The following is a 42,446-nucleotide window of genomic DNA, read 5'->3' as shown; positions in this document are numbered from 1 at the left end:
AAGATCGAAGCGCCAGACGACGACCAGCAGGCCGAGCTCGCCCGCCTGCGCCAGCAGCTTCACGAGGCGGAGAAGGCTTTGAGCGCCGCCGAAAGCACGACAGCCACCGCGGCCATCAAGCCCGCCGGCGATGAGGCGCTGAAAAAGGTCAAGATCGAAGCGGCCATGCTCAAGGCGCAGATTCGCAAGCTGGAGAAGATCGAAGCGCCAGACGACGACCAGCAGGCCGAGCTCGCCCGCCTGCGCCAGCAGCTTCACGAGGCGGAGAAGGCCCTGAGCGCCGCAGAAAGCACGACAGCCATCGCGGCCATCAAGCCCGCCGGCGATGAGGCGCTGAAGAAGGCCAAGATCGAACTGGCCATGAAACGCGCTGAGCTGAAGAAAGCCGAGCAAGCAGGTGCTGACGACGCCGAACTGCACCGACTGCGCGATGCGCTAGCGAGTGCGGAGCAGGCCCTGCACGCGGCCGAGGACGCTTGCGGGAAAGCCGCCCCGGAGCTGGTGCGCACCAGCAAACCTGGTGTAGATGAACGGCTGCGCGCCTTGAAGACCGAAGTGGCGTTTGCCCGAGCCGATCTGCGCAAGCTGGAACGTGACGCCAGCACAGCGGACGATCTGCTCGAGAGCACGCGAGCCCGCCTGCAGGCGGCCGAGCAGCAGCTGGCCGAGTATCAGGACAGCTGACAGCAGCGGCAAGGCAGAACGAACTTTCACCCGTGGCAACGCCGTTGCAGGCGCGCCACCGCAAGACAAAACAGGAATCGGAACCGCCAATGGCCCTGCCCCGCATCACTTCGCCCCACGCCAAGGGCGGCAACCGCACCCAGCGAGTCATGCTGCTGGTGCTCGCCGCAACCCTGCCCGGCGTGGTGGTCCTGACCTGGCTGTACGGTGCCGGCACCCTGATCAATCTGATCTGGGCCAGCAGTGTGGCCCTCTGCTGCGAAGCGGCGACCCTCTATTTACGCCAACGCCCGATGCAGTTCTTTTTGCGCGATGGCAGCGCCCTGGTCACCGCTGTGCTGCTGGCACTCGCGCTGCCGCCTTACTCCCCTTGGTGGCTGACCCTGATCGCCACGGGCATCGCCATCATCTTCGGCAAACAGCTATATGGCGGGCTGGGTCAGAATCCGTTCAACCCGGCGATGATCGGCTACGTGGTGGTGCTGATTTCCTTCCCGGTGGAGATGACAACCTGGCCCGTTCCCCACAGCGTCGGCGTGGCAGATGGGCTACGACAGATCCTCGGCCTCGGTTCGCTGCCCGACGGCTGGAGCCAAGCCACCGCGCTGGACGTGCTCAAGGTCAACAATCGGCTGACGGTCGAAGAGCTCTGGCGTAATCCTGCCTTCGGGCATTTCGGCGGGATCGGCTCGGAAGTGGTGAACCTGGCGTTCCTCGCCGGCGGCCTGTTTCTCCTGCACCAGCGGCTGTTCAGCTGGCACGCCCCAGCCGGCATGCTTGGCGCGCTGGCAATCATGAGCCTGCTGTTCTGGAACGGCAGTGGCTCGGATAGCCACGGCTCGCCACTGTTCCACCTGCTCAGTGGCGCGACCATGCTCGGCGCCTTCTTCATCGTCACCGACCCGGTGAGTGGCGCCACCAGCACGCTCGGACGGCTGATCTTCGGTATCGGCGTCGGTGTGCTGGTCTATGTCATCCGTGCCTGGGGCGGCTACCCCGATGGCGTCGCCTTCGCCGTGCTGCTGATGAACCTCGCGGCACCAACGATTGACTACTACACCCGCCCGCGCACTTACGGCCACCGCAAGGCCGAGCGCGGCTTCAAGCTGGGCGAATGACATGATGCTTCCGGAAATCAGCCGTTCGATGCTGAAGAACGCCGCAGTGCTTGGCCTGTTTGCCATCGCCACCGTCGGCACGGTCACACTGCTCCAGCAAGGCACTGCCGAACGTATCGAGGCCGCGGAACGCAACGCGCAGATACGAGCCCTTGGTGAAATCCTGCCGGCCGGGAGTTACGACAATCAGCTGCTCGATCACGCCATCGAAGTGCACGACCACCTGCTGGGCAACAAACGCCCATTGCCCGCCTACGTTGCGAGCAAGGACGGACAGCCCGTTGCGGTGATCCTGCAGGTCACAGCACCTGATGGCTACGGCGGCGCCATCCGCCTGCTGGTCGGCGTGCTCAGCGACGGTCGGCTGGCTGGCGTGCGCGTACTGAGCCATCGCGAGACACCGGGCCTGGGCGACAAGATCGAGCTGGCTAAAAGCAACTGGGTTCACGGTTTCGATGGCAAATCACTCACCGACCCGGATGAGTCGGGCTGGGCGGTGAAGAAAGACCGCGGCGAATTCGACCAGTTCGCCGGCGCCACCATTACCCCACGAGCGGTGGTCGGTGCGGTGCACCGCGCATTGCAGTACTTCGATGCGCACAAGCACGAGCTGCTAGCTCCTGCTGCTCCTACGACAGAGGCTTCCGACACGGTTACCGGCGAGTCCGGCCCGACCACCCATTCGCGCGCCGGTACAGCGGCGACCCGCGATGAACTGCGCGCGGACGAGCCTGCCGTCGCACCGCAAGGGAGCAAGCCATGAGCACGCCCAGCTACCGCGAACTGACCCTCAACGGACTGTGGAAGAACAACCCCGGACTGGTGCAGCTGCTGGGGCTGTGCCCGCTGCTGGGCGTGAGCAACTCCGCGGTCAACGCACTCGGGCTGGGGCTGGCGACCATGCTCGTACTGACCTGCTCGAACGTCGCCGTATCGCTGGTGCGTAGCGTGGTCAACACTGCCGTACGCCTGCCAGCGTTCGTCATGATCATCGCCGCGTTGACTACCTGCATCGAACTGCTGATGCAGGCGTTCACCTACGAGCTGTATCAGATCCTCGGCATTTTCATTCCGCTGATCACCACCAACTGCGTCATTCTGGGCCGTGCCGACGGCTTCGCCGCCAAGCACAAACCTCTGGTAGCTGGCTTCGACGGCCTGGTCATGGGGCTTGGTTTCTGCCTGGTGCTGGTGGTGCTCGGCGGCATCCGCGAGCTGCTCGGCACTGGTGCGCTGTTCGCCAATATGCAGTTGTTGCTCGGCCCGCTGGCCGCCGACTGGCAGATCACCCTGGTCAGCGATTACAAAGGCTTCCTGTTGGCGATCCTGCCGCCTGGCGCATTCATCGTCCTCGGCCTGTTGATTGCGCTGAAGAACCGAATCGACCAGCAACTTGCGGTACGCGCGGCGGCTCGCCAGCCGAAAGTCGCCGCACCGAGCCGTCGGGTCCGCGTCACCGGAGTCATCGAATGAGCTTCAGCCACAGACGAGCAGCGGCGCAGGCATCTCGATGAACGCCGAGAAACGCCGAGAAATCTTCCGACGGCTGCACGAAGAAAATCCCGAACCGAAGACCGAACTGGCCTACAGCACGCCGTTCGAGCTGCTGATCGCCGTCATCCTGTCGGCCCAAGCGACCGACGTTGGCGTAAACAAGGCCACGGCCAGATTGTTTCCAGTGGCCAATACCCCGGAAGCCATCTATGCCCTTGGCTATGACGGCCTTTGCGAGTACATCAAGACCATCGGCCTGTACCCGAGCAAGGCGAAGAACGTCATCGAAACCTGTCGGATGCTGGTGGAGAAGCATGGCAGCCGCGTGCCCGACAATCGCGAGGAGCTCGAGGCGCTACCCGGCGTTGGCCGCAAGACTGCCAATGTGGTGCTCAACACGGCCTTTCGCCAGTTCACCATGGCAGTGGATACCCACATATTCCGCGTGAGCAACCGCACCGGCATCGCGCCGGGCAAGAACGTGCTGGAAGTCGAACGCAAGCTGATCAAGTTCGTCCCCAAGCAGTACCTGCTCGATGCGCACCACTGGCTGATCCTGCATGGTCGTTATGTTTGCAAGGCACGCAAACCGCTGTGTGGCAGCTGTCGAATCGAAGACCTGTGCGAATACAAACACAAGACTTCCGACGATTGAGCGCACTCGTCAAAACCTTCGGTCACGATTGAAAAAATCTTTTTTACCGGACCTGACTTTGCCGCTATAAGGTGCGCCAGAGCGCCCAGTAGCCTTGGAGTGAACAAGTGGCCGAGAAAGAAGATATCCAGATCGAAGACGATTTCATCGCGGAAGAAGATGAAGAGAGCACCGATGCTCCAGTGGAAGTCGCCAAGACCAACCTGACCAAGCGGCGGATCATCGACAACCTGCTCGAAGAGCGACGTCTGCAAAAACAGCTCAACGACTTCGATTTCGATCTATAAAAAAGCCCCGCTAGGGGCTTTTTTTATGCGTGTCAGTCGCGCCGCTGCGGCGATAGCAGCTCGATCTTGTATCCATCCGGATCCTCAACGAAAGCGAGGATGCTCGAGCCGTGCTTCATCGGCCCCGGCTCACGGGTGATCTTGCCGCCACGGGCACGGATGTCTTCGCAAGCCTTGTAGACATCCTCCACCTCCAGGGCGATATGGCCATAGCCGTCCCCCAGGTCGTAGCTGTCCACGCCCCAGTTGTGGGTCAGCTCGATCACGCTGTTGTGGGCCTCGTCACCGTAGCCCACGAAGGCCAGGGTGAATTGTCCATCCGGATAATCCTTGCGCCGTAGCAAGGTCATGCCCAGCACTTCGGTATAGAAGGCGATGGACTTGTCCATGTCGCCTACACGCAGCATGGTATGCAGCAATCTCATGGGTTGGTTCTCCTCGTTCGGCCCGCGTAGGCGGAGCAGAAAACAAGACCCCGGCGCATGGCCGGGGTCAGGTCAGGCTCGGTCGGCGCAGCTTATCAGAGCGGCGAACGGCCTTTGCCTGCAGCGATGCGCATGCGCAGCGCGTTGAGCTTGATGAAGCCACCGGCATCGGCCTGGTCGTAGGCGCCGGCATCGTCCTCGAAGGTGGCGATGTTGGCGTCGAACAGCGAGTCGTCGGACTTGCGGCCGACTACGATGACGTTGCCCTTGTACAGCTTCAGGCGCACCACACCGTTCACGTTGACCTGGGACGCGTCGATCATCTGCTGCAGCATCAGACGCTCCGGGCTCCACCAGTAGCCGTTGTAGATCAGGCTGGCGTATTTGGGCATCAGCTCGTCTTTCAGGTGGGCCACTTCGCGATCGAGGGTGATCGACTCGATGGCGCGGTGGGCCTTGAGCATGATGGTGCCGCCGGGGGTCTCGTAGCAGCCGCGCGACTTCATGCCAACGTAGCGGTTCTCGACGATGTCCAGACGGCCGATGCCGTTCTCGCCACCGATCTTGTTCAGGGTGGCCAGCACGGTCGCCGGGGTCATCTCAACGCCGTCGATGGCGACGATGTCGCCGTTGCGATAGGTCAGTTCGATGTAGGTCGGCACGTTCGGTGCAGCTTCCGGAGACTTGGTCCAGCGCCACATGTCTTCTTCGTGCTCGGTCCAAGTGTCTTCCAGCACGCCACCTTCATAGGAGATGTGCAGCAGATTGGCATCCATCGAGTACGGCGACTTCTTCTTGCCGTGACGCTCGATCGGGATCTCGTGCTTGGCGGCGTAGTCCATCAGCTTCTCGCGCGACAGCAGGTCCCACTCGCGCCAGGGAGCGATCACCTTGACGCCCGGCTTGAGCGCATAGGCGCCCAGCTCGAAGCGCACCTGGTCGTTGCCCTTGCCGGTGGCGCCGTGGGAGATGGCATCAGCGCCAGTCTCGTTGGCGATCTCGATCAGACGCTTGGCAATCAGCGGACGGGCGATGGAGGTACCTAGCAGGTACTCGCCTTCGTACACGGTGTTGGCACGGAACATCGGGAAGACGAAATCACGGACGAATTCTTCGCGCAGGTCGTCGATGTAGATTTCCTTGACGCCCATGGCCTGAGCCTTGGCGCGGGCCGGCTCGACCTCTTCGCCCTGTCCCAGGTCAGCGGTGAAGGTCACCACTTCACAGTTGTAGGTGTCTTGCAGCCACTTGAGAATCACCGAGGTGTCCAGGCCACCGGAATAGGCCAGAACCACCTTCTTAACGTCCGCCATGCCATCAGCTCCACGGTTGTACGGAAAACCGAGGATTCTACCGATCGTGGCGGCGGTTTTACAGGGGCGCGCGCCGGCAGGGCGTCAGGAGGACGGCGCGCCGCCGGGCGACGAAGCCATCGAATCCGTCGGCTCGCGTTGCAGACGCAGGGTTACGCGGCGATTCTTGGCCCGCGCAGCCTCGCTGTCGTTGCGCACCAGCGGATAGCGCTCGCCGTGGAAGCGCAGCGTGATCTGCTCCTCAGGCACGCCGTTGGCCTGCAGGTACTCCTTCACCGCCAACGCCCGCCGGCGGGACAAGTCGCGATTGGTCAGGCGATTGCCGCTGTTATCCGAATGCCCGTCGAGCAGGATGCGATTGACGCTGGGGTCGGCCTTGAGGAATTGCATAACGATGTCCAGCTTGGCACGGGCAACATCATCCAGCGCCACATCGCCAGAAGGAAAGCCGACCTGAGACTGACGCACCTGATCGAAGTTGACCGGCAACAGCTTGGCGGCACAGACGCGATAGTCCTCGTACGCCTTGGCGAAGCGCGCCGGCAGCAGGCGAACCTCCAGCGATTCTCCGCCATGCAGCGTGCGGTGGCGCACCACCGGACTACGCCCCTCGAGCAACCCGCTGAGCAGGCGGCCGGCTTGCAGGTTCGAACTGCTGAACGGGATCTCGCCGCCTCCCACTGACACCACACCGAGGTTGATGTCTCCACGAGCCGGCTGCCAAGGCGCTGCCGCAGCAAACAGTGTGGCCGAACCGACACCCAGCCAGCGCTGCGGCGACTGCAGACGGAAGATTGCCTCTTCGCCGGCTCGACGCACGAATTGCCCGCTGCCGAAGCCGGCGATCGGCTGGATCAGACGGCATTCGAACTGATCACCTTCGACGTGCCATTGCACCCTCTCCAGACGGGTCTGGAAAGTTATAGCGTCGGCCGGAGAGGCCAACAGACAACACAGCACGAGCGGACGCAGGCGCACGGGGAGAACTCCGCAGAAAACGCATTCCCTTTGGGTATCGGAGCAGCGCTACAAAACTTGAGCGATCGGCCACCGTCTCGAGATCTGCCGCTCCGTCACATCGCGCGCCGCCGACGCAGCGCCACGTGCCGCAGCCAGGCTTTTCCGGTAGCATTCGCGCACGTTTCACCCGCCTGGAAACCCCGCATGTCCGACCGACTTACCCTGCTGCGCCCCGACGACTGGCATATCCACCTGCGCGACGGTGCGGTGCTGCCACACACCGTGGCAGATGCCGCACGCCAGTTCGCCCGCGCGATCATCATGCCCAACCTGGTCCCACCCGTCCGCAATGCCGACGAGGCGCAGGCATATCGCGAGCGCATCCTGGCGGTCCGCCCCGCGGGCAGCCGCTTCGAACCGCTGATGGTGCTTTACCTCACCGACAGCACCAGCGTCGACGACGTCCGCGCGGCCAAGACCAGTGGCTTCGTGCACGCGGCCAAGCTCTATCCAGCCGGTGCCACAACCAACTCGGCATCTGGCGTGACCCAGATCGACAATATCTTCCCGGTGCTGGAAGTCATGGCCGAGGTCGGCCTGCCGCTGCTGGTGCACGGCGAGGTCACCCGAGGCGAGATCGACATATTCGATCGTGAAAAATACTTCATCGACGAGCAGCTCAGCCGCGTCACCGAGCGCTTCCCCCAGCTGAAAGTTGTGTTCGAGCACATCACCACCCGCGACGCCGTCCAGTTCGTCGAGGCGGCCGGCAGCAACGTCGGCGCCACCATTACCGCCCACCACTTGCTGTACAACCGCAACCACATGCTGGTCGGCGGCATTCGCCCGCATTTCTTCTGTCTGCCCATCCTCAAGCGCAACGTGCACCAAGACGCACTGCTCGACGCGGCCACCAGCGGTAATCCGAAATTCTTCCTCGGCACCGATTCGGCACCACACGCCCAGCATGCCAAGGAGTCCGCCTGCGGCTGCGCCGGCTGCTATACCGCCCATGCGGCCATCGAGCTCTACGCCGAAGCATTCGAGCAGCGCAATGCACTGAACAAGCTGGAAGCCTTCGCCAGTCACTTCGGTGCGGATTTCTACGGCCTGCCGCGCAACACCGAGCAGATCACCCTGGTTCGCGACGCCTGGGAGATGCCGGCCAGCCTGCCGTTCGGCGAACAGCAGCTGATCCCGCTGCGGGCTGGCGAAACACTGCGCTGGCGCCTGGAGGAAAGTCGATGAGTGACGATCATTTCGACGACGAACTGGAAACCAGTCTGCCTGGCAAACCACGCTCGCCAATGGCGCGACGCTTTCGCGGCTTTCTGCCAGTGGTGATCGACGTCGAATGTGGCGGCTTCAACAGTGCCACCGACGCCTTGCTGGAGATCGCCGCGGTCACCATTGGCATGGACGAGCAAGGCCTGCTCTACCCGCAAGACACCCTGTTCTTCCGCGTAGAGCCCTTCCCCGGCGCCAATATCGAGCCGGCAGCGCTGGAGTTCACTGGCATCAAGCTCGATCACCCGCTGCGCATGGCGGTCAGCGAAGACCACGCCCTGCACGAGATCTTCCGTAGCGTTCGCAAGGCCGTGAAGTCCAGCGGGTGCAAGCGGGCGATCTTGGTCGGCCACAACAGCAGCTTCGACCTCGGCTTCCTCAACGCTGCGATCGCGCGCTGCGATATCAAACGCAACCCGTTCCATCCCTTCTCCAGCTTCGACACGGCGACGCTGGCCGGCCTCGCGTACGGTCAGACCGTATTGGCCAAGGCCTGCCAGGCCGCCGGGATCGATTTCGACGGACGCGAGGCACACTCGGCGCGCTACGATACCGAGAAGACCGCCGAGCTGTTCTGCGGCATCGTCAACCGCTGGCGGGAAATGGGTGGCTGGGAAGAGTTCGACGATTAAAATTCGCGTCCGCTTCCACCGGTCGCCAGCGATCGGCGACCAACGAAAACAAAAAAGGCCAGTCGCTCGACTGGCCTTTTTCATTGAACTCCGGCTTACAGCGGCTTGCCGCGATTGCCATGCTGCCCAACGAACGCCTGGACGGCTTTCAGTTCGTTCGGCAGCACCGTGCAACGCTCGCTACGCTCGAACAAATCGGCCAGGTGCACTGGCAATTCCAGCGCCTTGCCCACACCGGCCTTCTCCACCGCCTCCGGGAACTTCACCGGATGCGCCGTACCCAAGGTCACCATCGGCGTGCTCAGGCTGCGCCGACATTCACGCGCAGCACGTACGCCAATGGCGGTGTGCGGGTCGAGCAGCTCGCCGGTTTCCTTGAACACCTGAGCGATGGTCGCGCAGGTCTGCTCATCATCCACGGCGAGCGAATCGAACAGCTTGCGCGCTTCGGTCCAGCGGCCCTCTTCGACGGACAGCTTGCCTGTGGCCTTGAAGGCATCCAGCAGATCAGCCACCGCCTTGCCACTACGGCCGTGGAGGTCGAACAGCAGGCGCTCGAAATTGGACGACACCATGATATCCATCGACGGCGACAGCGACGGATGCAGCGTGTCCTTGTCGTAGCGATTGCCGCTCATGAAACGGTGCAGGATGTCGTTGCGGTTGGTGGCAACGATCAGCTGGCTGATCGGCAGCCCCATGTTGCGCGCCAGGTAGCCGGCGAAGATGTCGCCGAAGTTGCCGGTGGGCACCGAAAAGGCGACGGAACGCGCCGGGCCTCCCAGCTGCAGCGCCGCATGGAAGTAGTAGACGATCTGGGCCATGATCCGCGCCCAGTTGATCGAGTTGACCGCAACCAGACGGGTGCCCTTGAGGAAACCCTGATCGGCGAAACTGGCCTTGACCATCTCCTGGCAGTCGTCGAAGTTGCCTTCGATGGCGATGTTGTGGATGTTCTCGCCGAGGATGGTGGTCATCTGCCGACGCTGCACCTCAGACACACGCTGGTGCGGGTGCAGGATGAAGATGTCGACGTTGTCGCAGCGGCGGCACCCTTCGATGGCCGCCGAGCCGGTATCGCCGGAAGTGGCGCCCATGATCACCACGCGCTCGCCACGCTTGGCCAGCACGTAGTCGAGCAGTCGGCCGAGCAGTTGCAGGGCAAAGTCCTTGAACGCCAGGGTCGGGCCGTGGAACAGCTCCAGTACCCATTCGTTGCCGTTCAACTGACGCAGCGGAGCAACTGCAGCATGCGCAAACACGCCACCATCACCGGTGGCATAGGTTTCCTCGAGGATCTTCTTGAAGTCGGCGTCCGGAATGCTGCCGCTGACGAACGGGCGCATGACCCTGAAAGCCAGCTCGTGATATGGCAGGCCCGTCCACGAGGCGATTTCCTCGACGGTAAAATGCGGCAGATTCTCCGGCACGTAGAGGCCGCCGTCGCTGGCCAGGCCCGCCAGCAACACATCTTCAAAATTCAGGGCCGGCGCCTGGCCGCGGGTGCTGATGTAGCGCATGGTTCAAAACCTTCGGTTCTTCGCCGGCTTCGTATTCGAGAAGCCGGACGGCTGTTAGATCAACTGTTCGACGCGGATCCGCACGACCTTACCCACGACATCGCCGAGCGCTTCCAGCGCGGCGATGGCATCGTCGATACGCTGCTCGACCACCCGGTGGGTGACCAGAATCACCGGCACCAAGCCATCGTGCTCCTCGACCTCCTTCTGCATGATCGACTCGATATTGATGCCGCGCTCGGACAGGATGGTAGCGACCTGCGCCAGCACGCCAGGATGATCCTTGGCCTGGATACGCAGGTAATAGGCGCTCTCGCAAGCCGAGATCGGCAGAATCGGGTGATCGGACAGAGAATCCGGCTGGAACGCCAGATGCGGCACGCGGTTGTTCGGGTCAGTAGTTAGCGCGCGAGCGACATCGACGAGATCCGCCACTACTGCCGATGCCGTCGGCTCCATGCCGGCACCGGCACCGTAATACAACGTGCTGCCGACGGCGTCGCCGTTGACCATCACCGCGTTCATCACGCCATTCACGTTGGCGATCAAACGATCAGCCGGAATCAGCGTCGGATGCACACGCAGCTCGATGCCGGCCTCGGTGCGCCGTGCAACACCCAGGTGTTTGATGCGATAGCCCAGCGCCTCGGCGTAGTTGACATCCGCCGTGGTCAGCTGGGTGATGCCCTCGGTATAGGCCTTGTCGAACTGCAGCGGGATACCGAAAGCGATGGACGCAAGAATGGTCAGCTTGTGCGCGGCATCGATACCCTCGACATCGAAGGTCGGATCGGTCTCGGCATACCCCAGCGCCTGGGCTTCCTTGAGCACGTCGTCGAAGGTACGGCCCTTCTCGCGCATCTCGGTGAGAATGAAGTTGCCGGTGCCGTTGATGATGCCGGCCAGCCAGTTGATGCGATTGCCTGCCAGCCCCTCGCGAATCGCCTTGATGACCGGAATACCACCCGCTACCGAGGCCTCGAAAGCGACGATAACGCCCTTCTCACGAGCCTTGGCAAAGATTTCGTTACCGTGTACGGCGATCAGCGCCTTGTTGGCGGTGACCACATGCTTACCGTTATCGATCGCTTTAAGCACCAGCTCGCGCGCCAGCGTATAGCCGCCGATCAGCTCGACGACGATGTCGATCTCGGGATTGTTGGCCACGGCGAAGATATCGTCGGTGATCGGTGTGCCGGCGGTATCGCATTTGGGATTCGGCTGGCGAGTAGCGATCTGCGCAACCTCGATACCTCGACCGGCACGGCGGGCGATCTCCTCGGCGTTACGCTTGAGCACATTGAAGGTGCCGCCACCGACGGTTCCCAGCCCACAGATGCCAACTTTCACCGGTTTCAAGCTGCACTCCCCCATTCACGGCGATCGGCCGGGGGCGCCGGCCGAACAAAAGAGTCGCACATTACGAAGGGCGCAGGCTTTAGTCAATCAGCCTTGCCGAAGGCATCCTCTGCGCCGACCAAGCCAAGCCGCTGGTGCCATTGCGCCAATGACTCGTTCGGATATTCACCGAAGCAGCTGTCGCCGGGAGCAACTTGCGGCATCACCCAACTCGCTTTGCAATCGAGCATCATATGCGTGTTATGTGGAGGGACCGGCAACGGCGTATCAATTGCCGAGGCGTGCGGATGGACCAGCTCCGGCCAGTTCGGATCCCATAACCAGAGCGCACTGCCACACTCCCCGCAGAAGTGCCGGCGAGCGCTGCTGAGCATCACAGTGCCACTCTGCGCATCAACCAGGCGCGCTCGATAGACACGCAGATACTCTCGGCCCTCGACAATGAGCGAACGATAATCGCCGCCAAGGTTGATGGCGTAACCACCGCCGCCCGCCGTCTTGCGGCAGATCGAACAGTAGCAGCGCATGAATGGGTAAGGCTGAGCAGACTCGAGCGTGAACCGCACAGCCTGACAGTGACAGGAACCGTCGAGCTTCATAACTGCCGCCCTCAGTGAGTTTTCGACACTCGTAAGGACAGCAATCGCTCGACCGATGTCGACGGGGCCGCAGTACTGCCGACCGACGGCGCTGCGCGGGTTAATTGGCTTTGAGCGCCAACTCGGCCAGCTGCGCAGCCGGCTGGTAGCCCGGAATCATCTGCCCATCGGCGAGAATGATGGCTGGAGTACCCTGAACACCAATCAACTGCCCCATCTCGTACTGCTTGGCGATTGGGTTATCACAGCTTGCTGCGGGGACGTCCTTGCGCGCTTTCGCCAGATTCATAGCCGCCTGACGGTCCTTGGCGCACCAAACGCTCGTCAGTGTGTTGGCGCCATGACTACCCATGCCCTGCCGAGGGAACGCCACATAGCGAACCTCTACCCCCATGCCATTCAGCTCGGGGACCTCGCTATGGAGTTTCTGGCAGTAGCCACAATCAGTGTCGGTGAACACCGTGATGTGCGTTTTAGGATTCTTCGGCGCAAACACCACCATCTCGCTCGCGGGAATCGCATTGATCTCCTTGGCGATCGACTGGCTCTGAGCTTGCTCGGTCAAATTGATCGCCTGACCACCCTCGAAGCGGTACAGGAAGCCCTGCAGAACGAACTGCCCGTCCGGACTGGCATAGAGCTGACGCCCGCCTTTGAGCTGCACCTGATAGAGGCCCGGCATCGGGCTTTCGGCGATAGCCTCGATTGGCAGGTCAGGCTGGGCCGACTGCAACACCTGACGAATCGCCTGATCGGGATCGGCAGCCAGGCTAAAGGTACTGACCAGGCCGACGGTCGCGGCGGCGAACAAACGAATCACGCGCATGAAAACTCCTGGAGCGGCGCCAAAGAAAAGGTGCATAGACTAGCACAGCCGCCATCGTCAGACTGCTGGGTGCATCTCGCTAGCCACGCGGATGATGCGCTGCATGGAGCGCCTGCAGACGCGCACGCGCTACATGGGTATAGATCTGCGTGGTCGAAAGATCGCTATGGCCGAGCAGCATCTGCACGGTACGCAGGTCGGCACCGTGATTGAGCAGATGAGTGGCGAAGGCGTGACGTAACGTATGTGGCGAAATGGATGCTGCGATTCCCGCGCGCTTCGCGTGCAGCTTGATCCGGTGCCAGAAAGTCTGGCGCGTCATCTGCTCGCCTCGCCGACTCGGAAATACCACATCCGAGAGATTGTCACCGAGCAGAACTGCTCGAGCCTCGCGCTGATAACGCGCCAGCCAGTGCATGGCCTCATCGCCCAGCGGCACCAGTCGCTCCTTGTTGCCCTTGCCGAAGGTCCGCAGCACCCCTTGGCGCAGGCTCACCTGCTCCCATCCCAGCCCGACCAACTCGCTGACCCGCAGCCCGCAGGCGTATAGCACCTCAAGCATCGCCCGATCACGCAGACCAAGCGGATCACCGACATCAGGCGCAGCCAGCAATGCTTCGACATCTGCCTCGGAAAGGGCCTTGGGCAACGGCCGACCGAGCTTCGGCAGATCGACCCGCAGGGTCGGATCGACCGTAATTACCCCCTCGCGCAACAGATAGCGGTAGAAGCCACGCAAGCCAGAAAGAAATCGCGCGGTCGAGCGTGCCTTGTATCCATTGGCCAAGCGCCACGCCAGGTGATCGAGAATGACGTCACGCCCAGCATCAATCAACAGCACGCCCTGCTCAGCTAGCCAGCCATTGAACAAGGCGAGATCACTGCTATAGGCGTCGCGTGTGTTGTCCGCCAGGCCTTTTTCCAGCCACAGCGCATCAAGAAAGCGATCGATGATCGGATCGTGTATAGCCGGCATATCGAGGCATCTCGTCAATAGCGCTCACGAGTCTTTCACAACCCACCTGCCAAACCAAACCGACGAACGCCTTGCGGTCTGCGGCCCGGTAGGCAGGCACAAAAAAAGCAGCCCAAAGGCTGCTTTTTTCAGTACGCCGGAGCTGCTGCCCTCAGGACAGCTTCTCCTTGATGCGAGCTGCCTTGCCGGACAGGTCGCGGAGGTAGTACAGCTTGGCCTTGCGAACATCGCCGCGGCGCTTGACGCTCAGGCTGTCGACCATCGGGCTGTAGGTCTGGAAAGTACGCTCGACGCCTACGCCGTTGGAGATCTTGCGAACGGTGAACGCGCTGTTCAGCCCACGGTTACGCTTACCGATTACCACGCCCTCGAAGGCCTGGAGGCGCTGACGATCACCTTCCTTCACCTTCACCTGTACGACCACGGTGTCACCCGGGGCGAACGAGGGGATTTCTTTGTTCATCTGCTCGGCTTCGAGCTGCTGAATGATCTTGTTGGTCATGCTGTGCTCCTAAGACAAACCCGTACGGCCTGCCATCGATACGTTACGTTAACTATCGTCCCGCTGACGGATGTACTCCGCCAGCAGCTTCTGTTCTTCCCCAGAAAGCGAGCGGCTATCCAGAAGATCGGCCCGACGCTCCCAGGTCCTTCCGAGGGACTGCTGCAAGCGCCAGCGCCGGATGTGTTCATGATTGCCACTGAGCAGCACCTCAGGAACACGTTTATCCGCATACACTTCCGGTCGCGTGTAATGCGGGCAGTCGAGCAGGCCGTCAGTGAACGAATCCTCCTCGGCCGAATCAGCATGCCCCAGAGCTCCTGGGAGCAACCTGGTCACAGCATCGATCAGTACCATTGCCGGCAGCTCACCACCGGACAGCACGTAGTCGCCGATTGACCACTCCTCATCCACGTGCGCCTCGATAAAGCGCTCGTCGATACCTTCATAGCGGCCAGCGATGAGGATCAGCGCCTCCTCTTTGGCCAACTCACGAACGCTGGCCTGCTTCAGCTGGCGCCCCTGTGGCGAAAGATAGATCACTTTCGCCCCTTCCCCTGCAGCCTGTCTGGCATCAGCCAGAGCGCGCTCCAGAGGTTCGATTTTCATCACCATTCCGGGGCCGCCACCAAATGGCCGGTCATCCACGGTCTGATGGCGATCCTCGGTGTAGTGACGAGGATTCCAGCAGCGCAACTCCAGCAGCCCCTGTCTGACCGCGCGACTGGTTATTCCATAATCGCTAATTGCGGCAAACATTTCCGGGAACAGACTGATGACTTCAACGCGTAAACCAGGCATGAGACTCAGAAATCCGCATCCCAGTCGACCCGCATCTCTCCCGCATCCAGATCGATACGTTGCACGCACTGATCGGTATAAGGCAGCAGTCGCTCACGATCATCCAGGCTGCCCGCACAGGGCTTGACCACCAGAACATCGTTGGCCCCGGTTTCGAGCAGGTGATCCACAACGCCAAGCACTTGCTCAAGCTGATTGACGACCTTCAGACCCTGAAGTTGAAACCAGTAATACTCGTCACCAGCCAGCGCTGGCAGCTCCGCACGCGGGATGCATATCTCGAAATCCGCGTAAGTACGCGCAACTTCTCGATCATTCAAACCCTTCAGCGTCGCTACCAGGATCTTGCCCTGAAGCCGGCCCTTGACCAGCTCAACCTGCTTGACCTCATCACCTCGCCGAAGCGTCCAATGACGGTAATCGAGCAGATTGTCGATCGGATCCGTAAAGGAATAGACCTTTACATCACCACGCACGCCATGCACCGAAACGATCTTGCCGATAACTATCAGGTCTTCGGCCGGAGCAGACGTTGCGTTCATGCGATTCAGGCAGCGGCCTTGGCAGCTTCCTTCAGCAGCTGAGCAACGCGCTCAGACGGCTGGGCGCCCTGGCTCAGCCAATACGCGGCACGCTCCTGGTTAACAGAAAGCTTCAGTTCAGCACCAGTGGCGATCGGATTGAAGAAGCCGATGCGCTCAACGAAGCGACCATCGCGCGCATTGCGGCTGTTGGTCACGGTCAGGTGGTAGAAAGGGCGCTTCTTGGAGCCGCCACGGGCGAGACGAATAGTTACCATGTGAACATCGTTCCTGTAGTCGGTACAGCAAATCTTGAATGCAGGGCCCAAGGCCCGAAAGGCCGCATATTCTAAGGATTATCCGGAATTTTGCAAATGGCTTTTTCAAAAGAGCGGAAAGTGGCTACGCCTTGGAGAGACGCAAGACTCGCGCATTCACCAGCCGCACCGGAAGCACTAGAACTTCGGCATGCCACCGCCTGGGAACATACCGCCCATGCCGCGCATCATCTTGGCCATACCGCCCTTGCCGGTGACCTTCTTCATCATCTTCTGCATCTGTTTGTGCTGCTTGATCAGGCGACCGATGTCCTGCACTTGAGTGCCAGAGCCCAGCGCAATGCGGCGCTTGCGCGAGCCGCTGATGAGATCAGGGTTACGTCGCTCGGCCGGCGTCATCGAGTTGATGATCGCCTCCATCTGCTTGAATTGCTTCTCTGCCGCCCCCTGCGCGTGCCCCATCTGCGAGAGATTGACACCGCCAATGGAGGGAAGCTTGTCCATCAACCCACCGAGCCCGCCCATGTTCTTCATCTGCTGTAACTGGTCGCGGAAATCCTCGAGATCGAAGCCCTTACCCTTCTTCAGCTTCTTGGTGAGCTTCTCGGCCTTCTCGCGATCGAGCGTCTGCTCGGCCTGCTCGATCAGGCTGAGCACATCGCCCATACCGAGAATGCGCGAAGCGATCCGGTCCGGATGGAATGGCTCGAGCGCATCGCTCTTCTCGCCCATACCGAGGAACTTGATCGGCTTGCCGGTGATATGACGCACCGACAACGCAGCACCGCCACGCGCATCGCCATCAACTTTTGTTAGTACCACACCGGTCAGCGGCAGCGCATCACCGAACGCCTTGGCGGTATTGGCAGCATCCTGACCCGTCATGGCGTCGACCACGAACAGCGTTTCGGCAGGTTTGATCGCCGCATGCACGGCCTGGATCTCAGCCATCATTTCGGCATCGACGGCCAGACGACCAGCAGTATCAACCAGCACCACATCGATGAATTTAAGCTTGGCTTCGCGAATGGCTGCCTGAGCGATCTCTACAGGCTTCTGCGTGATATCGGATGGGAAGAAGGTAACACCCACGTCGTTCGCCAAGGTCTCCAACTGCTTGATTGCAGCAGGACGGTAGACGTCGGCAGACACAACCATTACCGACTTCTTCTTACGCTCCTTGAGGAAGCGCGCGAGCTTGCCGACCGTTGTGGTCTTGCCCGCACCCTGCAGGCCCGCCATCAGCACGATCGCTGGCGGTGCCACATGCAGCGCCAGGTCCTCGTTGGCAGCGCCCATCAGCTCCTCGAGCTCGGCACGAACGATCTTCACGAATGCCTGCCCTGGAGTCAGGCTCTTCGACACCTCAGTGCCGACCGCACGTTCCTTGACCTTGTTGACGAACTCCTTGACCACTGGCAACGCGACGTCGGCCTCGAGCAGGGCCATCCGCACCTCGCGCAGAGTGTCCTTGATGTTGTCCTCGGTCAGCTTCGCCTTGCCGGTGACATGGCGAAGTGTTTGTGACAGGCGATCGGTTAGGTTTTCGAACATGAGCCGTTCCACGCTGGGTGTGGTTAAGAGCGCGATTATAGAAGCTCGAGCCACCTTGCCGGTACCCCGACGGTGATGCTTTTCATGTGATGGGCATACAGCCGCTTTTGCGCCTTGGGTGTTTGTGCCACACTCACGGCCTTTCGAGCCGCTACCAGAACCTATGCACCCTCTGCTGCCCAGCCTCGCTGCCGCCCTGCTCTATGCCGGTGTTACAGGCTATCAAAGCTTGCGTTTGGCACAACGCTCAGTGCCGAACAAGCGCCTGCTGCTCGCCCTCGGCGTGCTGGCACTGCTGGCCCACGCGACCAGCCTATTTATGCAACTGCTCTCGCCGAGCGGGCTGCATCTGGATTTCTTTACAGCCTCCAGCCTCATCGCCGCCGCGGTGATTCTGCTGATTCTTCTGGCCCTCAAGCGCATGCCGGTGGAAAACCTCCTGGTGCTGCTATTCCCGCTAGGCTGTCTGACGGTACTGTTCGCACAGTTCGCCCCGTCGGGTACCGCGCCGGCGATCGCCGAAGAGGCCGGTATCCTGGCGCACATTCTGCTTTCGATCCTCGCCTACGGGATGCTCACCATCGCCGTGTTTCAGGCGCTGCTGCTGCTGTTGCAGGACCACCAGCTGAAGAACAAACACACGTCCGGCGTAATCCGCAATTTCCCGCCGCTGCAAACCATGGAAAGTCTACTGTTCGGCTTCCTTTGGGCCGGCTGGCTACTGCTTTCAGCTTCGCTGCTGTCCGGCTGGCTTTTCCTCGATGACCTGTTCGCCCAGCACTTGGTGCACAAGACTCTGTTATCCGTTATTGCCTGGGTGGTTTTCGGCTTGCTGCTCTGGGGCCGCCACCAACTCGGCTGGCGTGGCTACAAGGCCATCCGCTGGACCCTGGCCGGATTCTGCCTGCTTATGCTGGCGTACTTCGGCAGCAAACTGGTCCGCGAATTCATCCTGCACATCTAAGGCAGCCAAGTGGAACATCTACACCCCGGCTTTCTGGTCGGACTGCTGGTCTTCCTGCTTCTATGCTCGGCATTCTTTTCCGGCTCCGAAACTGGGATGCTCAGCCTCAATCGCTACCGCCTGCGCCACCACGCCAAGGAAGGCCACCGTGGCGCCAGGCGCGCCACCGAATTGCTGGCACGGCCAGATCGCCTGCTTGGGACCATTCTGGTCGGCAACAACTTCGTCAACATCCTAGCCTCCTCGATTGCCACCGTACTCGCCATGCAGCTGTGGGGTGAAGCTGGAATCGCGATCGCCACCGTTGGCTTGACCATCATGCTGCTGATCTTCGGCGAGATCACTCCGAAGACCCTCGCTGCACTGCGCCCGGAAGCGGTGGCCTACCCGGTCAGCCTGCCACTGGCGATGCTCCAGAAGATACTCTACCCACTGGTCGCGCTGCTTGGATGGATCAGCAACGGCCTGCTGAAGCTGCTCGGCGTCGACCCGGCGGCCAAGGGCAACGACAGTCTGTCCACCGAGGAATTGCGCAGTGTGGTACGCGAATCCGGCGGTGCCCTGCCGATGAACCGCCAGAGCATGCTGCTCGGCATCCTCGATCTCGAACGGGTGACGGTGGATGACATCATGATTCCGCGTAACGAGGTTACCGGCATCGACCTGGAAGATGACTTGGAAACCATCATCGGCCAACTGCGCACGACTTCGCATACCCGGTTGCCGGTGTTCCGCAAGGACATCAATCAGATCGAAGGCATTGTCCACATGAGGCACATCGCCCGCCTGCTCAGCCATGATCAGCTGACTCGGGAGAATCTTCTGGAGGCCTGTACGCCCCCTTACTTCGTGCCGGAAAACACTCCGCTGTCTACCCAGCTGCTCAACTTCCAGAAGCAAAAGCGGCGGATTGGAATCGTGGTGGACGAGTACGGCGACGTGCTGGGTATCGTCACCCTGGAGGATATTCTCGAAGAGATCGTCGGCGAGTTCAGCAATCAAGACACCCTGCGCAGCCCGGACATCCACCCCCAGGATGATGGCACGCTGGTGATCGACGGCGCCGCATACCTACGGGAAGTGAACCGTGCACTCGGCTGGCAGCTTCCGTGCGATGGACCGAAGACCCTCAACGGTCTGATCACCGAAGCGCTGGAGCACATACCCGATAGCGGCATCTGCCTGCAGATCGGACAATACCGCCTGGAAATCCTGCAAGCGTCAGACAATCGGGTGAAGAGCGTGCGCGCCTGGGCTATCGCTCCAGCAGCGACGGACGAACAGGAAGCCGGGTAAGCGCCGTCATCCCCACATCCAGCCCTTCAGAGCCGGACTACTACCGCAGCCGCGGCACGTGATGCTTTCTCCCGAGCAGCTTCGAGCGACACATCGCGCGCCAGTGCCACGCCCATTCGCCGCTGACCGCTGACACCGGGCTTGCCAAACAGCCGCAAGGACGTGTCCGGCTCACTCAGTGCAGCTTCAAGATTGCCGAAGCTGACCTGCGTCGACTCGCCCTCAACCAGAATGACTGCCGAAGCCGATGGTCCGAGTTGCCGGATTGCCGGAATCGGCAAGCCAAGAATCGCCCGGGCATGCAATGCGAACTCCGACAGATCCTGCGAGACCAAGGTCACCAATCCGGTGTCATGCGGACGCGGCGATATCTCGCAGAACCACACCCGATCACCCCTGACGAATAGCTCGACGCCGAAGATGCCACGCCCACCGAGAGCATCGGTCACGGCCAGGGCAATCCGCTCCGCCTCGGCCATTGCCGCAGCGGACATCGGTTGCGGCTGCCAGGACTCCTGATAGTCACCTTTCTCCTGCCGATGCCCGACCGGCTGACAGAACGTCGTGCCACCGGCATGCCTGACGGTGAGCAAGGTGATTTCGTAATCGAAATCGATGAACCCCTCGACGATGACCCGCCCCCGGCCAGCTCGACCACCGGCCTGGGCATACTCCCACGCCGCCTCGATATCTGCCTCGCTGCGCAGCACCGATTGCCCCTTGCCGGACGAACTCATCACCGGTTTGATCAAGCAAGGGAAACCCAGCGCCAACGCGGCAGCCCGACACTCGGCCAGCGAGTCGGCGAAACGATACGGCGAAGTCGGCAACCCCAGCTCCTCAGCCGCCAGACGCCGGATTCCTTCACGATTCATCGTCAACTGCGCCGCGCGTGCGGTCGGTATCACCGTGAAGCCCTCGGCTTCCAACTCGACCAGTGTGGCGGTGGCGATCGCCTCGATCTCGGGTACCACGTAATGCGGTTGTTCCAGCTCGATCACGGCGCGCAACGCCGCGCCGTCAAGCATGTCGATCACATGGGCGCGGTGCGCCACCTGCATGGCCGGAGCATTGGCGTAACGATCTACTGCAATGACCTCCACGCCCAGACGCTGCAGCTCGATCACCAGTTCCTTGCCAAGCTCGCCGGAGCCACAAAGCAGAACGCGCGTGGCGCTGGCAGACAGCGGGGTACCAATTCGGGGCATGGGAATCCTCGTTATTCAGAATTAACGACGCGCAGGAAGCGCGCCTACAGCAACTGGCCGCTTAGCCGGGCCCGTTCGACGCAGCGGCGCAGCACCTGGCGCCGCTCGTCATCACTCATCAGCCCCCAGCGGCGAATCTCGTCGGCGGTACGCTGGCAGCCAACGCACACGTCATCCTCATCAAGCGCGCAGAGGCTGACGCAGGGTGAGGCGACGGGCTTGTCGGCATCGCTCACTCGTCCAGCTCCAAATCGCGAGCGTAGCGCTGGGCGTTATGTACATAGTGTGCGGCGCTGGCCTCAAGCATCTTCTTCTGCTCGTCGCTGAGTTCGCGCACTACCTTGCCCGGCGAGCCGACCACCAGCGAGCCATCGGGAATTTCCTTGCCCTCGGCAATCAGCGTATTAGCGCCGATGATGCAGTGTTTGCCAATCTTCGCGCCGTTGAGCACCACGGCATTGATGCCGATCAGGCTGTAATCACCCACAGTGCAGCCGTGCAGCATGGCGTTGTGGCCGACCGTGACACCGGTACCAAGCGTCAGCGGATGCCCCATGTCGGTGTGCATCACGCTGCCATCCTGGACATTGCTGTTCGCACCGACATGAATCAGCTCGTTATCACCACGCAGCACAGCTCCGAACCAGATGCTCGCCCCTTCATCCAGACGGATCTTGCCGATCAAGGTCGCGGTGGGCGCGACCCAGCTCTGCGGGTGGGCTTCGACGCGGGACTCTCCCAGACGATATTTCACATGCAGCTCCTTTCTGAGTTTCGGTAGCCAGGCACGACGCCGGCAAGCGCCATCGTGGCGCTCAGCGCCTGTCGCGGCCAGTGAGATCGATGAAGGTGGCCGGCGCTCGACGCATCTCTATACCGGCGTCATATACCAGATTGACCAGCTCGACGATCATGATCGCCGTCAGCCCCCATATCTGGTAGTCGCCATATCGGTAAGACGGGATGTACCAGCTATGTCCCTGGTAATCGATGCGGTGGGTGACCTCTCGCGGATCCTCGCAGAAGAAGTTCAGCGGGACCGAGAACACCGACGCGATCTCCGCATCATTGGCGCGGTACTCGACGTAGTCGGGAACGATGCCCACGAAGGGCGTGACATGGATACCATGCACCGAAATCAGGCTGCTCAGCGGCCCGACGACTTCGACCATGCCAGGCGCCAGCCCCACCTCTTCCTCCGCCTCGCGTAGCGCGGTATGCATGAGATCGGGATCTTCCGGATCGCGCCGTCCACCCGGGAAGGCCACTTCGCCGCCATGCGTCGACAAGCCGCTGGCACGCAGGGTCAACACCAGCTCCGGATTTTCACTACGAGTGATGGGCATCAGAACGGCCGCTTCGGGCAGACGCCCCTCCGGCTCCAGGAGATGCGGCGAGTAGTTGCGCACCCGTTGGAGAATTGTGTCCAGCATAATCGTCTCGATTCGTCTTTGATTGGCATCATGGCACGAAAGGCGCAAGCGCCCAAGGCCCCGCGCAACGCCGCCGATAGCGCACCGGCCAACCGAACACGACGACGTACCGAGCGGGCAGAGTACTCGGCCACTCTCGTAGCAACGACAAGGAATGAGCATGAAATACTGCAGCCGCTGCGGCGGCCCGGTGCTCTCTCGCATCCCCGAAGGCGACAATCGTGCGCGCTTCGTCTGTGACGACTGCCGGACCGTTCATTACCAGAACCCGAGGATCGTCGCCGGCTGCCTGCCGGTCTGGTCTGACCAGATCCTGTTGTGCCGGCGCGCCATCGAACCACGCCGGGGTTTTTGGACCCTGCCAGCCGGATTCATGGAGAACGGTGAGACCCTGCAGGAAGCGGCGGCACGGGAAACACTCGAGGAGGCCTGCGCGCGAGTACGCGAGCTGCAGCTCTATACCCTGTTCGATCTGCCGCATATCAATCAGGTTTCGCTGTTCTTTCGCGCCGAACTGGTCGATCGGGCCTTCGCACCCGGAGAGGAAAGCCTGGAAGTCCGGCTGTTTGACGAAGCGAGCATCCCCTGGTCAGCGCTGGCTTTCCCGACCATCGGCCGTACCCTAGAATGCTTCTTTGCCGACCGGGTGCAGCAGACCTTCCCGGTACGCAATGAGGCGCTCAGCACATTGCACGGCAAGCCATTGGTCTGATGTGGTCCGGATCGCAGGAAGAGTCTCGATGCGCTGGTTGCTCGCCGTTTTCTATGTCACCTTCGCCACTCTTACCCATGCCAGTGCGACGCCTAGCCTGGAAGGTAAGCCCATCGACAAGGTGCTGGTGGTTAAATCCGAGCGCCAGCTTCATCTGATCAGCCGCGGCAAGACACTCAAGAGTTACCGCGTATCGCTCGGCAAACAACCAGCCGGAGCCAAGTTGCGCCAGGGCGACCAGCGTACACCGGAAGGCTACTACTGGATCGACTGGCGCAAGCCCAGCGACAAGTTCAACCTGTCCATGCACATCTCCTACCCCAACGCCCGTGACCTTGCACGCGCCGAAGCCGAAGGCGTGGCGCCAGGCGACATGATCATGCTGCACGGCACCCCGCTGGACGAGGAATACCCCGAGTGGTTCTTCCACACGCTCGACTGGACCGAGGGCTGCATTGCGCTGAAGAACTCGGACATGCAGGAAATCTGGCAACTGGTAAGAAACGGCACGCTGATCGAAATTCGTCCCTGACGCCTCAATCAACGCCGCCGGGGCACGACCTAAGGCGCACAGCAAGCACCGCGCCGCCGGTATTTCAGAACTGCATATCCGACAAACGCCAAACCTCGAACGCCGGCGTTTCGTAGGGGTGAGCCTTTTTCAAGGCCTTGACGCTGTCATGGATCAGCTCGTCGGCCACCACCAGTTCGACTTTCCATTCGGCCACGTGCTGCAACTGCCCTGACTGGCCGAGAAAGGGCTGGCTACCCTCCAACGGACGATACTGACCCTGGCCGAGTGCCTGCCAGCAACAGCTGTCATACGCACCAATCCGACCGGCGCCAGCCGCAAACACTGCTTTCTTCACTGCATCCAGATGACTCTCCGGAACGTAGAAACACAGTTTGTACATCGACCTCTCCGTGCAGTTGAAGCCCGGCATAGCGCCGGGCGAGCTGGATGGCAGTTTGCCATCCGCACAAGCCGCAAAAGTTGCTACGCGTCATAGCTGAGACGCCGTGCGACGTCCGCGGTTCATAGACCTTCGTCCAAATGAAAAGCCCGCGGATACGATATCAGCGGGCTTGCAGGAGGCTGGGGTGATCAGATCGATCAGTCCACCCAGACGCGAGCATTGCGGAACATACGCATCCAGCCGCCATCTTCCTGCCATTCATCCGGACGCCAGGAGTTGGTCACGGCGCGGAATACCCGCTCAGGGTGCGGCATCATGATGGTGACCCGCCCGTCGCGGCTGGTCAGACCGGTGATCCCGCGCGGCGACCCGTTGGGGTTGGCCGGGTAGCGCTCGGTGACCTTGCCGTGGCTGTCGACATAACGCAGCGCCACGGTCCCGGACAGATCCGCCTGCAGCAACGCCTCCTCGCTCTCGAACTCGGCATGCCCTTCACCGTGCGCGATGGCGATCGGCAGGCGTGATCCGGCCATGCCTTGCAGGAAGATCGACGGCGAATCCTGCACCTGGACCATCGCCACCCGCGCTTCAAACTGCTCCGAGCGATTGCGCACGAAGTGCGGCCAGGCTTCGCTGCCAGGCACCAGCTCGTGCAGATTGGACATCATCTGGCAGCCGTTGCAGACACCGAGGGCAAAGCTGTCACGGCGCTCGAAGAAGGCCTGGAAGCCATCGCGCGCACGCACATTGAACAGGATCGACTTGGCCCAGCCCTCGCCAGCGCCGAGCACATCGCCGTAGGAGAAGCCACCACAGGCGACCAGTCCCTTGAACTCCTCAAGGCTGACACGCCCGGCGAGAATATCGCTCATGTGCACGTCGACTGCGGCAAAACCGGCTCGATCGAAGGCCGCCGCCATCTCCACCTGGCCATTGACGCCCTGCTCACGCAGCACGGCCACCTTCGGTCGCACACCGCGTTTGATGTACGGCGCGGCAATGTTTTCGTTCACGTCGAAGCTGAGTTTGACGTGCAGTCCCGGATTGTCCTCCTCCAGCAGCGCGTCGAACTCCTGATCAGCACAGCCGGCGTTATCACGCAGACGCTGGATCTGGTAGCTGGTCTCAGCCCACTGCCGCTGCAATAGACGGCGCTCACCACTGTAGATGTCATTGCCGTGATGCTTGATCGCCACATGCCCGTTGTTGACTGGCTGGCCGAGCACTGCGACGCAGTCGCCGAGACCAGCTGCACTGAACTGGGCGAGCACGACCTCGGTATCGTCCTGACGCACCTGGATGACGGCGCCGAGCTCCTCATTGAACAGCACTGCTGCGATCTCATCCGCCGTTTCCGTCAGACCGTCCAGACACAGATTCAGTCCGCAATGCCCAGCAAAGGCCATTTCCAGCACGGTGGTCAGCAGGCCGCCGTCGGAACGGTCGTGATAGGCCAGCAACAACCCATCGGCACTCAGCCCCTGGATCACCGCGAACAACGCCTGCAGGTCCTCGGCATCATCGACGTCCGGCGCCTGCCGGCCGATCTGACCATAGACCTGAGCGAGGATCGAAGCGCCCATGCGGTTCTGTCCGCGTCCCAGGTCAATCAGGATCAGGTCAGTGGCGCCCTTGTCCAGGCGCAGCTGCGGCGTCAGGGTCTGACGGATGTCGGTGACCGGAGCGAAACCGGAAACGATCAGCGACAGCGGCGAGGTCACGCTCTTCTCGGCGCCCTCTTCCGACCAGCGAGTCTTCATCGACATCGAGTCCTTGCCCACCGGAACGGTGATCCCCAGCTGCGGACAGAGCTCCATGCCGACCGCGCGAACGGTTTCGTACAGCCGCGCATCCTCGCCCGGATGGCCGGCAGCGGCCATCCAGTTGGCCGACAGCTTGATGTCGGAAATCTTTTCGATGCGCGCCGCCGCGAGATTGGTCAGCGTCTCGCCGATCGCCATACGCCCGGACGCCGGGGCGTCCAGCAACGCCAGCGGGGTGCGCTCGCCCATCGCCATGGCTTCGCCGGTATAGACGTCGTAGCTGGTCGCGGTAACCGCACAGTCAGCCACCGGGACCTGCCACGGACCGACCATCTGGTCGCGGGCGACCTGGCCGGTAATGCTGCGGTCGCCGATGGTGATCAGGAAGCTCTTGCTGGCCACCGCGGGATGACGCAACACGCGCGTAACGGCCTCGCTCAGTTCGACCGAGGCGGCATCGAAGTCGTCGCCGAGCTCGGCTTCGCGTTGCGCGCTGCGGTGCATGCGCGGCGCCTTGCCGAGCAGCACATTGAGCGGCATATCCACCGGCTTGTTGCCAAAATGGCTGTCGGCGACGGTCAGGTGCGGCTCCTCGGTGGCCTCACCGACCACCGCGAAGGGGCAGCGCTCGCGTTCGCAAATAGCCTTGAAGCGCTCGAAATCGGCCGCATCGACAGAAAGTACGTAACGCTCCTGGGACTCGTTGCACCAGATTTCCAGCGGTGCCATGCCCGGCTCGTCGTTCGGAATGTTGCGCAGCTCGAATCGACCGCCACGACCTGCGTCGTTGACCAGCTCCGGGAAGGCGTTGGACAGTCCGCCGGCGCCGACATCATGGATGAACTTGATCGGGTTGCGCTCGCCCAGCTGCCAGCAGCGGTCGATGACTTCCTGGCAGCGACGCTCCATTTCCGGGTTGTCGCGCTGCACCGAGGCGAAGTCCAGGTCCGCTGAGCTGGTGCCGGTGGCCATCGACGAGGCTGCACCGCCACCCAGACCGATCAGCATGGCCGGGCCGCCGAGCACGATCAGCTTGCCACCGACCGAGATCTCGCCCTTCTGCACGTGGTCTTCACGGATGTTGCCCATGCCGCCGGCAAGCATGATCGGCTTGTGGTAGCCGCGCACTTCTTCGCCACGCGGCGTGTTGATCGCCTGCTCGAAGGTACGGAAATAACCGGTCAGCGCCGGTCGGCCGAATTCGTTGTTGAACGCGGCGCCGCCCAGCGGGCCTTCGATCATGATGTCCAGGGGCGTGACGATGCGCTCGGGCTTGCCGTAGGGCTTCTCCCAGGGCTGCTCGAAGCCGGGGATATTCAGGTTGGAAACGGTGAAGCCAGTCAGGCCGGCCTTGGGCTTCGCACCCCGACCGGTCGCCCCCTCGTCGCGGATTTCGCCACCGGAGCCGGTAGAGGCGCCCGGGAACGGTGCGATGGCGGTCGGGTGGTTGTGCGTCTCCACCTTCATCAGGATGTGCACCGGCTCCTGGCTCGCGGCGTACTCGCGCGTCTCGGGATTCGGATAGAAGCGGCCGGCAACATTGCCAACGATCACCGCGGCGTTGTCCTTGTAGGCTGACAGCACGCCCTCGTTGTGCAGCTGGTAGGTGTTCTTGATCATGCCGAACAGGGACTTTTCCTGGCTCTCGCCATCGATGTCCCAGCTGGCATTGAAGATCTTGTGCCGGCAGTGCTCGGAGTTGGCCTGGGCGAACATCATCAGTTCGATGTCATGCGGGTTGCGGCCCAGTTCACTGAAGGCCTTCACCAGGTAGTCGATTTCGTCCTCGGCCAGCGCCAGGCCCAGCTCGACGTTGGCCTTCTCCAGCGCGCCCCGGCCACCGCCGAGTACATCCACCGCGGTGAGCGGCTTGGGCTGAGCATGGCTGAACAGATTGGCGGCTTCTTCGAAGCGGCCGAGCACCAGCTGGGTCATGCGGTCATGCAGCGCGGCAGCGATGAGTTCGGCATCGCTGTCAGAGAATTCGCCCTGCACGTAGTAGGCAATGCCACGCTCCAGCCGCTGGATCTTCTCCAGGCCACAGTTGTGGGCGATGTCGCTGGCCTTGCTCGACCAGGGCGAGATAGTGCCGAAACGCGGCACCACCAGAAACAGCCGACCGGCAGGCTCCTGCACCGGCACGCTGGGGCCGTACTTCAGCAGACGGGTCAGCACTTGCTGCTCATCCGCGCCAAGCGCGCCGGCAACCTCGGCGAAATGGGCGAACTCGGCATACAACCCGCTCACTGCGGGGACCTTCTCGGTCAGTTGTGCCAGGAGCTTGCCGTGACGGAAGGCGGAAAGAGCGGGAGCGCCGCGCAGGATCAACATCGTCGGAACAGCCTCGGAGGGGGAAGCATTGGGGGCGCATATTCTAGCCCATGACGGCCGACAAGGGGCAGCGGCCAGCGGCAAGCGAATCAGCCCGGTGAGACACACAGACTGCCGGCCGACCGGCGGCCGTCGCTATCGCCCGCTGTGCTGCAGGGATTCGACCCCACGCCAGACGCTGTACGTGCCGACCGGCCGCTTCATGGGCAGACGCTTCAGCGTTTCCAGAGTCTGCGCATCGAGCACAATCAAGGCGCCGTCGTCGCGCCACAGACTGGCTAGGGCATGGCGACCGTCACGAGTGAACTCAACGTGGGCCAGCGTGGTGCCAGGCTCCACCTCAATGTGCCGCACGACCTCCAGCGTGTTCCGATCGATCACCTGCAACACATGCTTCGAGTTCGCCGCCAGCATCGAAGCGACGAACAGGTAACGGCTGTTTTCGTGGGCGGCGAGGAAGAACCCCGGCCCCTTGAGGGCGATGCGTCTTACCAGCGAGCGCCGCTCCAGGTCGATCACCGCGGCCTCAGGCAGGGTCAGGTTGGTGCTGGCCATCAGCGTCCTGCCCTGACGCTGCCAGGTGACAGCCGATCCTAGATGCGGCTGGCCCCGTAGAGGCAGCTCGCCGATCCGCTGGCGCGCATCCAGCTGGATCACCTGCACCTCGCCCTGCGGCGACACCCCGAATAGCTCGGCCTGATCAGGATTGAAGAAGAAATTATCCAGCGGCACGTCCAGCTCGATGCGCCGCGGATTGAGATAGCCGGTGACGAACGTGCCCTCCCGGTACTGGAAGTCGTGCACCAGCCCGATCGCCATGTCCTCGGCCTGTGGGTCGTAGCTGACCTCCCACAGCTCGGCGATATCCTTCATCGCCACGACGAATGATTGCCGCGACGGCACGACGTAGACCGCCGACACCCGTGAACCGCGCTCGCTCTTCTGGTCAAGGACCGGCACGGACTTGAGCAGATTCAGATCGCCGTCCAGCAGCACCAGAGTCTGGGGCTGGTAGCTGGCCACAGCGACATGATCGCCCGCCGGGGCGACGGCGATGTTGCGCGTGTCCAGCCCCGCACGCACTTCGGCGACGACCTCCAGCGTCCACAAATCGTACTTGGTCACCCAGCCATCGCGGGAAGCGAAGAATGCGTAGCGACCGTTGCGAGTGAATTTCGGACTGCCATGCAGCTGTGCCCGGGTGGCGAAGCGATGGAAAGGCTCGAGCTTGTCGCCATCGAGGATCGAGACATGCGCATCCCCCGTCTCGACCACCAGGATCAGTCCCAGCGGATCGGCCTTGTAGACCGGCGCCTGTGCCGTCGTAGTCTCGCGCAACACATGGCGGGAGGCGCGGATATCCGCGTCCGTCCATGAGCCTTCGGCCTGCGCCGTGAAGGCCAGCAGCCCCAGCAGGCCGATGAACAACCCCTGCAACGAACGAATGACGCCGCGCGTTTTACAGTTCGACACGCCGATCTTCCCAAGCCTTACGTATGCAGGGGATTACAGACCATGCACCACTCAAGGCGCATGACTGACGTCAACGCAGCGGTGCACGCGACTCTGGCAAACCGACGGTTCAAGCGCATCTCGCCGGGCATCAGCATCGTTCGGCCCAGTCGGCGCCCGCCGGCACGGAGTCGTCCCGTCAGCCTTTCAATGCAGGATCTGACTGAGAAACAGCTTGGTCCGGTCATTGACCGGATTGGTGAAGAACACCTCAGGCTCGGCCTGCTCGACGATCTCGCCCTTGTCCATGAAGATCACCCGGTCGGCCACGGTCCGCGCGAAGCCCATCTCGTGAGTCACGCAGAGCATGGTCATGCCGCTCTCGGCAAGGCCGATCATGGTGTCCAGCACCTCCTTGACCATTTCCGGATCGAGCGCAGAGGTCGGCTCGTCGAACAGCATGATCTTCGGCTTCATGCACAGCGCGCGAGCGATCGCCACGCGCTGCTGCTGCCCACCGGACAGCTGGCCGGGAAACTTGTCGGCCTGTTCTGGAATGCGCACCCGCTCCAGGTAATGCATGGCGATTTCCTCGGCCTGACGCCGCGGTAGCTTGCGAACCCACAGGGGCGCCAGCGTGCAGTTCTGCAGCACGGTCAGGTGCGGGAACAGGTTGAAATGCTGGAAGACCATGCCGACTTCACTGCGGATCGCCTCGATCTGCTTGAGGTCACTGGTCAGTTCCACTCCATTGATGACGATGCGCCCCTGCTGGTGTTCTTCCAGCCGGTTCAGGCAGCGAATGGTGGTCGACTTGCCGGAGCCGGAGGGCCCGCAGAGGACAATACGCTCCCCCTGGCGCACGCTCAGGTTGATGTCCTTGAGCACATGAAACTGGCCGTACCACTTGTGTACGCCCTGCATCTGGATGATCGGCGCGCTCGCCTGCTCGGGCCGCGCTGAAGTGTCGTTCATATCCATCTCCTAGTTCCGGTGGCCGGTATCCAGCTTGCGTTCCAGATGCATCGAATAGCGGGACATGCCGAAGCAGAACAGCCAGTACACCAGCGCGGCGAATACGTAGCCCTCGGTGGACATGCCCAGCCAGGCCGGATCGGCCGTGGCGCGCTTGATGCTGTTGAGGAAGTCGAACAGGCCGATGATGATCACCAGGCTGGTGTCCTTGAACAGCGCAATGAAGGTGTTGACGATGCCCGGAATCACCAGCTTCAACGCCTGCGGCAGAATCACCAGCAGCATGCTGCGCCAATAGCCCAGGCCCATCGCCGCCGCGGCCTCGTACTGCCCCTTGGGAATCGCCTGCAACCCGCCGCGCACCACCTCGGCGATATAGGCGGCCTCGAAGAACACCACCATGAGCATCGCGCGCAGCAGTTTGTCCAGGTTCATGCCTTCGGGCAGGAACAACGGCAGCATCACCGAGGACATGAACAGCACGGTGATCAGCGGCACGCCGCGCCAGAACTCGATGAAGGTCACGCAGAGCACGCGGATCGCCGGCATGTCCGAGCGCCGCCCCAGCGCCAGAAGGATGCCCAGCGGCAGCGCGCCGGCGATGCCCACGGCTGCGATCACGATGGTCAGCATCAGGCCTCCCCACTGGCTGGTCGGCACGCTGCTCAGGCCGAGAAAACCGCCATGCAGCAGCCAGTAAGCCAGCAACGGATAGACCAGCAGATAGCCAAACCCATAGCGCAGCCTGTGGCGCATCTGCCGCAGAAACAAGGGCGCGGCGCCGATGACCGCCAGCCACACGCAGAGGTCGACCCGCCAGCGCAGTTCTGCCGGGTAGAAGCCGTACATGAACTGGCTGAAGCGGGTCTGCACGAACACCCAGCAGGCACCTTCGCGAGTACAGTCGGCGCGGGTGTCGCCGCTCCAGTCCGCGCTGAAGATGGCCCAGTCCAGTACTGGCGGGACAATCAGCCAGACGAGGTAAAGCCCCAGCAACGTCAGCAGCGAGTTGCCGACGCTGGAGAACAGATTCGCGCGCAACCAGCCCATCACGCCCAGGCTATGCGACGGCGGCGGCAGGTCCGGCTTGAAGGTGTGAATAGTCATGCGTGCGCCCTCACCGCTCGGTCAGCGCGATGCGCTTGTTGTACCAGTTCATCAGCAGCGAAATGCTGATGCTGATGGCCAGATAGACGCTCATGGTGATCGCCATGGTTTCGATGGCCTGGCCCGTCTGGTTGAGTACCGTGCCGGCGAACAACGACACCATGTCCGGATAGCCGATGGCGGCGGCCAGCGAGGAATTCTTCGCCAGATTCAGGTACTGACTGGTCAATGGCGGGACGATCACGCGCAATGCCTGCGGCACGATCACCAACCGCAGAATCTGCCCGGAGCGCAAACCCAGCGATGCTGCCGCCTCGCTCTGGCCGTGACTGACGGCCTGGATGCCGGCCCGCACCGTCTCGCCGATGAAGGCTGCGGTATAGATCGAAAGCGCCAGCACGATCGATACCAGCTCGGGAATCACCACCCAGCCGCCCCGAATGTTGAAGCGCTGCAGCTGTGGTACTTCCCAGTCGAACGGAGCGCCCCACAGCAACCCGCTTGCCGTCGGAATCGCCACCAGCAAAGCCACGCTCGTCCAGAGCAGCGGAAACGACCGTCCGGTAGCATGGCGCCGAGCGCTGGCCCAGCGACTGAGCAGCATGACCGCCAGCAGTGCCGCCAGCACCGCCAGCCAGAATGGCCAGAAGCCCTGCGCAGCGCTGGGAGCCGGCATCTGCACGCCACGGTTGTTGATGAAGACCACATCCCACAGGCTCAGGCTATCGCGCGGGCCAGGCAGCGGGCCGATCACCGCAAAATAGACGAAGAAAATCTGCAGCAGCGGCGGAATGTTGCGGAACGTCTCGATATAAAGAGTAGCCAGCTGACGAATCAGCCAGTTCGGCGAAAGCCGGGCGACACCCAGCACGAAGCCGATCAGCGTTGCCAGAATGATGCCGATGACGCTGACCAGCAGCGTATTGAGCAGACCGACCCAGAACACTCGACCATAGGAGTCGCTCTCGCTGTAGTCGATCAGATGCTGGGGAATGCCGAAACCGGCAGCGTTATCGAGGAAGCCGAAGCCGGAGGTGATGCCTCGGTGAGCCAGATTGGCCTGGGTGTTATGAAACAGAAACCAGCCGAAGGCCACTACGGTCACCACCGCGAGCACCTGAAAGACCCAGGCACGTACTCGCGGGTCGGTCAGCGGTGATCCGCCTCTCGGCCTAGCAGAATTAGTGCTGCGCATCGAAACTCCTCATGCCGCACCGCCGGAGCGCGAAATACGCCGCCAGCGCTCGTCCATGAAACCGGGCCGACGCCAAAGGCGCCGACCCGGCCTGCTCAGCGCACGGGTGGCGCGTACTGCAGCCCGCCCTTGTTCCACAGGGCATTGAGGCCACGCTCGATCTTCAGCTCGCTGCCGACACCGACGTTGCGATCGAAGATCTCGCCATAGTTGCCGACCTGCTTGACGATCTGCACGGCCCAGTCCTTCGCCAGCTTGAGATCCTTGCCGTACTCACCCTCGGCGCCGAGCAGCCGCGCCACGTCGGGGTTCTTGGTCTCCTTGGCCATCGTCTCGACATTTGCCGAGGTGACGCCCAGCTCTTCGGCATTGACCATGGCGAACAGCGTCCAGCGGACAATATCGAACCACTCCTCGTCGCCCTGGCGAACCGCCGGGCCGAGCGGCTCCTTGGAGATCACCTCGGGCAGCACCACGTAGTCATCCGGCTTGGCCAGCTTGATGCGCTGCGCGTAAAGCTGCGACTGGTCGGAAGTCAGCACGTCGCAGCGACCGGACTCCAGTGACTTGGCGCTCTCGTCGGAGGTGTCGTAGGTGATTGGCGTGTAGCTGTGGCCGTTGGCCCGGAAGTAGTCGGAAAGATTGAGTTCGGTGGTGGTGCCAGCCTGGATGCACACCGTCGCGCCATCGAGTTCCTTGGCGCTGGAAACGCCGATTGACTTGTTGACCAGAAAGCCCTGGCCGTCGTAGTAGGTCACGCCGGTGAAGTTCAGCCCCATCGCCGCATCGCGAGAACTGGTCCAGGTGGTGTTGCGCGACAGCACGTCGATCTCGCCGGACTGCAGCGCGGTGAGGCGCTCCTTGGCCGTCAGCGGGCTGAACTTGACCTTGCCGGCATCGCCGAACACCGCGGCGGCCACGGCACGACAGACATCCACGTCGATTCCCTGGTATTGGCCCTTGGCGTCGGCGAAAGAGAAGCCCGGCAAACCGTCACTGATGCCGCACTGAACGAAGCCCTTCTTCTTCACCGCATCCAGAGTCGCCCCTGCATGCGCCAAGCCGCTGATACCGAACAGTGTCGCGGCACTCAGCACGGCCAGTGTGGATTTCACCCTTATCATCGAAACCTCCAGTTTGCTTTCTTATTCTCGGGGCTGGGATCGGCTGTCCGTTCGCAGGGACCTTTCGGCGCAACGACCACCGATGACAGCAGAGCCAGACCTGAGTCTAGTCGCAGGTGGCCGATCGGCAATGTCGCTGACCCGCCACGATCTTCTCCGCCTTGGCACGCAGTCGGAGCGTTCGCGCAACACCGTAGCAAGCGGCGTACCAGCCGCCTGGGCAGCGACATAGCGCGGCGCGACGGCTACATCGGCGGCGCACAACCGGGTACCCTCGCGCTACTTTCTCGATTGGCGATGCCCCCCTGCCCCAGGATGGGGCGATTTCGCCACTAAATTCCGTCGGAGCCAAACCATGAGCGAACCCCTGATCATCGAACCGGCCAACCAGGCCGATGCCTGTGTCATCTGGCTGCACGGCCTGGGCGCCGACCGCTACGACTTCCTGCCGGTCGCCGAGGCGCTGCAGCAACGCCTGCTCAGCACTCGCTTCGTACTGCCGCAAGCACCGACGCGAGCGGTCACCATCAACGGTGGCTGGCTCATGCCCAGCTGGTACGACATCCACGCCATGAGCCCCGCCCGCGCCATCAACCGGAACGAGCTGGAGGATTCCACCGAACAGGTCATCCGCCTGATCGAGGCGCAACGCGACAGCGGCATCAATCCGACCCGCATCTTTCTCGCCGGGTTCTCCCAGGGCGGCGCCGTGGTGCTGCATACTGCCTACCTGCGCTGGCACGGCGGACTGGGCGGGGTCATCGCGCTGTCCACCTACGCGCCGACGTTCACCGAGCAACTGCAACTGGCCGAGGCCAACCGCCGGCAGCCGCTGCTCTGCCTGCACGGCAGCCGCGACGACGTGGTGCCGATGCCGATGGGCCGCGCCGCCTATGAATGCCTGCAGACCGCGGGCGTCGAAGCAGCCTGGCGTGACTATCCGATGGGCCATGAGGTGCTGCCGCAGGAAATCCTCGACATCGGCGCCTGGCTGGCCGAACACCTCGACTGACCTCTCTCGCGACCACTGGGTGTAACGAGGCCTGGTCGTTCACGGCATGCCCCGGAGCGTGCCGGAGCATTCGGAACTACGCTTGTGACAGGGATGAATGGTTCGGAGCCGTTGCGCGTGACGTACGCCCACCCGTTCGCAACGCGAAGGAGAGGGGTCGCGATGAGAACTGTCACGGACGCTCGAGACGGCCAGAGGCCGCGGCGATGAAGCTGCTCCGGCAGCCAGTCGACCTGTTGCAACTGAGCCAGATGCGGCTGATGCAACAGGTCGACGCCGCCTGCCTGCGCAGGCTGGTCGACAGGTTCGAAACCTGCGAGATGGCCGCCGACGAGGTGCTACTTTCACCACACGGCATCAACCGCTTCCTCTATCTGCTAGTCGACGGAGAGCTCACGGTCTACCTGGACTCACTGGACAGCCAGCCGCTGCGGCTTATCGAACCCTGCGAATGCGTCGGCGAAGTCAGCTTCATCGACCGTCATCCACCCTCGACCTATATCGTTGCCACCCAGCCAAGCCGCCTGCTGCGCCTGCACAGCCGGGAATTCGCGCAGCTCACCACTTCGCCGCAGCTGATGCAGAACCTCGTCGACCTGCTTTGCGAACGCGTGCGCCTGGGCGAACGACTGATCATCAACAGTGAGCACAACGCCAATGTCGACATGCTCACCGGGGTCTTCAACCGCCGCTGGCTGGAGCACATCTTCGAGCGCGAGCGCGCCCGCTGCGCGTTCAATCAGGTACCGTTGTGCCTGCTGATGCTCGATGTGGATCGGTTCAAGGCCTACAACGACAAGCACGGACACCTCGCCGGCGATCACGCACTCTGCCTCGTCGCCCGTACGCTGGGCAGTCAGCTGCGCCCCAAGGACAGCCTGGTTCGCTTCGGCGGCGAGGAGTTCGTCATTCTGCTGCCGGAACTCGGCCTGCACGAGGCGCGACAGATCGGCGAAAGACTGTTGCACAGCGTCGAACAGATCGCCTCGTTCAACACGGCGATCGGCCTGCTGCCGGGGGTGACCATCTCCATCGGCCTGGCACAGCTGCGCGCGGAGGATGAACTCGAGGACCTGATCGATCGCGCGGACAAGGCGCTCTACCAGGCCAAGCAGCAAGGCCGAAATCGTCTGTGCGGCTGAACAGCGCCGTTGTCAACCATAAAAGTGGCAACACTTCGCCATGCCTGCGTCTTGCATTACACTGGCGCGCGAACTTTCCCAATTGACGACGAGAAGACCGTGCTCAAAGCACTCAAGAAAATCTTTGGCAAAGGCGAGCCCCAACATCCACTCGCCGCTCCCGCTGACACTACCCCCCCAAGCCAGGACGCTCCGACGACGGACGCCCGTCCTGCTCGACCGGCGCAGGCAGAAACGCAAACCGCACAGCCCGCTGCCGGCCCCGCCAGCAAACCGCGCCGGCCGCGCGCCGGCAAGCCGGCCGCTCCGACCTGGAAGCTCGAAGACTTTGTGGTCGAGCCGGTCGAAGGCAAGACCCGTTTCCACGATTTCAAGCTGGCGCCCGAGTTGATGCACGCGATTCAGGACCTCGGTTTCCCCTACTGCACACCGATCCAGGCACAGGTGCTGGGCTACACGCTCAAGGGACGGGACGCCATCGGCCGTGCACAGACCGGTACCGGCAAGACCGCTGCATTCCTGATCTCCACGATCACCCAGCTGCTTCAGACGCCGCCGCCGAAGGAGCGCTACATGGGCGAGCCGCGCGCCCTGATCATCGCGCCGACCCGCGAGCTGGTGGTGCAGATCGCCAACGACGCCCTGGACCTGGCCAAGTACACCGGCCTGAACGTGATGAGCTTCGTCGGCGGCATGGACTTCGACAAGCAGCTCAAGCAGCTCGAGTCACGCTACTGCGACATCCTCGTCGCCACCCCGGGCCGCCTGCTGGACTTCAACCAGCGCGGCGAGGTGCACCTGGACATGGTCGAAGTGATGGTGCTGGATGAAGCCGACCGCATGCTCGACATGGGCTTCATCCCGCAGGTCCGCCAGATCATCCGCCAGACCCCGATGAAGGGCGAACGGCAGACCCTGCTGTTCTCCGCGACGTTCACCGACGACGTGATGAACCTCGCCCGCCAGTGGACGGTCGATCCTGCCGTCGTCGAGATCGAGCCGGAGAACGTCGCCAGCGATACCGTCGAGCAGCATGTCTATGCGGTGGCCGGCAGCGACAAGTACAAGCTGCTGTACAACCTGATCAGCCAGAATGACTGGACCCGGGTAATGGTGTTCGCCAATCGCAAGGACGAGGTGCGGCGCATCGAGGAACGCCTGACCAAGGACGGCATCAGCGCCGCGCAGATGTCCGGCGACGTGCCGCAGCACAAACGCATCAAGGTTCTGGAAGGCTTCCGCGAGGGCAAGATCCGCGTGCTGGTGGCCACCGACGTGGCCGGGCGCGGCATCCATGTCGACGGCATCAGCCACGTGATCAATTTCACTCTGCCGGAAGACCCGGATGACTACGTGCACCGCATCGGCCGTACTGGTCGCGCCGGTGCGAGCGGTACCTCGATCAGCTTCGCAGGCGAGGACGACGCGTTCGCCCTGCCGCCCATCGAGGAGCTGATCGGCCGCAAGATCCATTGCGAAATGCCACCCGCCGAACTGCTGGTCCCGGTGCCGCGTAGCCGCTGAGCACAGTTCGAACCCGTCAGGGCGAAGCAGCTGCTTCGCCCTTTTTGCTGCGCGACGCGCCATGACTCAACACAGGCGACGGCGCGCCAGACAACTGCCATGCAACGACGAGCGTGTACGCCGGGGAAGCGGCTCCTGCGGAACATCCATCGGTTGCGGATTCTCACCACCACCGGCTTCGCCCTGCTCTGCCCGATCCTCAACTATCGCGAGCAGCAATGGAGGCATCGGGCTGCCAGCCTAGGCACCCCGCCATGTCGTCCACGCTGAAGCATCAGTTTCACCTGATCACGTCGTCATCGCGCTGCCAGCGCGCCGCCGCAGCCTGATCGCTACCGCGCCCTTCGACCCAGCGCGGGCCGGCGGGCGTGGTTTCCTTCTTCCAGAACGGTGCGCGTGTCTTCAGATAGTCCATCACGAAGTGGCAAGCATCGAAGGCAGCCTCGCGATGCGCACTGGCGACGCCGACGAACACAATCGGCTCACCCGGCTCCAGCGGACCAACCCGGTGCAGCACGTCCACACTGAGTAGCGGCCAGCGCTCCTCGGCCTCGGCGACGATCTTGCCGAGGGCCTTCTCGGTCATGCCGGGCGCGTGCTCGAGAAACATTCCGGCGACCTCCTGGCCGTCGTTGAAGTCCCGCACATAGCCAACGAAGCCGACCACCGCGCCGATCCCCAGATTCGCCGCGTGCAGCGCATTCAGCTCGGCGCCCGGGTCGAACGCTGCCTGCTGTACTCGAACGCCCATCTCAGCCTCCGGTCACGGTCGGAAAGAACGCCACCTCGTCGCCATCGACCAGTGGCTCGTCGAGGCTGCACAGCTCCTGGTTGCGTGCGCACATCAGGTTCTGCTCGCCGAGCACCTCCCAGGCGTCCCCGCGCGCCAGCAGGTACTGGCGCAGATCATCGACGCGGGCGAATGCCGCACGCCATTCGAGCCGCTCCGCCTCAAGGCCCAGCGCTTCTCGGTAGCGGGCGTAGAACTGCACGCAGATCATGTCGGCACCTGCCAATGGCCGCTCTTGCCACCGAGCTTTTCCAGCAGACGCACACCTTCAATCACCATGCCGCGATCCACGGCCTTGCACATGTCGTAGATGGTCAGCGCGGCGACACTGGCAGCGGTCAGCGCTTCCATTTCCACGCCGGTCTGCCCGGCCAGCTTGCAGGTCGCGCGGATCAGCACGCTGTCCTCGCCATCAGCCTGCAACTCGACCTTGATGCTGGTCAGCAGCAGCGGATGACAGAGCGGGATCAGCTCATGGGTCTTCTTCGCCGCCTGGATACCGGCGATCCGTGCCACGGCGAACACGTCGCCCTTGGGATGACCGCCCTGCTGGATCATCTGCAGCGTCTGCGGCAGCATCCGGACACGCGCCTCAGCCGTGGCCTCACGCGCGGTGACGGCCTTGTCGGTCACATCAACCATGCTGGCACGGCCTTGAGAATCGAGATGGGTGAGCATACGGCGCTCCTGACTGGGAAAGTCGCGAGTCTAACCCAGCCAGACGCACTCGGCCCGTCCCCGGAAGGGGTACTACCGACACCCCCTCCGCCGTGGCCGGACGCTACATATGCGCTTCAGCGTACTCGGCCAGCACCGAGCGCGGCACGCCTTGCAGCGTGATATGCACGCCATGGGAGAAGTCCTTGAAACGCTCCGTGAGGTAGGTGAGGCCCGAACTGGTGGCCGACAGGTACGGGGTATCGATCTGCGCCAGGTTGCCCAGGCAAACCACCTTGGAGCCGTTACCGGCGCGGGTGATGATCGTCTTCATCTGGTGGGGGGTGAGGTTCTGGCACTCGTCGATGAGGATCAGGCTCTGCTGGAAGCTGCGCCCGCGAATGTAGTTCAACGATTTGAACTGCAGCGGCACCTTTTGCAGGATGTAATCGATGCTGCCCGGCGTGTTCTCGTCCTCCATGTGCAACGCCTCTAGGTTGTCGGTGATCGCACCAAGCCAGGGTTCCATCTTCTCCGCCTCGGTGCCCGGCAGGAAGCCGATGTCCTCGTCCAGCCCCTGCACGCTGCGGGTTGCGATGATGCGGCGATAGCGCTTGCTGACCACCGTCTGCTCGATTGCCGCGGCCAGGGCGAGAATGGTCTTGCCCGACCCCGCCGCGCCAGACAGATTGACCAGGTGGATATCCGGATCGAGCAGTGCGAACAGCGCCAGGGCCTGATGGATGTCACGCGGCCGCAACCCCCATGCCTCCTGATGCAGCAACGGCTCCTGGTGCATGTCCAGCAACAGCAACTCGTCGCCCTTGATGCCCTTGATCCAGCCGACGAAGCCCTGCTCGTCGAGGATGAACTCGTTGATATGCACCGCCGGCAGGTTGTCGATCAGCTGCACGCGATGCCAGGTGCGGCCGTGGCCCTGATGAGTCTCGACCTTGCTCACGCGATCCCAGAACGAGCCGTTCAGGCTGTGATAGCCGCGCGACAGCTGACCGACATCATCGACGAGCTGATCCGTGTGGTAATCCTCGGCGGCCACCCCGCAGGCACGCGCCTTCAGGCGCATGTTGATGTCCTTGGTAACCAGCACCACCGGCACCCCGGGCCGCTGCCTGCTGAGCTCGACCACCTGATTGATGATCTTGTTGTCGTTCAGGTCTTCCGGCAGCCCGCTCGTCTCGAGCCGGCGGCTCATGAGGATCGAAAGGCTGCCGCGCGGCCCGCTCTTGTCACGCTGGATCGGCACACCCGCCTCCACCTCGGCGGGGGTGGCATCGCCCAGCAAACGGTCGATCAGGCGGATCGCCTGCCGGCATTCGGCGGCGACGCTGTGCTTGCCGGCCTTCAACTGATCGAGTTCTTCGAGCACGGTCATCGGTATCGCGACCTGATGCTCCTGAAAGTTCAGCAAGGCGTTGGGATCGTGAATCAGGACGTTCGTATCGAGGACATACAGGGTGGGCTGAGTCGCGTGGGATCTGCCGTAATCATCCATACCGATCACCTTATTCGTAGGGTCAGCCGACGGAGAGCCGATGGCGCTCCGCCGCAGAAAGACCACCTTGCAGCAGGGTGAGCGGGCTTGGGCGCCGGGGGTTCGGGGCCACCCAGGGGCCGCCACCTGTGTTGCAGGGTTCGGCGGTCTGATTCGGTAATAACCCAAAAACGATGACGGGCAAAAGCCTTTTCAACGTGATTGCGGCTTTTTTTGCGGGATCGACAAAACGCCCTTGGCGCGAGCGTTTCAGCCAACTACAGTCGAAAATCAACCTGCGCCGATTCGCCGCAGCGGTTCACCTCCGCGGTCACGTGCACCAGCTGTGGAAAACATTGCAGCGCACTTTTGTAGTGATCGGCGGTGTACGCCTGATGCGTCACCACGCTGAGAATGCAGCTGTACTGCGCGCGGCCGACACGCCACAGATGCAGATCGGTCACTTCCGTATCCGGCACCGACTCCAGCTGCGCGCGCACCCGACGTACCAGCGGATCGTCCATTTCCCGATCCAGCAGCGCCTTGGCGGTTTCCACGAGCAGTCCCTTGGACCAAATCAGGATCACCAGCGCGCCCACAACCCCCATCAGCGGATCGAGCCAGCCCCAGCCGAAGTACTTGCCGCCCAGCAGGGCGACGATGGCCGCTACTGATGTCAGGCCATCGGTCAGCACGTGCACAAAGGCAGCATGGCGATTGAGATCGCGGCCGCGCGCCGGCGCCTCGTGCTCGTGCTCGTGCTCGTGCTCGTGCTCGTGCTCGTGCTCGTGCTCGTGCTCGTCATGATTGTCGTGGCCATGCGCGTGAGCATGCTCGTGTCGGTCATGGAGCAGCCAGGCGGATAGCAAGTTCACCAGCAGCCCAATCACCGCCACCCAGAGTGCCTCGTCGAAGCCGATGATCGCCGGCGACCAGAAGCGCAGCAGCGATTCGCCGATCATCATGAATGCGATACCCACCAGGAACAGCGCACTGGAGAAGCCCGCCAGCACCTCGATCTTCCAGGTGCCAAACGCGAATCGCCGGTCCTCGGCATAGCGCCGGGCCAGCAGATAAGCCAGGGCCGCCAGGCCGATCGCCACCATGTGCGACGCCATGTGCCAGCCATCTGCAAGCAGCGCCATGGAGTTGAACCAGTAGCCGGCGGCGATCTCCACCAGCATCGTCACCCCGGTCAGCAGCGCCACGGCCCAGGTCTGGCGCTCGGCGCGGCGCTCGGCGGGCCGGTACTCGTGCGAGATCTGCCAGTTCGTGTGATCGCAATCGGGCATGCCACATCTCCTTCGGTGAAGCGCAATGGCCTTTGAGCCGGTGACGCTGGCAAGGGTATCCCTCCGCATTAATCGCGGCCATAGCTGGAGCTGCGTTCGCCATCGCGCCTAGAATCGCCGCAGCAGACAGGAGAGCAACTACATGCTGATGGTGATTTCCCCAGCCAAAACCCTCGATTACGAGACTCCACCGGTTACCCAGCGGTCCACCCAACCCGAACACCTCGAGCATTCACAGCAACTGATCGATCAGCTGCGCGAATTCTCGC

Annotated in this window: 44 protein-coding genes and 1 pseudogene (1 of these 45 only partly in view); 16 read left to right on the top strand and 29 right to left on the bottom strand. The window is 62.5% G+C overall.

Annotated elements, in window-relative coordinates; translation table 11 throughout:
* From N8H22_RS15450 to N8H22_RS15425, 6 genes and pseudogenes are all read left to right on the top strand, one after another.
* Window positions 1–684, top strand: a pseudogene (locus tag N8H22_RS15450) (electron transport complex subunit RsxC); the annotation flags it as partial.
* 89 nt (window positions 685–773) lie between these two features.
* Window positions 774–1,802 (top strand): RnfABCDGE type electron transport complex subunit D, encoded by a 1,029-nt coding sequence (locus tag N8H22_RS15445; RefSeq protein ID WP_264591396.1) that lies wholly within the window; start codon window positions 774–776, stop codon window positions 1,800–1,802.
* A 1-nt stretch (window position 1,803) separates the two neighbouring features.
* Window positions 1,804–2,565 carry an electron transport complex subunit RsxG gene (gene rsxG / locus N8H22_RS15440; protein ID WP_264591395.1) on the top strand — a complete coding sequence of 254 codons (762 nt, stop codon included), beginning with the start codon at window positions 1,804–1,806 and terminating at the stop codon, window positions 2,563–2,565.
* Entirely contained in the window at window positions 2,562–3,275 is a 714-nt protein-coding gene (locus tag N8H22_RS15435; protein ID WP_264591394.1) for an electron transport complex subunit E, read from the top strand. Before rsxG ends, N8H22_RS15435 begins: the two co-directional genes overlap by 4 nt.
* 37 nt (window positions 3,276–3,312) lie before the next feature.
* Entirely contained in the window at window positions 3,313–3,951 is a 639-nt protein-coding gene (nth, locus tag N8H22_RS15430; RefSeq protein ID WP_264591393.1) for an endonuclease III, read from the top strand.
* A gap of 107 nt (window positions 3,952–4,058) precedes the next feature.
* Window positions 4,059–4,238, top strand: coding sequence for a hypothetical protein (locus N8H22_RS15425; protein ID WP_264591392.1), 180 nt, complete (start codon window positions 4,059–4,061; stop codon window positions 4,236–4,238).
* A gap of 32 nt (window positions 4,239–4,270) precedes the next feature.
* Here N8H22_RS15425 and gloA read toward each other — a convergent pair whose 3' ends face one another.
* From gloA to N8H22_RS15410, 3 genes are all read right to left on the bottom strand, one after another.
* Window positions 4,271–4,663 (bottom strand): lactoylglutathione lyase, encoded by a 393-nt coding sequence (gene gloA, locus N8H22_RS15420; RefSeq protein ID WP_264591391.1) that lies wholly within the window; start codon window positions 4,661–4,663, stop codon window positions 4,271–4,273.
* 95 nt (window positions 4,664–4,758) lie between these two features.
* Window positions 4,759–5,976 carry an argininosuccinate synthase gene (locus N8H22_RS15415; RefSeq protein ID WP_264591390.1) on the bottom strand — a complete coding sequence of 406 codons (1,218 nt, stop codon included), beginning with the start codon at window positions 5,974–5,976 and terminating at the stop codon, window positions 4,759–4,761.
* Between the two features lie 84 nt (window positions 5,977–6,060).
* Window positions 6,061–6,954, bottom strand: coding sequence for an OmpA family protein (locus tag N8H22_RS15410; protein WP_264591389.1), 894 nt, complete (start codon window positions 6,952–6,954; stop codon window positions 6,061–6,063).
* A 186-nt stretch (window positions 6,955–7,140) separates the two neighbouring features.
* Here N8H22_RS15410 and pyrC point away from each other — a divergent pair, with 186 nt between their 5' ends.
* Window positions 7,141–8,184, top strand: a complete 1,044-nt coding sequence (gene pyrC / locus N8H22_RS15405) for a dihydroorotase (RefSeq protein ID WP_264591388.1) — start codon at window positions 7,141–7,143, stop codon at window positions 8,182–8,184.
* Window positions 8,181–8,855: a ribonuclease T gene (gene rnt / locus N8H22_RS15400; protein ID WP_264591387.1), complete on the top strand. Its 675-nt coding sequence runs from the start codon at window positions 8,181–8,183 to the stop codon at window positions 8,853–8,855. The genes pyrC and rnt overlap by 4 nt, the downstream gene beginning before the upstream one ends.
* Before the next feature lie 95 nt (window positions 8,856–8,950).
* Here the strand turns inward: rnt and thrC are convergent, their stop codons facing one another.
* The 10 genes from thrC to ffh all read right to left on the bottom strand — a co-directional run bounded on the left by thrC (window position 8,951) and on the right by ffh (window position 17,791).
* Entirely contained in the window at window positions 8,951–10,375 is a 1,425-nt protein-coding gene (thrC, locus tag N8H22_RS15395; protein WP_264591386.1) for a threonine synthase, read from the bottom strand.
* A 54-nt stretch (window positions 10,376–10,429) separates the two neighbouring features.
* Complete coding sequence (locus N8H22_RS15390) at window positions 10,430–11,734, bottom strand: homoserine dehydrogenase (protein WP_264591385.1); 1,305 nt, start codon at window positions 11,732–11,734, stop codon at window positions 10,430–10,432.
* 83 nt (window positions 11,735–11,817) lie between these two features.
* Complete coding sequence (locus N8H22_RS15385; RefSeq protein WP_264591384.1) at window positions 11,818–12,333, bottom strand: GFA family protein; 516 nt, start codon at window positions 12,331–12,333, stop codon at window positions 11,818–11,820.
* Between the two features lie 100 nt (window positions 12,334–12,433).
* Entirely contained in the window at window positions 12,434–13,159 is a 726-nt protein-coding gene (locus N8H22_RS15380) for a thioredoxin fold domain-containing protein (RefSeq protein ID WP_264591383.1), read from the bottom strand.
* Window positions 13,160–13,238: 79 nt separating this feature from the next.
* Complete coding sequence (xerD, locus tag N8H22_RS15375) at window positions 13,239–14,135, bottom strand: site-specific tyrosine recombinase XerD (protein ID WP_264591382.1); 897 nt, start codon at window positions 14,133–14,135, stop codon at window positions 13,239–13,241.
* 151 nt (window positions 14,136–14,286) lie between these two features.
* Window positions 14,287–14,637, bottom strand: a complete 351-nt coding sequence (rplS, locus tag N8H22_RS15370) for a 50S ribosomal protein L19 (RefSeq protein ID WP_264591381.1) — start codon at window positions 14,635–14,637, stop codon at window positions 14,287–14,289.
* Between the two features lie 48 nt (window positions 14,638–14,685).
* The gene (gene trmD, locus N8H22_RS15365) at window positions 14,686–15,438 is read right to left on the bottom strand and encodes a tRNA (guanosine(37)-N1)-methyltransferase TrmD (protein WP_264591380.1); all 753 of its coding nucleotides are present in this window, start codon (window positions 15,436–15,438) and stop codon (window positions 14,686–14,688) included.
* 5 nt (window positions 15,439–15,443) lie between these two features.
* On the bottom strand, window positions 15,444–15,980 hold the full coding sequence (gene rimM, locus N8H22_RS15360; RefSeq protein WP_264591379.1) for a ribosome maturation factor RimM: 537 nt from the start codon (window positions 15,978–15,980) through the stop codon (window positions 15,444–15,446).
* 5 nt (window positions 15,981–15,985) lie between these two features.
* Window positions 15,986–16,237 carry a 30S ribosomal protein S16 gene (gene rpsP / locus N8H22_RS15355; protein WP_264591378.1) on the bottom strand — a complete coding sequence of 84 codons (252 nt, stop codon included), beginning with the start codon at window positions 16,235–16,237 and terminating at the stop codon, window positions 15,986–15,988.
* Window positions 16,238–16,414: 177 nt separating this feature from the next.
* Window positions 16,415–17,791 (bottom strand): signal recognition particle protein, encoded by a 1,377-nt coding sequence (gene ffh / locus N8H22_RS15350; protein WP_264591377.1) that lies wholly within the window; start codon window positions 17,789–17,791, stop codon window positions 16,415–16,417.
* A gap of 163 nt (window positions 17,792–17,954) precedes the next feature.
* On the opposite strand from ffh, the gene ccsA reads away from it, so the two are divergent.
* Both ccsA and N8H22_RS15340 read left to right on the top strand, forming a co-directional pair.
* Window positions 17,955–18,755: a cytochrome c biogenesis protein CcsA gene (ccsA, locus tag N8H22_RS15345; protein WP_264591376.1), complete on the top strand. Its 801-nt coding sequence runs from the start codon at window positions 17,955–17,957 to the stop codon at window positions 18,753–18,755.
* Between the two features lie 9 nt (window positions 18,756–18,764).
* Window positions 18,765–20,051, top strand: coding sequence for an HlyC/CorC family transporter (locus N8H22_RS15340; RefSeq protein WP_264591375.1), 1,287 nt, complete (start codon window positions 18,765–18,767; stop codon window positions 20,049–20,051).
* A 26-nt stretch (window positions 20,052–20,077) separates the two neighbouring features.
* Here the strand turns inward: N8H22_RS15340 and purT are convergent, their stop codons facing one another.
* The 4 genes from purT to N8H22_RS15320 form a co-directional block, all read right to left on the bottom strand.
* Window positions 20,078–21,259 carry a formate-dependent phosphoribosylglycinamide formyltransferase gene (purT, locus tag N8H22_RS15335; RefSeq protein ID WP_264591374.1) on the bottom strand — a complete coding sequence of 394 codons (1,182 nt, stop codon included), beginning with the start codon at window positions 21,257–21,259 and terminating at the stop codon, window positions 20,078–20,080.
* Window positions 21,260–21,303: 44 nt separating this feature from the next.
* The gene (locus N8H22_RS15330; RefSeq protein WP_264591373.1) at window positions 21,304–21,495 is read right to left on the bottom strand and encodes a DUF1289 domain-containing protein; all 192 of its coding nucleotides are present in this window, start codon (window positions 21,493–21,495) and stop codon (window positions 21,304–21,306) included.
* A complete protein-coding gene (locus tag N8H22_RS15325; RefSeq protein WP_264591372.1) occupies window positions 21,492–22,013 on the bottom strand; it encodes a gamma carbonic anhydrase family protein in 522 nt (173 codons plus the stop codon). The genes N8H22_RS15330 and N8H22_RS15325 overlap by 4 nt, the downstream gene beginning before the upstream one ends.
* A 61-nt stretch (window positions 22,014–22,074) precedes the next feature.
* Entirely contained in the window at window positions 22,075–22,692 is a 618-nt protein-coding gene (locus N8H22_RS15320; RefSeq protein WP_264591371.1) for a CoA pyrophosphatase, read from the bottom strand.
* Window positions 22,693–22,852: 160 nt separating this feature from the next.
* Here N8H22_RS15320 and N8H22_RS15315 point away from each other — a divergent pair, with 160 nt between their 5' ends.
* Both N8H22_RS15315 and N8H22_RS15310 read left to right on the top strand, forming a co-directional pair.
* Window positions 22,853–23,404 (top strand): NUDIX hydrolase, encoded by a 552-nt coding sequence (locus tag N8H22_RS15315; RefSeq protein WP_264591370.1) that lies wholly within the window; start codon window positions 22,853–22,855, stop codon window positions 23,402–23,404.
* Between the two features lie 28 nt (window positions 23,405–23,432).
* Window positions 23,433–23,936, top strand: coding sequence for a L,D-transpeptidase family protein (locus tag N8H22_RS15310; RefSeq protein WP_264591369.1), 504 nt, complete (start codon window positions 23,433–23,435; stop codon window positions 23,934–23,936).
* A gap of 64 nt (window positions 23,937–24,000) precedes the next feature.
* On the opposite strand, the gene N8H22_RS15305 is transcribed toward N8H22_RS15310, so the two are convergent.
* From N8H22_RS15305 to N8H22_RS15275, 7 genes are all read right to left on the bottom strand, one after another.
* The gene (locus tag N8H22_RS15305; RefSeq protein WP_264591368.1) at window positions 24,001–24,318 is read right to left on the bottom strand and encodes a YqfO family protein; all 318 of its coding nucleotides are present in this window, start codon (window positions 24,316–24,318) and stop codon (window positions 24,001–24,003) included.
* Window positions 24,319–24,518: 200 nt separating this feature from the next.
* On the bottom strand, window positions 24,519–28,415 hold the full coding sequence (gene purL / locus N8H22_RS15300; protein WP_264591367.1) for a phosphoribosylformylglycinamidine synthase: 3,897 nt from the start codon (window positions 28,413–28,415) through the stop codon (window positions 24,519–24,521).
* A gap of 135 nt (window positions 28,416–28,550) precedes the next feature.
* A complete protein-coding gene (locus N8H22_RS15295; RefSeq protein ID WP_264591366.1) occupies window positions 28,551–29,888 on the bottom strand; it encodes a cytochrome D1 domain-containing protein in 1,338 nt (445 codons plus the stop codon).
* A gap of 186 nt (window positions 29,889–30,074) precedes the next feature.
* Window positions 30,075–30,842, bottom strand: coding sequence for an amino acid ABC transporter ATP-binding protein (locus tag N8H22_RS15290; protein ID WP_264591365.1), 768 nt, complete (start codon window positions 30,840–30,842; stop codon window positions 30,075–30,077).
* A 9-nt stretch (window positions 30,843–30,851) separates the two neighbouring features.
* Entirely contained in the window at window positions 30,852–31,949 is a 1,098-nt protein-coding gene (locus N8H22_RS15285) for an amino acid ABC transporter permease (RefSeq protein WP_264591364.1), read from the bottom strand.
* 10 nt (window positions 31,950–31,959) lie between these two features.
* Complete coding sequence (locus N8H22_RS15280; RefSeq protein ID WP_264591363.1) at window positions 31,960–33,144, bottom strand: amino acid ABC transporter permease; 1,185 nt, start codon at window positions 33,142–33,144, stop codon at window positions 31,960–31,962.
* Between the two features lie 95 nt (window positions 33,145–33,239).
* Complete coding sequence (locus N8H22_RS15275; RefSeq protein WP_264591362.1) at window positions 33,240–34,268, bottom strand: amino acid ABC transporter substrate-binding protein; 1,029 nt, start codon at window positions 34,266–34,268, stop codon at window positions 33,240–33,242.
* Between the two features lie 355 nt (window positions 34,269–34,623).
* Here N8H22_RS15275 and N8H22_RS15270 point away from each other — a divergent pair, with 355 nt between their 5' ends.
* From N8H22_RS15270 to rhlB, 3 genes are all read left to right on the top strand, one after another.
* A complete protein-coding gene (locus tag N8H22_RS15270; RefSeq protein ID WP_264591361.1) occupies window positions 34,624–35,280 on the top strand; it encodes an alpha/beta fold hydrolase in 657 nt (218 codons plus the stop codon).
* A 206-nt stretch (window positions 35,281–35,486) separates the two neighbouring features.
* Complete coding sequence (locus tag N8H22_RS15265) at window positions 35,487–36,422, top strand: GGDEF domain-containing protein (RefSeq protein ID WP_264591360.1); 936 nt, start codon at window positions 35,487–35,489, stop codon at window positions 36,420–36,422.
* Between the two features lie 99 nt (window positions 36,423–36,521).
* On the top strand, window positions 36,522–37,946 hold the full coding sequence (gene rhlB / locus N8H22_RS15260) for an ATP-dependent RNA helicase RhlB (RefSeq protein WP_264591359.1): 1,425 nt from the start codon (window positions 36,522–36,524) through the stop codon (window positions 37,944–37,946).
* A gap of 280 nt (window positions 37,947–38,226) precedes the next feature.
* Here the strand turns inward: rhlB and moaE are convergent, their stop codons facing one another.
* The 5 genes from moaE to dmeF form a co-directional block, all read right to left on the bottom strand.
* The gene (gene moaE / locus N8H22_RS15255; protein ID WP_264591358.1) at window positions 38,227–38,697 is read right to left on the bottom strand and encodes a molybdopterin synthase catalytic subunit MoaE; all 471 of its coding nucleotides are present in this window, start codon (window positions 38,695–38,697) and stop codon (window positions 38,227–38,229) included.
* A 1-nt stretch (window position 38,698) separates the two neighbouring features.
* Entirely contained in the window at window positions 38,699–38,947 is a 249-nt protein-coding gene (locus N8H22_RS15250; protein ID WP_264591357.1) for a MoaD/ThiS family protein, read from the bottom strand.
* Window positions 38,944–39,414 carry a cyclic pyranopterin monophosphate synthase MoaC gene (gene moaC, locus N8H22_RS15245; RefSeq protein ID WP_264591356.1) on the bottom strand — a complete coding sequence of 157 codons (471 nt, stop codon included), beginning with the start codon at window positions 39,412–39,414 and terminating at the stop codon, window positions 38,944–38,946. Before moaC ends, N8H22_RS15250 begins: the two co-directional genes overlap by 4 nt.
* Window positions 39,415–39,517: 103 nt before the next feature.
* A complete protein-coding gene (locus N8H22_RS15240; RefSeq protein ID WP_264591355.1) occupies window positions 39,518–40,906 on the bottom strand; it encodes a PhoH family protein in 1,389 nt (462 codons plus the stop codon).
* Window positions 40,907–41,163: 257 nt separating this feature from the next.
* A complete protein-coding gene (dmeF, locus tag N8H22_RS15235) occupies window positions 41,164–42,177 on the bottom strand; it encodes a CDF family Co(II)/Ni(II) efflux transporter DmeF (RefSeq protein WP_264591354.1) in 1,014 nt (337 codons plus the stop codon).
* 142 nt (window positions 42,178–42,319) lie between these two features.
* On the opposite strand from dmeF, the gene yaaA reads away from it, so the two are divergent.
* Window positions 42,320–42,446, top strand: the start of a protein-coding gene (gene yaaA / locus N8H22_RS15230; RefSeq protein WP_264591353.1) for a peroxide stress protein YaaA. The gene runs 653 nt beyond the window's last position; 127 of the gene's 780 nt are visible here — the first part of the coding sequence; the start codon lies at window positions 42,320–42,322; the stop codon falls past the right edge of the window.

The organism is Stutzerimonas sp. S1 (assembly GCF_025966695.1).
GTDB lineage: Bacteria > Pseudomonadota > Gammaproteobacteria > Pseudomonadales > Pseudomonadaceae > Stutzerimonas.
This window is presented reverse-complemented; position numbering and strand designations above follow the sequence as displayed.

Excerpts from the sequence above, each read along its gene's own strand:
- N8H22_RS15445 (WP_264591396.1), top strand. The coding sequence starts at position 774 with ATGGCCCTGCCCCGCATCACTTCGCCCCACGCCAAGGGCGGCAACCGC.
- nth (WP_264591393.1), top strand. The coding sequence starts at position 3,313 with ATGAACGCCGAGAAACGCCGAGAAATCTTCCGACGGCTGCACGAAGAA.
- moaC (WP_264591356.1), bottom strand. The coding sequence starts at position 39,414 with ATGCTCACCCATCTCGATTCTCAAGGCCGTGCCAGCATGGTTGATGTG.
- N8H22_RS15415 (WP_264591390.1), bottom strand. The coding sequence starts at position 5,976 with ATGGCGGACGTTAAGAAGGTGGTTCTGGCCTATTCCGGTGGCCTGGAC.
- dmeF (WP_264591354.1), bottom strand. The coding sequence starts at position 42,177 with ATGCCCGATTGCGATCACACGAACTGGCAGATCTCGCACGAGTACCGG.
- N8H22_RS15385 (WP_264591384.1), bottom strand. The coding sequence starts at position 12,333 with ATGAAGCTCGACGGTTCCTGTCACTGTCAGGCTGTGCGGTTCACGCTC.
- N8H22_RS15305 (WP_264591368.1), bottom strand. The coding sequence starts at position 24,318 with ATGTACAAACTGTGTTTCTACGTTCCGGAGAGTCATCTGGATGCAGTG.
- pyrC (WP_264591388.1), top strand. The coding sequence starts at position 7,141 with ATGTCCGACCGACTTACCCTGCTGCGCCCCGACGACTGGCATATCCAC.
- rnt (WP_264591387.1), top strand. The coding sequence starts at position 8,181 with ATGAGTGACGATCATTTCGACGACGAACTGGAAACCAGTCTGCCTGGC.
- gloA (WP_264591391.1), bottom strand. The coding sequence starts at position 4,663 with ATGAGATTGCTGCATACCATGCTGCGTGTAGGCGACATGGACAAGTCC.
- N8H22_RS15270 (WP_264591361.1), top strand. The coding sequence starts at position 34,624 with ATGAGCGAACCCCTGATCATCGAACCGGCCAACCAGGCCGATGCCTGT.
- N8H22_RS15320 (WP_264591371.1), bottom strand. The coding sequence starts at position 22,692 with ATGCTGGACACAATTCTCCAACGGGTGCGCAACTACTCGCCGCATCTC.
- rpsP (WP_264591378.1), bottom strand. The coding sequence starts at position 16,237 with ATGGTAACTATTCGTCTCGCCCGTGGCGGCTCCAAGAAGCGCCCTTTC.
- N8H22_RS15435 (WP_264591394.1), top strand. The coding sequence starts at position 2,562 with ATGAGCACGCCCAGCTACCGCGAACTGACCCTCAACGGACTGTGGAAG.
- rplS (WP_264591381.1), bottom strand. The coding sequence starts at position 14,637 with ATGACCAACAAGATCATTCAGCAGCTCGAAGCCGAGCAGATGAACAAA.
- N8H22_RS15315 (WP_264591370.1), top strand. The coding sequence starts at position 22,853 with ATGAAATACTGCAGCCGCTGCGGCGGCCCGGTGCTCTCTCGCATCCCC.
- ccsA (WP_264591376.1), top strand. The coding sequence starts at position 17,955 with ATGCACCCTCTGCTGCCCAGCCTCGCTGCCGCCCTGCTCTATGCCGGT.
- thrC (WP_264591386.1), bottom strand. The coding sequence starts at position 10,375 with ATGCGCTACATCAGCACCCGCGGCCAGGCGCCGGCCCTGAATTTTGAA.
- N8H22_RS15275 (WP_264591362.1), bottom strand. The coding sequence starts at position 34,268 with ATGATAAGGGTGAAATCCACACTGGCCGTGCTGAGTGCCGCGACACTG.
- xerD (WP_264591382.1), bottom strand. The coding sequence starts at position 14,135 with ATGCCGGCTATACACGATCCGATCATCGATCGCTTTCTTGATGCGCTG.
- N8H22_RS15310 (WP_264591369.1), top strand. The coding sequence starts at position 23,433 with ATGCGCTGGTTGCTCGCCGTTTTCTATGTCACCTTCGCCACTCTTACC.
- N8H22_RS15380 (WP_264591383.1), bottom strand. The coding sequence starts at position 13,159 with ATGCGCGTGATTCGTTTGTTCGCCGCCGCGACCGTCGGCCTGGTCAGT.
- N8H22_RS15285 (WP_264591364.1), bottom strand. The coding sequence starts at position 31,949 with ATGACTATTCACACCTTCAAGCCGGACCTGCCGCCGCCGTCGCATAGC.
- N8H22_RS15280 (WP_264591363.1), bottom strand. The coding sequence starts at position 33,144 with ATGCGCAGCACTAATTCTGCTAGGCCGAGAGGCGGATCACCGCTGACC.
- moaE (WP_264591358.1), bottom strand. The coding sequence starts at position 38,697 with ATGGGCGTTCGAGTACAGCAGGCAGCGTTCGACCCGGGCGCCGAGCTG.
- N8H22_RS15240 (WP_264591355.1), bottom strand. The coding sequence starts at position 40,906 with ATGGATGATTACGGCAGATCCCACGCGACTCAGCCCACCCTGTATGTC.
- purT (WP_264591374.1), bottom strand. The coding sequence starts at position 21,259 with ATGCCCCGAATTGGTACCCCGCTGTCTGCCAGCGCCACGCGCGTTCTG.
- purL (WP_264591367.1), bottom strand. The coding sequence starts at position 28,415 with ATGTTGATCCTGCGCGGCGCTCCCGCTCTTTCCGCCTTCCGTCACGGC.
- rsxG (WP_264591395.1), top strand. The coding sequence starts at position 1,804 with ATGATGCTTCCGGAAATCAGCCGTTCGATGCTGAAGAACGCCGCAGTG.
- N8H22_RS15290 (WP_264591365.1), bottom strand. The coding sequence starts at position 30,842 with ATGAACGACACTTCAGCGCGGCCCGAGCAGGCGAGCGCGCCGATCATC.
- ffh (WP_264591377.1), bottom strand. The coding sequence starts at position 17,791 with ATGTTCGAAAACCTAACCGATCGCCTGTCACAAACACTTCGCCATGTC.
- rimM (WP_264591379.1), bottom strand. The coding sequence starts at position 15,980 with ATGAACGCAACGTCTGCTCCGGCCGAAGACCTGATAGTTATCGGCAAG.
- N8H22_RS15250 (WP_264591357.1), bottom strand. The coding sequence starts at position 38,947 with ATGATCTGCGTGCAGTTCTACGCCCGCTACCGAGAAGCGCTGGGCCTT.
- N8H22_RS15265 (WP_264591360.1), top strand. The coding sequence starts at position 35,487 with ATGAAGCTGCTCCGGCAGCCAGTCGACCTGTTGCAACTGAGCCAGATG.
- trmD (WP_264591380.1), bottom strand. The coding sequence starts at position 15,438 with ATGCCTGGTTTACGCGTTGAAGTCATCAGTCTGTTCCCGGAAATGTTT.